Consider the following 56753-nt stretch of genomic DNA (forward strand, 5'->3'; position numbering starts at 1 on the left):
AAACACTCAAGCTTGGCGGAAGTCTCACCAGTAAGTGAACATGGTCTATCTGGACATTTAGCTCTACTATCCGACACTTCTTCATGCCGCTATAGATATAAATACTGCGACAAACCTCCTGCCCAACTCGGCCCTTCAAGATCCTGTGTCTATACTTTGGCGTCCATACAATGTGATACTGACAGCGATAGAAGACGTGCGATGCACTTTCATATCGGCTCATACTGCTTACTCCTTGATTTGCTGGTAACAAACCGAGTCAGTATGCAGTATGGGCACTCTTCGGGCTGAGCCCCGACTTGACGATCACCACCTCCATAGGAGGTGGTTTTGGGGTAACAATAAAAAAGCGCCTTTCGGCGCTTTTTTGAACAGCTCAATCTGTAATCAGAGGGTATAGCGAATACCTATTGCAATGCCATCATCTTCAGACAATTCCATCGCAGCCTCTTCGGCGCCCTTGAAATCAGAGAAGTCTTTACGGCCTTCAACATACAATACGGTATTGGCATCCCATATATAGTGAACACCCATAACCACAAACTGACGCTTGAACACATCACCACCATAAGCCTGCTCGTAAGCATCGCCGGCGTTCAGTAAGTTGTATGAGACAAAGGTACGAATATCATTGTCAAAGCGGTACGAAACCAGAGTTTCAACACCATAAGATTCAGGGATCAAACGCCCCAGATTATCTGTATCGTGGAACTCGTTCTTGTTGACGTTGGCAGCGGCATACAAACCTTGATTATCCCACCCACCCCAAGTAATACCTGCACCATAGATATAGTCAGACTCGGAGAAAGTACTGCCATCTGCGCGGGTCGCTTCAAACTCACCATAGTTATAGCCAGCCATCAGGCTGAGATCTTTGCTGACCGCATAGGTCAAGGCAATGCCATAGGTGTTGTTGAATTCCACCTTGATGGCGGTTCCGGCAGTCGCAGCTGTGCCGGTAACAGGCGCATGATCCCTTGGCGGGAACGGGTTGGTACCTGAACTTTCATCCATCAGGAAGTCATCGTGCTTCAACTGAGTCTGGATGGCAAAACTGAAATCGCCAAAGCTGTTGCGATACTGAACCGTCTTATCACCACGACCGGTACCATTGATGGCGCCATCATCCTTGTTATAGGTATAGACACCGGCAGCGTTACCATCCCACACAAAGCCATAGTTGGTGTTGTACACCACGTCATACCAGGCGCCCCACTGTTTACCTATGGTCAGGGTGCCGTACTTGTCGTGAGAAAGTCCCGCATAACCAAGACGATTGTAGAAGAAATCATCCTGGACTGATTCAAACTTGCTGCTATAGACAATATCGCTGTTACCGAATGGGTTGACACCCCATTCAAGCATCACAAACGCATTCCAGCCGTGGGTCAGCTCACGTTCAAAGCCAAAATTGATCCTGGAAGCACCATTGACGACTTCCGTTTCACCCTGAGTATTGATTACTCGGGCATCAACGAAACCGCCGATAGAGACTGCATTTTTTTGATCTTTGTAGATTTCAATAGCTTGAACCGATGGAACGGCCAAGAGTCCTACCAGGACGGATGCGATGAGAGTCTTGTTCATTTGCTGTTAACCTTAAGTGTTTTCAGTCTGCCTACCCCATTCCGTTGTTTTATTTCCTTCCAAGGGTGGCGAAGATTAGCAAAAGGTCAGTAAAGCGGCAAAGACAAAAATCACATTTTTTATTAGTTTTACCTTAAAAAAAACCACAAGAACCGATAAAACCCAGCAATAAAACCATTTATTAACTTTTTTAACTTTTTGAAACAAATTAAGCGTCAGATTAAACTCATTTGTCCCGTGCTGATTGATGTGAAACTTTCTTTCATTATGGAAAGTATTGGATCGGCTATCGGCTTGATCTGTCTTTCGATGTAGTAGTCATAATCAATGGCAGAACGCCTGAGGGAAACAGCTTCGGGGCCATTGATTGTTACCAGGTAATCAATCCGGGTGCCCAAACGGCCATAACGAGGGTCGCCGGTCTGCTCCAACAGTTGTCTAGCGGCCTTGACATGGGGTGATGCTTTGGCCTGATAGGCATCCAACTTACGCCTTAGCCGCTTGGAGAAAACAAGCTCGCTATCATAGTCACCGCGTTTGAGCGCTTCTATTTCTGTGGCCAGAAAGCCCACCACATCCAAGCCATTGAACATGCGCCGGTACAGCTCGTACTGCACTCGTCTGGCCAGGGGACTCCAATCACTGCGAACCTGCTCCATGCCTTTGAAGATGATATCCAACTGACCTTGACTATTGCGGCTGGCACCGACATAGCGCTTTTTGGAGCCTTCTTCCGAATCTCTGAGGGTGGGCATCAGAAACTGTTCATAATGGCGCTCAAACTCGAGTTCCAGATGACTCTGCAACTGAAAATGCTCCGCCAAATGCTGTTGCCACTTGGCGGTTATCCTGGCAGCCAACTCCCTGCCGAAGGCTTGCGGATCTGTTATATCATGCTGCTGTCCCAGCCAAACAAATGTCGAATCTGTGTCGCCATAGATGACACTCATGCCTTCGTCCTCAATCCAACGTTTGGTCTGCTGCATGATTTCATGGCCGCGCATGGTAATTGAGCTTGCCAATCGGGCATCGTGGAACACACAGCCCCGAGAGCCCAGTACCCCATAAAGCGAATTCATGATGATCTTGATTGCCTGAGACAGGGGAGCATTGGCTTGGGCCTTGGCGCTTTCCCGCTCTTGGGCCAACTTGGCGATAAGCGTTGGCAAGATAGGTTGTTTGCGACTGAATCTGGCACCGAGAAAGCCGGGAACCGTCTCAACTTCGGGTTCACCCATGCCCTGCACCAGCCCCATGGGGTCGATTAAAAAAGTACGGATAATCGAAGGGTATAGACTCTTGAAGTCCAGCACCAGAATGTCCCGGTAAAGGCCCGGAATGGAGTCCATCACATAGCCGCCGGGACTCTCCAGACCATCACTGGCCGGTGCTGCCGGCGCCACAAATCCGCCGCGGTGCAAGTGTGGCAGGTAGAGATGATTGAACGCCGCCACCGAAGCCCCTACCCGGCCAAACTCCAACCCGGTCAGCTGCGCCCGGGCCAAAGCAAAATTCAATAGATCGGTTTTATCGAAAATATCCAGTACCAGACGGCAATCGGTCAGATTGTAGTGGGCCAATGCCAATTTATCCTCTTGAAAGAGGTGGCTTATCTCCTGACCGCGATCTTCAACTTTATCTATCGCCTTGCCCTCACTCAAGAGTGCGCGGGAGACGAACTCGAGCGAATAGCGCTCAAACTGATAGAAGGCGGCCTTGAGCCAGTCTATACCGTCCAGCACCACTCTCCCGGGCAAGGAGAGGGTTTCCGGTCGATACTTGCCTTCCACCAACCAGGACATGGGCATGCCTGCGCGCCCAAGCCGTGCTTCAATACCATGATGGGCGTATCGTCGGCTCAGCAGTGCCAGGTCGAAATTGACAACCGACCAACCTATGATGATGTCCGGATCCCAGATACTGAACCAGTCAACCAAAGCCTGCAACAGGGCTGCTTCATCCCTGACCCAGTGGATATAGTCAGGCCCGTCCTGGGCTTGGCCTATCATGTACACGCGCTGAAACAGCTCTCCTTCGCGGTCACGACCGTAGAGTCCGGCGGAGTAGAGTTCACCCTGCATGCTGCATTCAAGATCGAGGGAAATAACAGCCAGACCTATATTGTTCAGCGAGGCTTTCCTGGCGCGACTGGCAACAAACCGCCTCAGCGCACCGCTTTCCTCGCTGAAATAACCGTAAAACTCGGCATCGAGCGCAATAAAGCGTTCAATCAAGAAACGCTGCTGGGGTTTAAGATCGGCTTCATACAAAGGCATCCCCTGATCCTGGGCCTGCTTTTGCAGCAACCGCATCTGTTGCCGACTGCGACTGTAAAGCGCTGCAACCTTCTCTTTGGCGAAGTTTCTCAGCGCCAGCGCCTGGGCCCTCACCTGGCTTAAACCCTGGCATAAAACCGCCGCATCCTGCTCTTTGGCAAAGCAAACTTGTTCCTGCCCCGGCACCTCAACCAACACAGGCCCCTGCTCAGTGGCCAGATAGTACTGCAGGCATAGCCCCTCGTCTCTCTGAGCCAGATGACGAGTAAGAATACGGCCCTTAAGGGTTTGCGGCGTGTTTTGGGGCATGAGTCGGGACAATCGCGTTTTAGAGGTTTATTAGCATAAGAAATTACTGGTAATATATACAGGATAATTTTCCAGAACCGAGTCTCATGCTAGCAGCCCATGTAAAGACCCAGATCCGTGAGATCTACAAGGACATTGCCTCTGCACTGCCCAACTTCCGTTCCCGCCGGGAACAGAATTATATGGTGGCGGAGATCTCCAAGACACTTGCCGGTGAATACGACAAGCAGCGGCGCATCATGGTGATTGAAGCGGGAACAGGTATAGGTAAATCCCTGGCCTATATTCTGGGAACCATTCCCCTGGCGCTGGCCAGCAAGAAAAAAGTCTGTATTGCCACCGCGACAGTGGCGCTGCAGGAACAGTTGCTGCATAAAGATCTGCCGTTTTTTCTGCAACACTCCAAACTCAACTTCCGTTTCGGTCTGGTCAAAGGGCGTCAGCGTTACGTGTGCCTGGCTAAGCTTGAGATGTTGGTCGGTGATGGCAACGGCAGCCAGATGGCCATGTGGCAGACCAAGCCGGATACCTCACAGGTTGAGCAGTTGCAGGCGCTGCTCAAAGACTATCAGGATGGCCGTTGGAATGGTGAGCTCGATACCCTCAAGACACCGCTGCCGGACCACCTGTGGCAACAGATAGCCTGTGACAAACACAGCTGTCATCGCCAACTGGCCAGTCACAGCCACTGCCCCTTCCACAAGGCCCGCGAAGATATTGACACCTGGGATGTGCTTATTGCCAACCATAGTTTGTTACTGGCCGACCTTGAGCTGGGTGGCGGTGTGATTCTGCCGGATCCGGAAGAAGTCTATTACGTTATCGACGAAGCCCATCACCTGCCGAATGTGGCCAGGGATTTCTCCAGCGCCCAGGCCACGCTCAGGGGCGCCTGTGATTGGCTGGAGAAAGTCAGCAAGACCACGGCCAAACTGCAAAACCAAATAAAGAGCAACAATATCATCGCCCCGGCGCAGGCGATGCTGGATCGCATCGAAGAATTAACCGGTCTGCTGAATCAGGTTGCCCACTACTGTGATACCCAACCCAAACTCTTTGCCAACCCGGAAAACCGCCTGCGGTTCGAACATGGCAAGCTGCCGGACGCCCTGTTGATTCAGGCGGAAAACCTGGCCACGGCCTCCAACGATGCCCTCAAGCAATTCAACAAGATGCAGGCTATCCTCAGCGAAAGCGTCAAGGATGGTGAATTGCCAAGGCATCAGGCGGAAGCCCTCTTGAGTGAAACCGGCTTTATGATGCAGCGCCTGGAAAACCTGCAAAAGCTCTGGAAAATGATGGCCAAGGAGGACAGTCCCAAAGGTGCCCCCACCGCCCGCTGGATTGAAGCCCTCAGCGGCAAGCAGCAGGACTACCTTTTCAGTGCATCGCCAATCGAAGTCGGCTATATGCTGGAACATATGTTGTGGGAAAAAGCCGCCGGCGTCGTGCTATGTAGCGCCACCCTCAGAGCGCTGAACCGCTTTGAGCATTTTGCCTATCAGGTTGGCCTGTCACTCAATGATGGCAGTCGCTACCTGGCGCTGCAATCTCCTTTCGATTTTGAAAACAACGCCACTCTCTACCTACCGAAAATGCGCACCGAGCCAACCGAAGACGCCTACACAGAAGAACTCGCCAGCCAGATAAAGCAGTTGGTGGAGGGGGAAATGGCCACTCTGGTGCTGTTTGCCTCATACTGGCAGATGGAAAAGGTGGCCGATCTACTGCGCAACAAGCTGGTATCCGAACCGTTGATCCAGGGCAGTGCCCCACGCCAACACTTGCTCGAGCAGCATAAGCAGAAATGTGACAAAGGCGAGCCCAGCATTATCTTTGGTACCGGCAGTTTTTCCGAGGGTCTCGACCTTCCCGGCGACTACCTGACCAACTTAATAGTGACCAAGCTGCCGTTTGCCGTGCCCACCTCGCCGGTAGAGCAGGCTCATGCAGAATATGTCAAAATGAAAGGCGGTAACCCGTTTTTACAATTGACTATTCCGGATGCGTCACGGAAACTCATCCAGAGTTGCGGCCGCCTGTTGCGAAAAGAGCAGGACTATGGCCGAATAACCATATTGGACAGGCGTTTGGTAACCAAAAGATACGGGTCGTCGCTGCTCGATGCCCTGCCGCCTTACCGCCGCGTTATCGAATGATGCGCTCAATCAGGATGTAAAGTGGATATTCTGCTCGAACCCAGCAGCTGGGCCATATTGGCCGCAGTCGGCCTGCTGGCCGGATTTATTGATGCCGTAGTCGGTGGCGGCGGCCTGCTGTCCATTCCCGCCTTGCTGACCGTGGGCATGCCGCCTCATCTGGCGCTGGGGACCAATAAACTGGCGGCCTGCTTCGGCTCTTCCATGGCGGCATTTACCTACTACCGCAAGCAGTTGCTGACGCCAAAGTTCTGGCTGTTCGCCTTTATTGCCACCGCCGTAGGCGCCGTTATCGGCAGCATTGCCGTTTATCTCATCGATACCCGTTGGCTGGAAAAAATTCTGCCATTGCTTATTATCGCCATCGCGCTCTATTCGCTGTTTTCACCCGGAGCCATGGGCTGCAGCCAGTGTAAACCCGTCACCGAAACGCCGGCGAAACATAAACAGATACTTCAGGGGCTGGGGCTTGGCGCCTATGACGGCTTTGCCGGCCCAGGCATTGGCGCCTTTTGGGCAGTCAGCTCGACCGCGCTTTACCGCCTGCCCTTCCTGCACAGCAGTGCCTTGGCCAGAGCGATGACTTTTGTCAGCAATATCACGGCATTGATGATTTTCCTGCTGCTAGGTAAGGTGCACCTTTTGGTCGGTGTGGTGATGGGCTTGTGTATGATGCTGGGTTCTTATATCGGCGCCCACTCGGCTATCCGCTTTGGAATGCCGTTTATCAGGCCACTCTTTATTGCTATCGTGGTGCTTATCGCCGCCAATCTAGCCTGGAGTGCCTGGTTTTGAACACCAACCAACTGGTACAACGCCTGCGGGAACAACTCAGGCAGTTGGAGCAGGAAGTGCTGCAGCATGATGCCTCTTTGCCACAGGCGCAGCGCAAACTGCTGCAGGATACAGAACGCTTCAACAGCGAACTGTTTATTCAGCATGGTGCCCAACTCTATCCCTGCGTGGAACAGCTGCACAAGAGCATAGATCAGCTGGAAAAACAGTTACGCCATCAGTTGGCCCAACACACTATCGCCTTAAGCTGCGAACGCATTCAGGACAGGTTTGTCGCCCTGAAACGGGCCTTGGGAACCACAGGTCTCAACGCCAGGATCCAGAAGCTGCAGCAGGCCAGTAAGCGGCAAAGCTATCAACAACGTCAAGGCCGCCGGCATCAGGAAAGTGGTTTTGGCTGGATAGCCGCAGGTGTTATGCAAAACAGCCATCAATTGTACAAAGAGCTGAACAAACATCTGAACTGGGCCAAAAAAATAGAACAAAAGATTGAACAATTGCAATCAAAGCTTGAAAACTGTCATAGTACTGACAAAATCCCCGTCCAGAATGACATCCTTTTGATGCATCGCCGCCTCGGTAAGTGCAGGCAGGCGATCAGCTATATTGAAGATCGCATTCAGGCATTTGAACGTCCGCATCAGAGTTACAATCGTTAAGGAGCAACAATGAAACTACGCTTGACCGCCTCGGCCCTACTGGCCCTGCTCAGCACTTCCTCGGTATTTGCGGCCAATCTGACCATCCCTATGTCTTTTGAGTATCTGGCACTGGATGGCAAGGAAATTGAAACCAGCAACTTCAACCACAAATCTGAGCTGCCACTGTCCGAAGGTGTCCACAAGATTGCCATTCGTTATCATGACATGATCGATGACGAGTTTTCCGACAGTCAGAGCTTCGTTAAGTCTTCTCCTTTCATTCTGACCCTGAAAGCCGAAGGCGACAACGAGTACATCCTCAAGCCTGCCGATGGTGACTACGTCAAGAAGCCCAAAGAGTTTGCCAAAACCCCTCAGGTCGTCATTACCCGCGCCGATAAGGGCCAGGTCAACTACCAGGTGGAACTGACTCAGCTGAAAGAAACCTCGTTCCTGTCGCAACTGTTCAGCGGCAACAATGGCCCTGATGTTGAAACCGCAGCCGCTGCCGTAACCGCAGGCAACATGGCAGCCAGTCAACCGGTAGCACCTGTATCCAAGCCATCCCCCGTCAGCGCCATGACAATGCCAAGCAATGCTCCTCAGGCTGCCGGCCAAAATGGTGACAGTGCCGCCCACGCTCAGCAAATGCTGCAGTACTGGTGGTTACAGGCCGATGAAGCGACTCGCAAAGAGTTCATGAGCTGGGCCATCAAACAGCTCTGATAGATGATCCCTTTGGTATATCACGCCAGCTATTCCAGGCTGGCGTTACCATCCCGGCACAGATTTCCCATCAGCAAATATCAACGCCTGTTTGAGTACCTGTGCCAAACTCCATTTTCCGGGCAATTCAACCTCTGTTCTCCAAAGCCTGCAAACCAAACTGCCCTCGCTTCTGTGCATTGTCCTCAATATGTTGCCGGGTTTATTCACAATCGACTGGATCCCAAGGCGATGCGCCGCATAGGTTTTCCCTGGAGCGAACATCTACTGACGCGGACACTGCACTCAGTCGCGGGTACCGAGCTTGCGGCGCGAAAAGCGTTCGAGCACGGCATAGCGCTGCATATCAGCGGCGGTTACCATCACGCTCACCAGGACTTTGGCAGCGGTTACTGTATTTTCAACGATCTGGTCTATAGTGCCAGACGCATGATAAACCAAGGACTGGCGGACAAGGTTCTGATTATCGACTGCGATGTCCATCAAGGCGATGGTACAGCCACCATGACAGTCGGCGATGCGAATATCATCAGTTGCTCAATACACTGCCGGCAAAACTTCCCCGCCCGTAAAGCAGACTCTCACTATGATATCGAGCTTGAAAAAGACGCTGGTGATGACGAGTACCTCTCAACGCTGGAACAGATACTGCCTTTGCTGATCTTGACTCATAGACCGGATCTCATTCTTTATGACGCCGGAGTCGATGTGCATGCTGAAGATGAACTCGGCTTGCTGCAGCTCAGCCTTGAGGGCATATTCAGGCGGGATATGAGCGTATTGCGTCATGCCAGAGACGCTGCAATACCAATAGCCTGTGTCACGGGAGGCGGATACTGCAAAGACCCTCTACAATTAACACTCAGACACAGTCAGTTATTTCATGCCGCTGCTATGCTATATCGCTAAAGGCTACAAACCAAATGCTATAAACCAAGCGTAATGCAGCAAAACTTTGGGGAGCGTCACCTATGCAGTTAGAGATCCGCAACTACTACGAAGTGATGTTAATGGAAATCCTCGCCGAAGAGGGATTAATGGACGAGCTGCCGGTCGACTATGTGGCCGATCTGGCTTGTATCACGCTCAATCAACTACCAGTGCGCTACATTCACCATTTGGTAGACACCTATTTCTACGGTGACTATCAAGAGCAAGCTAGAATGCGCAACGAAATCTACCAGGCATTAGAGAAATCGCGCGCGTTTTTGAAATCCAAACTGCCCCCGAAACTGGAAACCGATCAGCAAGCGCAGGGGTAGCACAGGCCCAGTTATCAAGAAACACGGACAACTCTGGGTTTGAGCCTTACCAGCTGAAATAAAGTCGCCGCTCTGCGACTATTCTTTTATTTCTTGGCTGCCTTGTTTTGGCCGTTAACGAGTTGATAGCCAAGCCATCTCAGTCCATGTAGCCAGCTGTTTATACCAAACAAAGTGTTAATGGTAGCCATTGGCGCTTCTTCGCTATAGAGGGGCCGCGCTTCTGGCGCATCAAATATCGTGTCAGGAGTAACAGAGATAGGGGTGAAAATCGGCTTTAGCTAGACTCAAAGTGGACCACCTTGTGGACCCCTTAGGTACTTTCAGCACTAACCATTTGAAAAGGTTTGGAATTGGAGGTTCCCCCAGAGCCACACCCCGGCACATGAGTCACTTGCTACGGTTGCTCCCTTCCGGGCCTGGCCGGGTTCACAAGTTATCATTGCGGGGGGACCCTGGGGTCACCACAGATTTGCAGCCTTGCTGCAACGCCGGGGATTATCCATCATGGCCCCGCCGGGATCAAGGGAAATTACTAAGGTTTGCCCTCTGTGGCATTCAAGTGAACATAAGATAAACAAAAACTTGTGTTTATCTCTGCCCTTCAAAGTACCAATAGATGTTTATTCTGCTCGACCAGTTTAGCGCCGATACCCGTGACTTGGGTCAACTCATCAATGGATTTGAATTTGCCTTGGCTGCTGCGATATTCAACAATCGCTTTGGCCTTGGCCTCACCTATCCCTTTCAGTAACTGCAGCTCAGATTCCGAAGCGGTATTAATGTTGATTTTATGAACCTGCGCTTGGCTGGCTTGCGGCGTTTGTGGGGTTTTGTCTTTAGTGGGCTCTCCGGCGTATAGGGGAGAACTCAGGGTGGCTGCAAGTAGCAAAGCATAGAATGGTGTTTTCATATAAGACTCCTGTCATTTGTTAAGGCCGGTATCCCTTTCCTTGGCCTTAAAGAAATGTAGACCAGCGCACGAATATTGCCAAATTATTGCAACTAGACATTAGTACAATAAGTTAATGTGACCAATGTCACCGTTTTAAACTTTCATTCTCTTTCAACAAAGTAAAGGCTGTGCTCCTTAGTTAACCGTTTGAAACAAAAAAACGCTCAAAGGCGATCAATTTATGGTGACGCAACTCTCATATTTGCCGCTTTCGTGATAGATTCCTCATGCAAATGTAGTGGGCATGGTAGTTAACTTACCCAAGAAAGCCCTTTGCCAAATGTGAGCTATGCCCTAAATTGCTTGCCATAAAAACAAGACGAGGAAGTTGAGAATGTCTTTAGAACAAACGGAAAGCTTACCCCCTTCGCAGACAGAGAAGAGCACCCAACAACGTAACATGTTGATCTTGGCTGCAGATATCCTGCTGCTTTTTCTATTGCACAGCTTTTTACCTTTTGAACCCGGGGTAAATACCGGTCTGTCTATCTTGGTATTTGCCGCTGTGCTCTGGCTTACTGAAGCCATTCATCTGAGTATCACGGCGATACTCATTCCGGTTCTGGCGGTATTTTTCGGTGTGTTTGAAACCAAAGCTGCCATGAGCAACTTTGCCAATCCAATTATCTATTTGTTTTTTGGTGGCTTTGTATTGGCTGCTGCCCTGCACCATCAAAAAATCGATACCCTTATCGCCCAAAAGGTGCTGCTGGCTTCCAAAGGTAAACTCAGCATCGCCTGTATGATGTTGTTTGGGGTAACCGCATTGCTGTCTATGTGGATCAGCAACACGGCCACAGCGGCCATGATGTTGCCTCTGGCACTGGGGATCTTGCAGCAACTGGATAAAGAGAGCCAGCACAACACCTATGTCTTTATGCTGCTGGGTATCGCTTACTCGGCCAACATTGGTGGCATAGGCACTCTGGTAGGTAGTCCGCCAAACGCCATCGCCGCTGCCCAGGCCGGCTTGAGCTTCAGCGACTGGCTGGAGTTTGGCCTCTTGACCGTGGCTTTGATGTTGCCAACCATGCTTATCGCCCTTTATCTGTATTTCAAACCGGATCTGTCGGTGGAATGTAAACTGGATATCGAAGATCAAAAACTGAGTTTCCAGGGAAAACTGACTCTGCTTATTTTCCTGGCCACAGTTTGCTGCTGGATCTTCAGTCAGCCTCTATCGGCTGCCCTTGGCGGTATCAGCCAGTTTGACACCATAGTCGCTCTTTCTGCAGTGGTTTTGCTGGCAGGGCTTGGCTTGGTTGGTTGGAAGAAAATAGAAAAAACCACCGACTGGGGTGTGCTGATACTGTTCGGCGGCGGTCTGACCCTGAGTGCCGTACTGAAAGCCACTGGTACCAGCGTCTTTCTGGCCCACTGGATGACAGACATCTTCGGCAGTACCCATATGTCGCTGTTCGTGTTTGCGGTCATTTTCTTTGTGGTAATGCTGACCGAGTTTGCCAGTAACACCGCCAGTGCCGCCTTGCTGGTACCTGTGTTTGCCGCTATCGCCGAAGCATTGGGGCTATCGCCCGTAATGTTGTCGGTGCTCATAGGTATTTCGGCATCCTGCGCCTTTATGTTGCCGGTGGCCACGCCACCCAACGCCATAGTCTACGGCTCAGGCTACATAAAGCAGTCTGAAATGATGCGTGCCGGTATTATCATCAACTTCATCAGTATGTTGGTGCTCTATATCATAGCCCACACCTTCTGGGGCATTTGATTCTCGCAAGCCCGAAAAACAAGGCGAGCCATGCTCGCCTTGTCTCTTTTAACTGATCACTGTCAGTGCCTGCTCCAGATCGGCTATCAGGTCATCCACATCTTCAAGCCCGGCCGATATTCGCAGCAGGCTGTCGCCTATGCCGGCTTTAAGACGCGCCTCTTGGGTATAGGGTGAATGGGTCATGGACGCCGGGTGCTGAATAAGCGACTCACAATCCCCCAGACTCACGGCAATTTTGAACAATCCCAGTCGATTGACAAAAGCCATGGACTGCTCCAAATCGGCCTTCAGCTCAAACGCCAACACCCCACCGGCCCTGCGCATCTGCGAGCCGATAAACTGATGGCCCGCATGGGAAACCAACCCGGGATAATGTACCTTGGCCACGGCTTGATGGGATTTGAGATACTGCGCCAGGCGCTCGGCGTTATCGCAATGACGTTCGAGTCGTACCGAGAGGGTTTTCAGGCCTCGCAAAATCAACCAGGCATCGAAAGGTGATAGCACGGCACCAATATCTTTTAGCTGTTGTTGCTTGATGGCCGTTATCGCCGCTTGTGAGCCACAGATGATACCGGCAATAACATCGCCATGACCATTGAGATACTTGGTGGCGCTGTGAACCACAAGATCGATTCCCAACTGCAGTGGCTGCTGCAGCAGCGGTGTCATAAAGGTGTTGTCCACTATGCTGGTCAGTTGATGGCGCTTGGCGATAGCGGCTATGGCGCGGAGATCATACACGGCCAGATGCGGGTTCACCGGGGTTTCGCAGAAAATCACCCGAGTGTTGGGGCGAATAGCCGCCTCGACGGCCGCGAGATCGGCAAAATCCACCAGAGAAACCTCAATACCGAAGCGGGCAAACTGCTCTGTCATCAATGAAAAAGTACAGCCATAGACAGCCGAGGAAGCCAGCAGATGATCGCCACAGCTCAAGTATGCCAGCAAGGCCGCCGATACCGCGCCCATGCCGGACGCGGCAGCAGCTGCTGCTTCAGCGCCTTCAAGCAGCGCCAGACGCCGCTCAAGCTCGGCAACCGTCGGGTTACCCAAGCGGGTATAGATATAGCCCTCTTCTTCACCGGCAAAGCGGCTACCACCGCTTTGGGCGGTATCAAAACAGAAGGTGGCACTCTGATATAAAGGCGACACCAGTGCTCCGGAAGGCTCGCCCGAGTGGCCGCCATGAATAGCCAGTGTGGCTGAGTGCAGTGCTTTTGGCTGCTTGTGTTGCATGCTTAACTCCCCATGTCAGTCCGACCATCCCTTATATTGTTATTCGGCTTCCCGCCCGGGATGATTCAGTTGTCCTGGCACCAACATACTGAGTCAGCAAGACTTGCCCAAATCGGCAAGCAAAAATCATTACTCCTTGGTTGTAAAATCTTTGTTACGTTCGGTTTTTCTGGCCAGCACTGAGGCGGAAAAATCCTTCAGTTCCAACAGGAGTTCTTTGTGGATCCGCGACAGTTTGGGCTTGCTGGCACTGGAAAATGCCAGCGGCCGACAAAGCGCCATCGCCTGATAGCCAAGTCTCGCCGTCAACAAACCGCCCCCCAGCCCCTGACCAAGCCGCGCCGAAAGCTTGCCGGACATCTCTACCGACAGCAATTGGGTACCCAAGTCGGTGGCAAGCTCTGTGGTGCCGGCATAGAGAATATTAACCAGGATCCCGCGGATCAGCCGAATACGGCTCCAATAACCCAGCTCTACCCCATAACAGCGGGCGATATCCTGGATCATCTTCTGATTGCGCCAGAGGATCAGCGCCATATCCAGTACCGCCAGCGGGCTGGCCGCCAGCAATAGGGCCGATTCGGCCGCATAACGGCGCACCAGCTTCATACCAACCTTGTCGCGCTCGGTCAGCACTACCTGATCAAACAGCTGCAACTGCTCGGCATCATTCTGCTCCGGATTCAGCAGCGTCTGCAGCCTGTCCTGCTCTGGCCCCTTGGGCATCTGCTTGCAAATACCATAGATAAAATCGCGCGCTTCGCCCATCTGCATACTGCCGAGCAGGCGTTGCCCGGTTTGCTGGGTATCTTCCACCTGGCGCAGGCGTTTGAGTTTGCGCCATTCCCCGAAACAAAGCTTGCCTACCCAGGCCAGCACCAAAGCGAGCACCAGGCTGTAAAAACCAAACAGCCAAGGGCTGTCGCGCCAGGCATCGACAAGACCGAGCAGTGTCTGCACTACGACCGCCGCCATCACGCCCAACAGAGCCAAGCGCGCCAACCAGGACCAGCGTTTGGGCTTGAGGGAGATGAGTTCATCTGCCTTGGGCTGTGCACTCAGCACTTGCTCCAGTTCGTCTTCTGTGGGGTATTCAACAAAACCATCGCCTTGGAAATCCTTGGCCGCGGCCAATTCGACGGCGGATTCCGGCTGATGACTGAAAATTCTCTGCGGCGCCAACTCTGTGGTTTGCGCTTCATCAGCATGACTGCCGTTGCCGGCAGCATTATCAACATGCTTTTCTGAACTGTGTTTTGCCACGACTTACCTCAACTTGTCGCCCAAAAGAAACTCCAGCAGGTGATCGAGCCGGATATGTTCATAGCCTAGTTCTGGTTGGCTGTCGGGCGGCGCAAACTCACAGAAATGAAATCCCTGCCTTTGCCAAAACGCTTGCTCAGGCAAGGCTCTGGGCACCTCACCCGGATACAGGGTCACCTTCTGGCCATCGCTCATGCGCCGGCCACAGACCACTTCCACCTCCACGCCATCGGCATCTTTGACCATACCGTGACGGGTTGCCTTGATGGCGCTGATGGCCATGGTTTCCACCCGACTGCCGGCAAATCCGGCCTGTTGCCGACTGGGCGCCAACATGGCGCTGAGCAGTGACAACACATTGCCCTGCTGATCCCGGGTCACCTGATCGACTTTACTGGCGGCAAACAGCAGAGTATCTATTCGGGGAGCAAACAGACGTCGCAGCAGATTGGACTGGCCATACTGGAAGCTGGCGCTGATGGCATTGAGTGCTTCGGCCATATCTTCAAACTGCGCCTTGCCACGATTAAGGGCGCTGAAGCAATCCACCAGAATTAACTGACGGTCGAAACCGGCAAAATACTCCTGATAGAAGGGCTTGACCACTTTGGCCAGATATTGCTGATATCTGTGCCTGAGCACCTGATAATTGCTGCGACGTCCGGCAGATGTCAGTTGCTGCTTATCTTGGAGTTGCTCGGGTAACAGGGGGAAAAAAGCCAAAATTGGCGTACCGGCCAGCTCTCCGGGAAGCAACATTCGCCCCGGCTGGGCTTGATAAAAACCCTGTTGTTGCACCAGATCCAGCAGCAGTAACCGATAACTTTCGGCAATGGCAGCCAGCGCCTGCTCGTCGGCATCGGCGTACAAATCCAGCGTCGCCAGCGCCGCAACAAACTTAGGATAGAGAGGCGAGGCTTCCAGGGTTGATTGCCGGGCAAAGCGGGTTTCGGACCAGCGGTTAAAGTCCTGGCTCAACATGGGTAAGTCCAGCAGCCACTCCCCGGGGTAATCGACTATGTCGAGATGCAGTTTGGCGCTGTCGGCCAGTTTTGCCAGCATCCCTTTGGTAGGCACATATTTGAGCGTCAGCCGCAGCTCACTGATACTGCGGGTCGATGCCGGCCAACTGGGCTTGGCTGCGGTCAAGCTGGCAATCGCAGCATCAAAGTCAAAACTGGCTATGGTCAAATCAGGCTGCAGCTCCCGCCTGACACCGAGTAAACGTCCGTCACGGCACACCTGAAATAGGGGTAAGCCACTGCCATCAGCCTCAGTGCCGGCGCGCAGCAGTCGATCCACCAGCGCGGTAATGAAGGCCGTCTTGCCTGCGCCGGAAAGGCCGGTAACCGCCAACCTAAGATGCCTGTCTGTGGTGCGTTGTGCCAACTCGCGGGTTTTGTGTTTGAGTTTGCCGAACTTTTGCCTGACGCTTGCCATAATTCTCCTGATACAAACAAACGGGGCGGTAAGCACCGCCCCTTGAACAAGGATTTATAGGTTATTGATCTGTCTTTTCAACTCGAACTGCTCAGAGGTGACATGTTGTTCGAGTGCCCTGAGCCTATGCTCCAGTGATTGAAAGCGATTGCTTACATCTCTGAGCGCCTGTTTGGCGGGCTCCCCGGCTTGCCAGACCTTTTTCTTGACCCCAATGTCCTTATGGGTGTCTTTGGCTGTCCAAGGTTTGACATCCAGTATCATCCACAACACCAGATAGGTGATAATCACCATTCCATAGCCACCGAGCACAAGGATTGAAACCGTAGCGACCCGAACCAACCAAGGTTCCAGATTAAAGTACTCGGCTACCCCGGCACAGACCCCGGCTATCTTCCTTTGCTGGGGTATGCGGTAAAGAGTACGCTTGCCTGATTCAGTCATGACGTTGCCTCCATTCCGGGGACTCGGCATCCAGGATGGCTTCCAGCGTTTCAATCCTTTGGCCCATCTTGTCAGCTGTGTCTATCAAGTCGTTAAGCTGTTTGAACTCTGCCTCGGTAAGCCCCTGGCTCACCTGACGTTTACTGCGGTAATGCAGAATCAACCAGATTGGCGCCACAAAGATCATGAAGATAATCAGGGGTGCCAGCAGTAAGTCCATATCCATAAATCACCTCTGAGTCTGTATTATTTTTTGGTTTTGGCGCTATCGCCTTTCACCTTGGCCTTCAAGGCTTCCAGCTCGGCGCTGACAGAATCTTCGGCCTTGAGTGCCGCAAACTCCTCTTCCAGACTGGACTTTTTGCCACCAAGATCATAGGACTCAACTTCAGCCTCCAGCCCTTCGATGCGACGCTCATACTGCTCAAACTTGAGCATGGCGTTGTCGATTTTGCTGGAATCCAGCTGCTTTTTCACTTCCAGGCGTGAAGAAGCGGTTTGCTTGCGCATTATGATGGTCTTCTGGCGAGCCTTGGCATCGGCCAGCTTTTCCTGCAGTTGACCCACTTCCTCTTTCAGGCGGGCAATATGCTCTTCAACCACCTCGAGCTCTTGCTCCAGAGTCTGCGCCAGGGTAGCGGCTTTTTGCTTTTCAACCAGCGCGGCCTTGGCCAGGTCTTCCCTGTCTTTGGTCAGTGCCAGTTCGGCCTTTTCCTGCCAATCCTGCACCTGAGCCTGCACTTTGCCAATACGGCGGAGCAACTCTTTCTTCTCTGCCAATACTTTAGCCGAAGTAGAACGCACTTCAACCAGGGTATCTTCCATTTCCTGAATGATCAGGCGCACCATTTTTTCCGGATCTTCCGCCTTGTCCAGCAAGGCACTGATGTTGGCATTAATGATGTCGGCAAAACGTGTGAAAATTCCCATAATCCTGTCCTCTACATTTATTGTGGGTCTCGGTTCTTGTAATACAGATCCCGTGCCAACTTTTAAACACCATTTAAAATCAATATGTTAATATAAATTTTAACTTTCTCTTTATTTATTTAACCTACCCGCATATTATGATTTTCACCAATTATTAGCGTTAAAGACTAACTATTATCGTGGCCAATCCCTATCAGCAAGACAATCTTATCGGTCAATCCAATGCCCTGTTGGAGGTGTTGGAGCACGTTTCCCAAATCGCGCCGCTGTCCAAACCTGTGCTTATCATAGGTGAGCGGGGGACGGGTAAAGAGCTGATCGCCGAGCGTCTGCACTATCTTTCCCAACGCTGGGATCAGAGTTTTATCAAGCTCAATTGCTCCTCTCTGAGTGAAAATCTACTGGAAAGTGAACTGTTTGGCCATGAGTCCGGCGCATTTACCGGCGCCAAGGGGCGTCATGAAGGCCGCTTCGAGCGCGCCGACGGCGGCACCCTGTTTCTCGATGAGCTGGCCAATACTTCCGGCCTCATTCAGGAGAAGCTGCTGCGGGTCATTGAATATGGTGAATATGAAAGGGTGGGCGGCAGCAAGACCCTCAATGCCGATGTACGCCTAATCTGCGCCGCCAATGAAGACTTACCCAGTCTGGCGGAAGCCGGCGAGTTTCGAGCCGATCTGCTCGACCGTTTGGCGTTCGATGTGATCACCCTGCCGCCGCTGCGCTGCCGCCGGGAAGATATTTTGCCATTGGCAGAATACTTTGCCGTGGGGATGGCGCGTCAGCTCAAACTGGAGCTGTTTACCGGTTTTGCCGCCGAAGCCGTGGCGACCATGATGGATCACAGCTGGCCGGGTAATATTCGGGAGCTGAAAAACGCCATAGAGCGCAGCGTCTATCGCCATGGTCATAACCCCGAACCGATTGAGAATATAGTGCTCGACCCTTTTGCCTCGCCCTACCGCCCCACCAAGCGGGTCAAGACTCATAGTCGCCAGCTGGCGACCGCTGAAGTTGGCAATGAAGTCATTGCCGGCAGTGCCGCCGCACCGACAAACGATAGCCCGGAACCTTCGGCAAACCAGATACAGTTCCCGGTGGACTTCAAACAGTGCTGTGAAGACTTCGAGACTGACCTTATTCAACGTGCGCTCAGTGCCAGCCAGTTCAATCAAAAGAAAACCGCTGAGCTACTGGGACTTAGCTACCATCAGCTCAGAGGCATACTGAAAAAATACAATTTGCTCGATAAGGCATAAGCCGATTGCCCAGGTAACGGCTGCACTGCTAAAATGTTCGGTCAACATCTGAATAACTAACGATTTTGCAATGAATCTGCTGACGTTACGCCCCGGGCGAGACTCTGATGCAATGGCGCGAGTTTCCAGGAGCAAGCTCTACGGAGATCTTGTGGCAGGGCGTTTATTCCGCTCATGCCGGCGCCTGAAGCTGACCGGGAGCATACTGACCGGCCTGGCTCTGACAATGCTGCTTGGCGGCTGTGGTCAACAGAAAGTGCCCTCCGGCCTGGTATACTGCTCCGAGGGCAATCCCGAGTCGTTCAACCCGCAGCTGGTGACCTCGGGAACCACAATCGATGCTACCTCGCACCAAATTTACAGCCGCCTGGTGGATTATGATCCCGAGAGCGGTGATATCATTCCGGCACTGGCAACCGAGTGGCAGATAAGCGAAGACGGCCTCAGTTATGAGTTTGAGCTGCGCCAGGGTACCCAGTTTCACGATCTGCCCTACTTTCACCCCAGCCGGCATTTCAATGCAGATGATGTGCTGTTCAGTTTCAATCGCATCATAGACAAGCAGCACCCTTTCCATGAGGTAGCTCAGGGCGGTTACCCCTTCTTCCAAAGCATAGGTTTTGCCGGGCTGATAAAATCCATCAGCAAACAAGGCGAATATCGAGTCAGATTTGAACTCACCCAGCCCGATGCCTCATTCCTTTCCAACCTGGCCACCGACTTTGCGGTGATCCTCTCCAAAGAGTATGCCGATCAGCTTCTTGCCCAAGGCAACCCGCAGCAGTTGGATAATCAGCCGATAGGAACAGGCCCCTTTATGCTGGTGCAATACGTTAAGAATGAATATATCCGCTACCGGCGCCACCCAGGTTACTGGGGCAATATGCCGCAGTCTGAAATGCTGGTGTTCGATATCACACCGCGAAGCACTACCCGCCTGGCCAAGCTGATCACCGGCGATTGCAGCGTCTCGGCCTTGCCCAAGGCCGGTGAGTTGCCGGTTATTGAGCAGCACGACAACCTGGTTTTGGAAAGCCGCCCCGGGATGAATGTGGCCTATTGGGCCTTCAATACCCAAAAGCCGCCGTTCAATGATGTCAGGGTCAGACGGGCGCTGGCCTACGCCATCGACAAGCAAAACCTGCTAAGGGCCGTTTATCAGGACACAGCCGTCGAGGCAACCGGTATTCTGCCACCCTCCTCCTGGGCCTATTCCGATTCGGCCAAGAGTTATGAATATGCCCCTGACAAAGCCAGAGCGCTGCTGGATGAAGCCGGCATAGATAAACTGGAGCTGGATATCTGGGCTATGCCTGTGGCACGAATATACAACCCCAATGCGCTGAAGACCGCCGAGCTGATCCAGGCCGATTTGGCGACCATAGGTGTCAAGGTCAATATCGTCAACTACGATTGGAGTGTGTTCACCCAAAAACTGGCACGCAGTGATTATGACTCGGTACTCATCGGCTGGAACGCCGACAACAGCGATCCGGATAACTTCTTCACCCCATTGCTCAGTTGTGGCTCTATCGCCTCCAACAACAACCGTTCCCGCTGGTGTAACCCCAGGTTTGACGTCCTGCTCAACCAGGCCAGAAGCGTGACCGACAGAGAAAGCCGAAGTTTGCTGTACCACCAGGCCGAGGCGATTCTGGCACAGGATATGCCATTGGTGAGCCTGGCTCATGCCAAACGTATGGCACTGAAGAATGCCAGCGTGACCGAAACCAGCCTCACGCCTTTTGGCGGCATCGCCTTTGCCAACATAGGCCACGGCAACAAACCGGCTGTTGAGAAAAAAACATCGCCCGCCAAGGAGCAAAACTGATGGCTGCTTATCTGCTGCGCAGGCTTAACCTCTTTGTCGCCACCTCACTCATCCTTATCTGTGTACTCTTCTACGCCACCAGTTTGTTTCCGGTGGACCGCATCTATGCCCTGACCGGGATCCAAGCCCCGAGTGATGCCCAGGAGGCACAAATCATCGCCGACTATCATCTCGATGGCGGCTCCTTTTCTCAGTTTATTGGCTACCTGGGGCAGAGGCTCAGTGGCGATCTCGGCATTTCTGTGACCTCTCAAAGACCGGTGGCAGAAGAGCTGTTGGCGGTACTGCCGGCGTCTTTCGAACTGGCGACTGTATCCGGTTTGTTTGCCATCATCTTCGGGGTGCCGCTGGGGGTGTTGGCCTCGCTGAGTAAACAGAAACTGACCCAAAACGCCATCATGGCGGTGACACTGACAGGTTACTCGATTCCGGTATTCTGGCTCGGGCTGTCCCTGTCGCTCTGGTTCGGGGTCAGACTGGGTTGGCTGCCTATTTCCGGGCAGATAAACCTGCTCTATGAGATCAAGCCTGTGACCGGTTTTATGCTGATAGATACCCTGCTGTCCGACTCGCAATACCGCTTATCCGCCTTTAAGGATGCCGCCTTGCACATTATCTTGCCGGCGCTGACCTTGTCTGTGTTGCCCTTTACCGTGGTGGTACGTATTACCCGCTCGGCGATGATGAATGTGATGAACCAGACCTATATCCGCGCCGCCGAGGCCAGAGGCCTGCCCACGGGTAAAATCGTGTTGCGCCACGCCCTGCCCAATGCCTTAATCCCCCTGCTCAAGCACCTGGGACTTATGCTGGGGCCATTTGCCAGCTATGCCATAGTGGTGGAAGTGATCTTCAGCTGGCCCGGGGTCGGCTCCTGGCTGGTATCAGGTATCTACCAACGGGATTACACTGTGATCCAGGGCGGCACACTGGCGGTAGCGCTGCTGATTATCTTTCTGAGTATTCTGATTGAAGTGCTGCACACAGCCACCAATCCGCTCAGCAGGAAGGAACTCTATGCCTCAAATTAAGATTTATCAGGAAGACGATATTCCATCCCCCAGCCTCAAGCTCTGGCGTACCTTTGCCGCCAATCCTTTTGCGCTTGCCGGGCTCTGGGGCGTGCTCTGCCTGCTGATCCTGACAATGTTCGGGCCCATGATTGCCCCCTACCCGGCCGATTTTCAAGATCCCAACGCCCTGTTACTGCCACCATCCTGGGACGATCTCGGCACGGTTGAGCACTTTCTCGGTACAGACGATCTCGGCCGGGATATCTTTTCCCGCCTGCTGCACGGCACCAGTTACACCTTCGGCATGGCGCTGGCGATTGTTGCCACCGCACTCCTGGTGGGTTTTATTATCGGTTCATTCTCGGGGATGATGCGCGGCCTCAAGTCCAGTATCCTAGGGCACCTGCTCGATGCCTTGCTGTCGATTCCATCACTCTTGATGGCTATTCTGGTGGTGGCGGTAATGGGCCCCGGGCTGATGAACGTATTCTGGGCCGTGGGTATCGCGCTCACGCCTCAGTTTGTTCGCGCCATACATCAAGCCGTGCATGAAGAGTTGCAAAAAGAATATGTCACCGCCGCCAAGTTGGATGGCGCCAATGGTCTGCAGATATTCTGGTTTGTGATTATGCCCAATGTCTGGGAGACTGTAATTATTCAAACAACGCTGGCAATATCGGCGGCCATTTTGGATATCGCCGCGCTGGGTTTCCTCAATCTCGGTGCCCAGGCGCCCAAATCCGAATGGGGTGCCATGGTATTCCAGGGCCTGGATAACCTGCTGACCGCTCCCTGGACAGTGACCATTCCGGGAGCCGCTATCCTGCTGAGTGTGTTGGCCGTCAACCTGGTCGGCGATGGACTGAGATCGGCGCTTGCGCCCATCAGAAACTGATTATGCCGTTACTCGATATTCGTAATCTCACCATAGAACTGGACACGCCCCATGGGCGGGTCAAGGCGCTGGAAAAAGTCAGCCTGACAGTCAATGCCGGTGAAATCCATGGTCTGGTCGGTGAATCCGGCTCGGGCCGCTCTCTCATGGCGCGGGCCATTCTCGGGATCCCCGGCCCCAACTGGACTGTCACCGCCGATCGCATGATGTGGGATGGCCGCAACCTGATGGAAATGAATCAGGCGGAGCGGCGCAGCCTTATGGGCTCTGATATGTCGATGATATTTCAGGATCCCTCCGGCAGCTTTGACCCGGCGCTTACTGTGGGCAGCCAATTGATTGAAGCCATGCCGCTGAATAAGCAGACACCTTTCTGGCGCCGCGGTAAAGAGCGGCGTCTTACAGCACAAAAATGGTTGCACAAGGTGGGGGTCAAAGAGCCGCGACGGGTGCTGGCCAGCTATGCCTGGGAACTCTCCGAAGGTGAATGCCAGAAAGTGATGATCGCCATGGCGCTCGCCAATCGTCCCAAGTTGCTGATCGCCGATGAACCTACGGCTTCGATGGAACCCAGTACCCAGGCGCAGATATTTCGTCTGTTGACTCAGCTCAATCAGTTGCAGAACGTCGCCATCTTGCTGATCAGCCACGAGCTGGACACACTGTCGAACTGGTGTAACCGTCTGACTGTGCTCTACAGCGGCCAGGTGATGGAATCCGGCCCTACCGCAGAGCTACTTGAGCAGCCTTATCATCCCTATACCAAGGCGATGCTGGATAATATGCCGGACTATTCCGGCCCTGCAGCCCACAAGACACTGATGCCGACCCTGCCGGGCTCAGTGCCGGCGCTGCAACATCTGCCGATAGGCTGCCGCCTGGGGCCTCGCTGCCCGGAAGCCCGCAAACAATGCGTGGTGCAACCGCAACTGAGCCATCATAAAGACAGATATTACGCCTGCCATTTCCCTTATCAGAGTGAGCCTATTGATGACGACTCCCTTGCTTAAAGTCACGGACCTGAGCAAACGCTACTTCAGCGGCTACAAGGGCTTTCGCCGCCAATATACTGAGGCTTTGGCGCCCATTTCGTTTGAACTCAACAGTGGCGAAACCCTGGCCATTGCCGGTGAAGCCGGCTCCGGCAAGAGTACTCTGGCCCGTATTTTGGTCGGTGCCGAGTATCGCAGCGGCGGACAAATTCTGTTCAATGGTGAGCCGCTCGACAGCCATGATCTGAAACAGCGCTGCAGACTTATCCGGATGATATTCCAGGATCCCAATACCTCACTCAACCCCAGGCTGACCATAGGGGAACTGCTCAATGAGCCGCTGAGGTTCAATACCCGGCTCTCAGCCCATGCCCGCAGCGAGCAAGTGGTTGAGACTTTGCGCAAAGTCGGCTTGCTGCCGGAACATGTGGAGTTTTATCCCCACATGATTTCCGAAGGACAGAAGCAGCGGGTAGCAGTGGCCCGGGCCTTGATGCTCAACCCGAGGATCATTATCGCCGATGAAGCTCTGACGGCGCTGGATCTCTCGGTACGGGCTCAGATCCTCAACCTGCTGCTCAAGCTGCAAAAAGAGATGGGGCTTTCCTATATTTTTGTGTCCCACAATCTCAATGTTATCCGCCATGTAAGCGACAAGATCATGGTGTTGCACAAGGGGGTGATGGTGGAAAAAGCCGCCACCGAGACCCTGTTCAATGATCCGCAACACGAATACACCCAAAGATTATTGCAGGAGCAGGCACAACTGGCCCGCAAGCGTTGATAAGGGTTCAAACTGCTCCAACCACTGCCCCGTCGGCAGGCTTTTTGAAAAAATCAGTACCAATTAGAGTTGAAATACTTATCCTAATGACAGTTTTCGGAAGAAGAAGCTAAGACATGATTATTAAACCTAAAATTCGTGGTTTCATTTGTACCACTACTCATCCTCTGGGCTGTGAAGCCAACGTGCTGGAGCAGATCAACACCACCAAGGCCAAAGGCAAGATAGCCAATGGCCCCAAGAAAGTACTGGTGGTAGGTTCTTCCAGTGGTTATGGTCTCTCCTCCCGTATTGCCGCCGCCTTTGGTTCCGATGCTGCCACTATCGGGGTCTTTTTTGAAAAGCCCGGCACTGAGACCAAACCCGGCACAGCCGGTTGGTACAACTCGGCGGCGTTTGACAAGTTTGCCAAGGCTGAAGGCCTGTATTCCAAGAGCATCAATTGTGATGCCTTCAGCCATGAAGCCAAAGCCAAGGTGATTGAGCTGATCAAGGCCGATCTGGGCCAGATAGACATGGTGGTGTATTCACTGGCCTCGCCTGTACGCAAACTGCCAGACAGCGGCGAAGTGATCCGCTCGGCCCTCAAGCCTATCGGCGAGTCATATCGCTCTACCGCGGTGGACACCAACAAAGACACCATCATTGAAGCCTCGGTTGAGCCAGCGACAGAGCAGGAAATCAAAGATACTGTTACTGTGATGGGTGGTCAGGATTGGGAACTGTGGCTAGATGCCCTCGACAAGGCCGGCGTACTGGCCGATGGTTGCAAGACAGTAGCTTACAGCTATATAGGAACAGAGCTGACCTGGCCTATCTACTGGCATGGCGCTCTGGGTAAGGCCAAGATGGATCTCGACCGCGCCGCCGGCGAACTGAACCAAAGACTGGCCGCCAAGGGTGGCAGTGCCAATGTCGCCGTGCTCAAGAGTGTGATCACTCAGGCCAGTTCGGCTATTCCGGTAATGCCGCTGTATATCGCCATGGTATTCAAGAAGATGCGCGAAGAAGGCCTGCATGAAGGCTGCATGGAACAGATTTACCGTATGTTCAGCGAGCGCCTATACAAGGCCGATGGCAGCAAGCCAGAAGTAGACGATGCCAACCGCCTGCGCCTGGATGATTGGGAACTGAGAGAAGATATCCAGCAGCATTGCCGCGATCTCTGGCCACAAATCACCACAGAAAACCTCAGTGAGCTGACCGACTACCGTGAGTACAAGGCCGAATTCCTCAAGTTGTTTGGCTTTGGTATCGAAGGCATAGACTATGATGCCGACGTTAATCCGGCGGTTGAGTTTGATGTTATAGAGCTCTAAACAAGGTACAGGCAAGTATCAAGTCGCTGTTAAACGCTGCTCTTGATTAAATGCACAAAAGAAACGCCCCCAATTGCTTTAGCTATTGGGGGCGTTTTACCTTTTCGGGTATTTTTGATTAGAAGCTCAGGCTGGTGCTGGCCTTTTGCTTATCATTGTCGGTCACTGTCAGTGTCACTTCATTGGCACGACCGCCAATACGCATGGCAACCGGGCCGTTGAATCTACGCCCATCGTTGAAGCGCCACTGCTGCTTTTTGATATAACCGTCAGGATCATAGCTCTCGGAGATAAACACCTGCAGCAGCCAAAGATCCAGATGACGGATAACCGCCACAGGCTCGGTCGGTTCAGGGGCTATCTCAACGGTCACCTCACGGCTGACACTGTGCTGGGCACCTTTGTCATCAGTCACGGTCAGAGTGATGAGGTAAACACCGCTTTGCTGGTATTCATGGCTCACCTGCTCGCCAAAGGCTTGAGTACCGTCACCCAGATCCCACTCCTGACTCACCAACTCACCGTCGCTATCACTCGAAGTGCTAGAGAGCGCCACCGCAGCGCCATTTTGCTGCACTGAGAACTCGGCAACCGGTGCCTGATTGGCCGCGGCAAAGTCCAGGGCGATGATCACAGGGTCGTGATCCGATGAACGGAAGGCATCGTTGCTGTAGAAACTTTGCAATTGCTCCGGCGTCTTGAACTCAGTGTTATAGTCCAGCACCCTGGGTTCATCGGTATTGATATGCCACTCGGTCACATCACGAACATTGGCCAGCATGGCTTCATTGGCCAGTGCATGATCTAGCTGTCCCGACTCACCGGAGAACACATAAGAGTATGCGGAAGGCTTACCAAGCTCGCCAAACAGTTCGGCGTAACCGGCATTGGCCAGGGTTGTCAGTGGGTCTTCCTTGGCGTAGGCGTTGAGATCCCCTATCACCAGCACCTTGTCATCCTGATATTCTGCCTGCAGGAACTGGCCTATCGCCATGGCTGCGCGGGTTCGGGTCAGATTACAGTTACCCTGGCCGTCGTTCATGTCGGGATCGCCCAGCGCATTACAATCACTGCCCTTGGACTTGAGGTGGTTGACCGCCACCACAAAGCTATCCTCACTGTCGTTGACGCTAAACTTCTGGGTCAGCATGGGACGGTTCTTGCCATCGTTGAACAGCACCTGACCATTGTCATCCAGCGCCGAATTACTGCTGTCCAGAATCGCCGCAACCCCTTCCGGGGTGACTCTGTCCTGACGATACAGAATACCGACGCTGATCTCATCGTTGCCAATACGATTAACCTGTGGCGCCAGATAGCGATAGCTGTCAGTGCCAATGGCGTCGTTGAGACCGCGGGCCAGATCGGCAATTGCCGAGTTACTGTCGAAACCATCGTTCTCGATTTCCATCAAACCGAAGACATCGGCGTTAATAGTTTTCATCGCCGCGATTATCTTGGCTCGTTGGCGCTCAAACTCCGCTTGAGTATCGGCGCCACGGGACGTGGGGAAACCACCGCCCTGGCCATCGCCGTTGAAATAGTTGAGCACGTTGAAACTGGCAACTGTCAAGGCATCGAGACGATTCAACTCAGGCTCGGACGCTCTGGGATTGGCGGCAACAAAGTTGACGGTATCGACCGGCATCAAACGGTAAATGCCAAAGCCGTAATGCATCACCGCGGTGAGGTTTGTGACAGTATCACCGACTCTGAGCGGGTTAGCGGCGCTCAGACCCGGGGCCGGATAGATAACAGGATCCGGGTTTTGTGCCGTCAGGCCATCGTCAAGCACTATGGAATCCAGGGCATTGGCTGCCGTGACCGCCAAGGCATCGGCGCCGGGATTGGCCACCTGAGTACCGATAAAGTGACGGCTTGAACCCAACAACACCTCACCATAACGGCCAAGGTTGTAGACTTCGTTTACCGTAAGATGCTGCTCAAAGCTGACCAACATGCCTTCGAAGGCTTCAAGTGCACTGCTGTCATTGACCGGCAGGCTCACTCTGGCTGCACTCGGCAGAGGCTGTGATGTGGCACACAAGGCCTTGGCACTGACATTGGTCAGTTCGGTCAGGCCTTGATATTCAGTGACCTGAGCCCGCACTCGAATTCGGTCGCCGGCCTGATAGCCACTGGCGCTATTGCCTGTGTACAGGAACACCCCTTCCGAGGTCAAAGGATCAGCATCCGCCTCGGCATCGGCCATCTGCAGGAACAATCCCTTGAGACCCGCTTCCTGGTTGCTGGTGACTATTGCTTCCACTTCCAGGGTTTCACCGGCCAATGGACTGGCCTCACCGCTACCCTGCAATGCATGAATGGGTGTAGCCGCATCGCCGCAAACCAAGGCGCCATTACCGGGATCTGTCGGTTCACCCGGCTCGCCGGCATTACCGCCAAAGGCCCCCAGGTCGTCGATATTATCGATGGCGAAACCATCCCAACCGCTTAGGTCAACCGCATCGAAGGGGTCGAGATCCGCACTCAAGTTGTCCAGCTTACGCCTTATAGTATTGTTTTGAGTGGAAACATCACCACTGCCCCACTCGGAGCCGGGATCCACCCCAACCTGGCCCAGGCTGTCGACCACCTCACCATTACGGCTCAGCACCAGGGCGTCATCACCGTTGAAGAAACTGGCGCTGCTGGTTTGCTGCGCCAACGCCAGGATTGCAGCGTCGGCATCATTGTCGGCCAATACATGAGTGCCACCGGCGGCCAGCATGCCGCTCAGGGCAATGCTGCTGCCTGCACTGCTACTGCCATTGAAGAAGATATCCAGCTGATACTGGCTGAGATCGACAGCTTGACTGCCGGTGTTAAAGAGTTCGATGGCCTTATTATTGCCTGAACCTTCAACGTATTCGGAAATGATCACTTGCTCACTCGCCTGAGCCTGGGCAGCAATACTGCCCACGGCCAGGGCAAGCAGACTTGCCTTGGTTAACATATTGACCCCTGAAATATATCCTGATTATAGTGATTTTCTTATTTATCAATAAGTAATGTTATTTCCACATCTCCGCATCCGGAGAAGCAGCCACTATAAAGGCCACAAGTTACAACAAGGTTGCAATATGTAAAATATTTATCAAACTTTAGTGCTAGTTAATTAGTCTTATCAATGAGTTAGCTTGGAGGAAAACGTAAAAAAACCTAAGCCACTCTAGTGGTCTAATGAACACGGCCTTACCACTCTTAGGTTCAAAGAGGTTTAAGTTGGCCGTCACGCAGGCCCACTAACATCAGCTCCCCGTCAGCGCCCAACCTCAGCTCACCATAATGCCCCTGGCTGAAATGCTCCGCCTGGCCCTCCTCAAAGAAAAAAGCCTGGCTCGCCAATTGCACTTCTCCCTGACGGACTTTAAATGGCAAGCGTCTTTGTCGCTGCAACAAAGAAGCCTCTGGATCACTCTCCAGCGCCACAAAAGCGGCACGCTGCTGCTCATCGAGACTCACTCTGAGCCAGCCCTGCATATTGTCCTGAAACTGCCCTTTTGCGCGCAGCTCATTGGCCAGTTGCCGGGCCAACTCATAATCGAGTTGCATATAATCCCCCTGCATCAGCGAGCGGGGATCCACCGGGGCCAGCTCAAGCAAGATGGGCTCACCGTGCTGCCAGAGCTGCTCTTTCTGCCACACGGAAATGTTGATGACCAGCAAACAAAGCAGCCCCCAGATGAGGCTCAACCCCATTATTTTGGGCGTCAATTTGGGTTTCATGACTGCTCTCCTCCATTCTGCGCCGCCAGCCACTCAGGCCTGTCGCTCAAAGACTTCAGCGCAAACCAGAGCAGTAGCAGGCTCACGCCAAGCAGCATCAGCAGCAAGGATTTTTCCAACAAGGTTTGCTGCAACGAGTAATAGTAATAACCGCAGTAGACCGGCATAGCCAGGACCCCGAGCCAGAGCAGCAAACGCTCAGCCAGCACAAAGCCGAAAACCGCGACCAACGCGCCGGCGATAAGCCCGGGGATCCACCAAAACCAAACCAAGGCCGACAGCAGTCCCAGTAGCAACAGCATCTGCGAACGCCCATCCAATTGATGCCGGATTGCGTTCATTTGATTGCCGAAAAGACACCAAAGTTGCCACAGCAGCAAAGCTTCAAGTAACCATTGCGCGCCCTGCAACATAGCGGGGCTCACGCCGGGATCCTTTAACTCCCAGACACCTTCCAGCCAAACCAATTGCGGCGTCTGACAAAAGAGCAGCGCCAAGGTCATGGCCATGGCAAGGGAGCGCCAGCGAAGCGGCGTCTTGCCCCAGTCGGCCTCATGGCGCCAAAGCAGCACAAAGCCCAGTAGCAGTGCCGGCGTCACCAAGGGTAATAATGAAAGAGTCTGCAACAGCGCAATCAAGGCCAATAATGCCAGCAGCGCGCAACTGGACCGGGTCAAATAAGGTGGCAGCAGATACCAGTGAAGCGAGGCCGCCAGAGCCAGCATCAACCACCAGCGCCAGGAAGCCACTTCAAACAGCAGCTCATCAAAGGCGATGCCATAGAGCACCAAGGCGGCAACGGCAAAGCTCAAGGAAAACTGAGAGATAAACAGTCCACTTTGACCTCGGCTCAAACCAAAGGCCACTGCAGATGCCGCCAGCGCCAGGCTCAGCAGCAACCCAGGCTGAATATCGTCCAACAATAACGCCAGGCTGGTGCCGATGAAACCCAGCAAACAGATCCCGGCCAACCAGCCAAACAGGATAAGCATCGCCTTGAGATACCAGGGACTTTGCAACTCTGGTGTCTCTTGTGCCACATCCCCCGAGACAATGCCCGCCTGCAGCAGCCGTTGCCAGAAAAGGCTGTCCGCATTAGGGACGATTGGCTCATCCTCCCTGGGCTCTGTGTCGGCAGTCGCATCTTTGTGTTTTGGGGCCTGTTGCTCTGGTGCCGCGGCCAGATAGTCAGCCTGCAAGCGCTTTAGCAGCAAGGCGGCGACTGAGGCACTGAGCAGCACGCAAAGCGTCATCAGGGCAAACAACAGTACCACGGCATCACCATCAAGCACTTCAGACAGCAAGCGCAGCAACCAGAGATCAAACAGCGCTGCCGTGCCGAAAAACCCGAGCGCCACGCCGTAAAGTTTACGCCTTGTGTGATAGCCTCGTATCAGCGCTGCGGCAACAACCCCGTAAAAACCACAGCAATAAACTGCTCTTTGCTCAAGGAGTCGAACAGTGTCCAACAACTCGCCAGCAACAAAAAGCCCCAACTCAGCAGCCCGCTTGTTACCTCGCTGAGGGGGATGCCGTGCTTGTCTGTCAGCGCAAAACGAAGCAGGCATTGATGCAGCAGCCAATTAAGCGCAAACAGTGACCAAGGGATAGCGAGCCTGTCATCCCCCAGCAAGCTAAACAGGTCTGCAAACGGCAATGAGGTTATCTGCAGTAACAAGCACAGGGCCAGGTTCAACAGCAAGATAAGCAGCAGATAACCGGCTTCCAGTTTCAAAAACACCACCCAGGGCAGAATAAGCAGTGCCCACACGGCAAACAACTGCCAGTTGTCAGCCCCTTGCTGATAGCTCTGGCCGATAAAGGCCAGCAAGACGCCGATAAACACACAGGCCACAAACAGGAGCCAGGGCAAAGCGCCTTGTGCCTTGTCGGCAAGGGGTGGCTTTAACCATCGGCTCAACGCAAAGGCCAGCAACAAACAGCCCAGCAAGCCGGTTTCCAAGAACGCCAACTTACCCATGCGCGGTAAAGCGGCCCAGTTGTAGGCAAAAAAGCAGATAAGCGCTGAAGCAAAACAGAGCGCAGCGCTACCCAGCAGCAGAGGGTTGAAAAAGCTCAGGCTCTGCTTGGCCCCGGCTGATGGCAGTAATCCCAAGGCTTTGCGCCACGCAGCCCCCGAGACAAGTTGTTGCGAATGCCATAGATAAAGTTGTTGCGAATGCCATAGATAAAGTTGCTGCTTGGCCAGGGCTCTGTGTTGTTGCAAAGCATCCATGAAATGACCTGCCCGCTTTCCTTGAGTGAATTAAGTTCCTATATTTAATCACAAGATCAAACAGATCTGCAGAGTTGGAGGTAGGGTTTGTGTGTCGGACGTTTCCATGCCGGGAAGATATCAAGAAGAGCCCCTGTTTGGCAGTGGCTGTTGGCTTGCCTCTTTCAGGCTTGTCTGTTGCTGCCCACGCAAGTGCAGGCAGCCACTGAGACGCCCGAGTCTCGGGACTCAAGGCCCCTTATCCTGGTGGGCGGTTATGATTTTCCGCCCTATATCCGGCTGCACAATCAGCATCCACCTTCCGGCTTGAGTATCATGCTGCTCGATGCGATTGCCGCCAAACACCCCGAATATCGATTTCTGTTTGTTCCCACCAGCATACACAACAGATACGCCGCCTTCAGTCGTGGCCGTTTCCAGATGATGTTGTTTGAAAACCCACAGTGGGGCTGGAGCAAACTCAACCCACAGCCACACTTCATCCCACTGCCATTTGAAGACAGTGAGATCTATATCGCCAAGGCAGAGAAAAATCGCGACGAGCAGTTTTTTAACCAATTGAACAATAAGCAGATGTTACTGGTGGAAGGTTATCATTACCCCGGGCTCTGGCAGGAGCTCGGAGGCCCACCTAAAAGAGTGCGCTATGTCAGCAGTAATCATGAGGTATTGCAGGGGATCCTCAAAGGGCGGGCAGATATCGCCCCCTTAACCCGTTCCATGCTGGAGCGCTACCTGGCCAAGTATCCCAATAAACGCCGGCAATTGATGATATCCAACCTCCGGGGGCAGCATTATGACCACCATATTCTGCTCGCGGGCGATGCCGCCATCAAAGAGACCGAACTGATAGCCACTCTGGAAGCGTTACGAGCCGAAGGCGTGCTGCAAAAGCTGTCGCGTCAGTTCAGCCTGCCCTTGCGAGCACCGTCCATGGCGCCAAAGCCGCTGACAGAGGAGAAAGAACCCTCTGTCAGTCCCGTTGCAAGGCAATAATGGGATCCAGTTTGGCCGCTTTCTGCGCCGGATAGAGGCCAAACCCGACCCCAATACTCATACAAACCCCAAGCGCCAGCAGTATCGCAAAGGGAGACCAAGCCACAGGCCAACCGGCCGCAGTTGATATAAGCAGCGCCAGTCCCAGCCCTACGACTATGCCAAACAGACCGCCGGTAGCCGAAATGGCGATACTTTCAATCAAAAACTGCCGGGCGATATCCTTGCGCCTGGCTCCCAGCGCCCGCAGCAAACCTATCTCGGCGGTGCGCTCCAAAATGGTGGCGAGCATAATGTTCATAATGCCAATCCCGCCCACCAGAAGCGAGATCCCGGCGACACAGGCCATGACGATATTGAAGATCTGTTGGGTCTTCTGATGTTGGGCCAGAAGGTCGGCCGGCACCACTATGTCATAGTCCTTCTCACCGCCATGACGGCGCTGCAACAGATGATTCAGGCTCTTGGCCGCCAGCGAAGGCTCAACCTCTTCCCTGAGCGACAGCTTAATCATGTCCAGCTCATCCTCAAGCGCCTTGAACTGCATCTTTTTCAGGGCGCTCGACAGTGGAATAAACACCTGATTGCGCTCGCCCCCAAGCTTGACGCCCTGGATTTTGGACTTACCGCGATTGGCATCGGCCAAGATACCCACCACGGTAAACCATTGATGGTTAACCTTGATGTTCTTGCCAAGGGCATCGCCTTTGGGAAACAGGCTGCGGGCCGCCTCTGGCCCCAACACGGCGACCTGGCGAAAGTAAACTTGATCCTGCTCGGTAAAAATCTGCCCTTCACTGAGCTTGAGCGACGTCAGCCCAAAATAGCTGGGAGTCACTCCCATCACACTGGCATCGCTACGCCCTTCGGCGGAAAACAGGCTGAAGGCCTTTACTTCCTTGGCGGCGCCCCAATCCTGGATAAAAGGCAAGGTGTCCCTGGCACTGTCGATATCACGCAGGCTCAGACCGACACTGTGTTCACGAATCGATTTCAGCGCCTCGCCGTCATTGCTGCGGCTGTTGACCACCAGATTGCGAACCCCCATGGATTCAATCATCTTCAAGGCTTCACGCTCGGCACCCTCACCGACGCTGAGCATGGCTATAACGGCGCCGACACCGAATATCATCCCCAGCAACGTCAAGGCGGTACGCAGTTTGTGGTGGCGCATCTCATCGAACGCCTGGGCAAATCCTTGCCATAACCCTATCACCGGACTCATAGCTGACTCCTCTTGGGTGGGGTTGTCAGGGCTATTACATCACCGGGATTGAGCCCGGCGGTAATTTCGGTGCGGTTAAGGGACCTGTGCCCCGGAGTCACATCCCGGCGCACAAAGCCGCCGCCCTGCTTGAGAAACACCCAGTAGCGGCCGTCTTTTTGAAACAGGGCCTGATTGGGCACAGTCAATACATCATTGAGATCCAGCACCTGTACCTTGGCGTTCACTTGTCTTCCCGGCTGCATAATGGCCGGCAAAGTTTGATCCAGGCTGATGGTGAACTGGAAATAGTTCACCGGGCTATCTCTGTCTTTGGGCTTAGCCAGCGCATCGACCTGGGTCACTGTGCCACTAAAAGGCCGCTCAGGATAGGCATCCAGAGTCACGGTGGCCTGCTTACCGATGGCGAGCCCCACAGCTTCCGATTCAAGCACATAGACCCTTGCCTGCATCACGGAAGTATCCGGCAATATACCTATGGGGAATCCGGACCAGATCATGTCGCCCACCACAGGAAAGGCGCCATCCCAGCCAGCCTGATAGACAAACAGCCCATCGTGCGGCGCAATGATCTCCATCTGTGACAGATTGCCCTGATACCTGTCCATCTTGGCCTGATGGCCTTTCTGTTTCAGCTTGATAAGCGCCTGCTCGGCATCGGCCTGCGCCTGGTGCTGGGTGCCGCCCCACTGAAAATAGTCCAGCTTGGCATCCAGATATTCCTTGTTGCGCATCTGATCTATAATGTCGATTTTGGTGTAGACCCGCTCATCTTCACTGAAAAAGCGCTCGGCCAACTCCCGCTCATTACCTGTAACCTTGCTTCCCAGAGTCAAACTCTGGCTCAAGGTGAGATCTTTCTCTGTCTGGATCTGTGCATCCTGAGCCAGGCGTTCAAAGTCGAAGGCTTCCATCTGCAAGCGAAACGACTCCCGGGTATCATCGAGCCTGGCCACCACATCCCCGGCCTTGACCTGGGTAAAGTTGTTCTGGATCCAGGCCAGGGACTGAGGCCCACGTAACCCCGTGGGCACCACAACGGGAGTGGACTGCGCCGCTTCCAGCTCACCGCTGGCGGGGATATTGACCTGAAACTCACCGCGGCTGACTGTCATGGTGAGCACACCATCGTTGCCGCTCGGTTGGCAGCCACTCAAGGCCAAAGCTATCAAGGCCTGCGTTATCAAGGCACAAGCGATTAGCGAATGATTCTTCATGGCAGCAATACCTCATCGCCCACCTGCAAACCGGAGAGTATTTCTACCTGATCGCCCCCCATGGCACCAACCCGCACCGACTGTTTGCGAGCCCCCAAGAGCCCATCCAGCAGCACATAAGGATGACCGGCCTCGTAATGCACCGCATCCTGAGCCACCAGAGTACGCTGGCTGTCATCGGCAATTTCTATGCTGATCTTGGCGGTCATTCCCGGGCGCATCAGCTCGGTATCCGGCTCGTCTATGCTGGCAACCGCATCGAACACCACCAGAGGAACCTCCTGGCTTTTGTTACGAAAAACTGCGCCCAACTCTTTGATTTTCCCTGTAAAGACTTTATCAGGATTGGCATCCAGACGGATCTTGAGTTGCTGGCCCAGTTTGACTCTGCGGGCTTCTACCTCAGGGATCGCCATATTGACCTGCATGCTGTCGAGATCAGGAATGGATAACACCACATCACCGGCAAACACAGATTGGCCCTCCTTGAGCTTGTTGCCCTGAGGATCGTTGCCATAAACCACCATACCGGCACGGGGCGCCACCAAGGTCATCGAGGCGATCCCCTTTTTCAGCGCCGCCACTTCGGCAGCGAACTTCTGCCGGTCTCCGTCGAGCATGGCTTCCCGTTGCCGGGCGCTCTCGGCCTCAAGCACCAGTTGTTGCTGCACCAGAGCCACCTTGTCACGGGCGATCACCGCGTCACGCTGGTACTTTTCTTTATCCAGCGCCGCAACTGTGTCATCAGAGAGGGCAAACTTACGCTCGGCCTTGTCCAACTCCATTTTGGCCTCCGCCAGTTGCAACTTGAGCTCTTCCATCTTCTTGGCATTACGCAGCTTGGAGGTCTGCAAGTCCTGCACCGTAGCCTCAAGCTCGGCCGATTTGACCGACAGCCTCTGGGTCAGTTCCGAGGTATCCAGCTGAGCCACCATCTCGCCGCTTTCCACCTCACTGCCTTCGGGCGCCAGTTGCTTGACCTGGTATTGCCAGATGCGCCGCATCACAGGCGGCATTAAAGACACTGTATCGGCCGCCACCAGCTCACCGGTGACTTCTATTTTTTGACTCAGGGGCCCCTGCACCACCTGAGTGCTCACCCCATCACTGCAGGCACTCAGCGCAAGCAGTGCCAGCCAGGCCAAACTAAAGCGCTTCATGTTTGCCTCCGGTTTCTACCAGCACACTCATGCCGGGGATCATGGCAATATCCTCAGGCGCCTTGAAACGGATCCCGACTTCAAACCAGTTACTGCGGCCCCAGGCAGGTAAATTGATGGCCTGGCGACCGATACTGGCTATTTGTCCGGGAAAGGTGCGTTGAATTTCCGCATCCAAACTCATGGTGACGGCTTGCCCGGCTCTCAGGCGATCCACGTCCACTTCATTGACCCAGGCGATCACCTCCAGATCTTCCATGGCTGGCACAGTGGCAATTTGTCGCCCCACTTGCACCGTATCCCCCACCTCGAATTTTTTGTTGCTCCAAGGGTCCCGTCCAAGCAGCAAGGGGCCGGCGATTTCGGCTTTCAGCTCCAGGCTGTCCAAGTCCTTGAATGCCTGGGCCAGCTCGAGCGCCGCCTTTTCCTTGTCAATCTTCAGCTGTGCCAGAGTCGCCTTCTCGGTATCCAGAGCTTCGGCCAGTGCTTGCTTGGCCTTGGTCACCTCGGCGTTTATCTGCAGCAGCTTGAACTGATTGTCGGCGTACTCCTTGACAGCAATAAAATCCGCCGGCACGGCCGCTACCAATTGCGCCTTTTCCTGCTCCAGTAACTGCTTTTTCAGCTCAAATCTGGCTTGCAATACCTTGGACTTGAGCTCTATGGACTGGCTCTGCTCCTGCGCCGACACCCTGAGCATGCTGGCTTCCAACTGTTCTATCTGGTTGGCCACCTGACTCTTGTCAAACACCACCACCACTTGCCCGGGGGACACCAAAGAGCCCTCGGGTAACATCCACTGAATTTGATAGCGCCAGGCATCACCGGCCTTGGGAACGCTGAAAGTCTGCGACTTGGCGGAACTGACTTTACCTGTCAGTAGCAGCTGCGCGGCGGGCTGCGACTTGGCGTCCGTCACCTTGCCCCCTGGCGCCCCGAATGAAGAAGAGGGTGATCCGGCTGCCGCCGGTATAGCGATTTCTGAAACAGCCAAGCTTGAAAAAGTAAGGCCAGAAACCGCTAGGCTTAAAAGTAAAAGAGAATCAAGCCGCATTAGCCCTCCTGTCACTCTGCAGGCAACCATCACGCATGCGGATAATCCGCTGGGCGTAAGCGGCCACTTCCTCTTCGTGGGTCACCAGAATAATGGTTTGCCCTGCGGCATGCAGCTCGGTAAACAGCGCCATGATCTCAAGCGAAGTCTTGCTGTCCAGCGCCCCGGTGGGCTCATCGGCCAGCAAAATGGCCGGGCGATTGACCAGGGAGCGGGCTATCGCCACCCGCTGACGCTGACCGCCCGAGAGTTGGTTGGGCCTGTGATCCAGTCGCTCTCCCAGCCCAACACGCCTCAGTAACTCTATAGCGTGGGTTTCATCGCCCTGCCCTTCTGGACTGTATCTCAGCGGCAGCATCACATTTTGCAGCGCCGTGAGTCTCGGCAAGAGGTGAAAACTCTGGAACACGAAACCTATCTGGCGGTTACGCACCGCAGACAAGGCATCATCATCCAGTTGTCCCACCTCTTCGCCATTGAGCAGGTAACTGCCGCTGCTGGGTTTATCCAGGCAGCCGATGATATTCATCAGCGTCGACTTGCCTGAACCCGATGGCCCCATGATCGCCACAAATTCATTGGCTTGAATGTCGAAACTGACTTCATCAAGCGCACGCACACAGGCGTCGCCCATCTGATAGGTTTTGCAAAGTTGTTGAAGCTTTATCATTGCTCTTGGTGGGTATTGCGACCGGCGCTCAACCACTCCTTGTTATTGTCTGCAGCTTTGAACCTTGGATAAAGGTGCAAGTTCCCTATTTAATGCCAAATTCCAGCGCCGGACCGCAAGCTAATTGTAAGCTGACATTTCAGCGCCCGAGAACCAATGCTGTGATGACCTCAAACAGCTTGAGGCCGATGCAACACCTCTTGGTGTAATTCGGGCCGGGCTCATGAATTCTTGCCTTGGAATCGGGCTTAGGGCCTGACTTATGGCCTGACTTATGGCATAGCCCCTATCCAGGCAAACAGGGCCGCGAGGCCGTAAAGCAGCGGCGGCAACAGGCTCTGGCCACTTTTTTGCCCGCCAAGCAGTCTGGCATAGAGATGCCAGACCATCAAGAGAAGTAGGTTGAGAACAATAAAGAGTATTAAACCAAACACATAAGTTGCCGGCATTAGTTCAAATGCGCAGGCGATCAAGGCCAGAGTAGCAGTAAGCAAGAAGGGCGCAAAGCTGAGATCCGCAAAGCAGTCCTGATATTCACGCCCGCTGACACGGCCATGGTTTTCCTGCGCCCAAGCTGCCCCTTGCCGGCGTTCGCGGGCTTTGGAGCGGATCCTGGGCCAGAACTCAATTACCAGCGCGAGCAAGATGATAAAAGCAGCCAATAACAGACTCAAAAGCATAGTGCCTCCCTCCCATGGACAAAGAGACAGGCTGCAGCCGCATTTTATTGCATCACATGTTGGCCATTATCCAGTAGTCGAGGCGCTTTTGCGGCTCGGCCAAGATGGTTTTGCAGCTGTCTTTGTATTGACTCATCAAACCACCCAAACTCTTGCTGTTACCCATGGTTTCCAGCATTTCGGCACGGGCCGCAGCCACGCCCTTCTCGGCATCCTGCGCCGAACTGTACTGGGCGGCCAAAGCCTCGGCATCCTTGGCAGATTGTTTCAGTCTATCTCCAACGGCGGCCATCTGCGGTGCATTCATTGCTGCTATGGCTTCAGAACTTATCTGATAATAGGCGGCGCATTGCTGCAACTCGGCGCTAAAGGCCTCCTCGGCGGGGCCGGCGAACACATTGGCACTGGAAAACAAGCCGATGGCGGCAAAGACAGACAAAGCAGTTTTATGGGACATCTTGGTGATCCTCTTGATATCAATGAAGGCAAGCTACTTTAGTGCCTGATGAATTTCAAGGTTTTAGGGTCAGACTGTAGTGGAAAAATTCATTGTCCCGGACAAAACCAATGGACTCATAGAGCGCCTGAGCCCTGACATTATTACGCTGGGTTTCGAGGATCAATTCATCAATGCCCTGTGCTTTGGCGTAACTCAGCGTGGCATCGAGCAGCGCACGACCTATGCCGACACACCTGGCATGCTGAGTGACATAAATATCATTGAGGATAAGCAGCGGCGCCGCCTGCAGCGAAGAAAAGCCGGGATAGAGCTGCACAAACCCCAAGGCTTGGTTTTGCTCATCCGGCAGATAAAAAATCACGGATTCATCCCGCTTAAGCCTTTGGCTGATAAAGCTTAACGCCAGTTCGGGCTCGCTGGGATATCCATAAAACCGGCGATACTCATCAAACAGCGGTGAGATAATCTCGGCATCCTGTGACTGTGCCCGAATAACTTGCTTTAGCATGAATGATTTCCCTTCAATTCTATTGTCCTAAGTGGCGCTCACTCACTGTGCGAGTTCGGCATGGTACTGATCACTGTAAAATGCCAGCCTGTCCTTGAGGCCTTGTTTCACCTCAGGCCATTCGCTGTCAATGATGGAGTAGACCACTGTATCCCTGACACTGCCGTCCTTGAGCAGTCTGTGGTTTCGTAAGATGCCATCTTGCTTGGCTCCCAGGCGGGTGATGGCTTCCCGTGAAGCTTGGTTGTGAAAATGGGTTCTGAACTCCACCGCCATCACATCCAGGGTCTCGAAGGCGTACTCCAGCAACAACAGCTTGGTTTCGGTATTGATGGCGCTGCGCTGCACGCTCTTGGCATACCAGGTATACCCTATCTCCAGCCGGCGGTTGGCCTGATCCCAGTTGCAAATGCGGGTACAACCGACAATTGCACCGCTGCCTCGGCTACGTACCGCAAAGGCCAAGGCTTCACCGCGCTGCTCACTATCCAAAGCCTGCTGGATATACTCCTTCATCTCATCCGGATGCGGCACGCTGGTGTACCACAAGCGCCACAACTCACCATCGGCGACCGCCAGCGACAACGCCGGCAGATGATCCTGACTCAAAGGTTCGAGGATCACATGTTCTCCGGTCAAGCATGCTTCCAGTCCCATGATTTGCCTCCCTAATAATGCAAGATGATGATTTAACACTTGTTTGATTACCAGACTAACATGAATAAATCATTAAACCAGAGAAAATGTTAACAAACGGTTTCTGCAGCAAGCCAGCTGAACTCTGTCAATCTGACGGGAAAACCCGGCCTTTTGACCCGCTGAATATCAGCCAGGGCTGCAGTCAATAAGTGCAACACGCATGCTTGAACGGACTGAGGCATCAACTGTTGACCAGCACGCTTCTGCTCACTATATAGATTGAATTGAAGCAACCTGAGATGGTGCTCCTGAAGAACCTTCTGATCACATAGACGGAGTCGCACTTCCAAGTTGAATTCGTGCTTCCCTTGAATCACTATATAGAGACGGTAATAGAGTCATGACAGTTGAATAATTGCAGTCGAAGGCAGAATGATGAGCAAGAAATGTTTTAATTTAGGGACCCTATCCGAGGACTTCGACGAGTCTGATTGTATGTTTAAAGAGGTTGATGAGAGAAGTTACTTTTATGCCACCAATGAATATATACCTTGCTCTTCTCGTTCACCCATAACTTGGGAGGATCTAGAGATATCAGATAGTACTGAGATTCCTGATATCGTTGAAAAAGGTGATAAGCTCGTATCCAAAGAAGTTGCTAAACTAATAATGTCATTTGACCCTTATGGTGTGGAGATATATCCAGCAAGTTTGCTCATTGAAAATGAACTTCTTACAGAAAGGTACATAGTATCAATAAAGAATGTCATTGACGTTATAGATACTGAGCGTAGTAGAATTATTCAAAATCCAAAGCCCCACAGACCACCTATTGTTTCTCGTCTAGCTATATGCCCGGAAAAACTCGAGCTTATTCCATTACATAAACGTTTGGTTTTTAGGGTGAAAGAGTCAAATACGGTATTTTTTGATGTTAGTATTATGGAAAAGTTTATCGCTGGCCTTATGAACGGCCATCATAATTTATGTCAAGCAATTCCGTTTGATACATCAGAATTAACCCCAACAATATAAGCGCTCAGAATAGTAAAACGTTGGCCGGGTTAACCCCGGCCGAATATCGTGCCAGTTACAACAATTCATAACTAGCGGCAACCCGGAACCAACCGGCTATGCTGGCGCGATCTTTATGGGTTGGCCGCACTTCATGGGGGAAACGCTCGCTCAGGAAGATCACCAGAGTGCCCATTCTCGGCGGGATCTGCTCAAGCAGAGCGTCGTCCTCTTCATAGAGCATCAGCTCACCACCATCACCCTGTTGCCAGTCGGGGTTAAGGAAAAATACCGTGGTCAAGATCCGGTTGCGACTGCCCCGCAGCGCATCCAGGTGTTTACGGTAAAAAGTACCAGGGCGATAAAAGGCGTAATGGCTTTCATAATCGAATAGCCCCATAAACAGGCGCCGGTTAAGCCCATGACGCAAGCAGGCCATGTATTCCAAATAGTCGGCATCCGGTTGTTGTGCTTCATTCAACCAGCGGATCCTGTCTGAACGTATCTCCTGCTCGCGAACACGCTCATTGCCACGGCCGATTTCAGCCCAGCGAAAACTCTCTACCGGCGAGTGGTTGACCTTATCCAGCAATGCGCTACTCAACGTTTCCGGCAGCACATCCTCAAGCACTATGTATCCCTTGTCCGTAAGTGCATCGGCAATCCTGTCCAATAGTTCGTCGTTTAACAGCGAAACCAAATGGGTATCCTCTCTGAAATGCTGCGGCTGTCGTTGCCTGCTTACTGACAAAGCCACAACCTAAAAAGCCCCCACTTGAATAAAGCGGGGGCCGATTCTGATAGCTGCGGATACTAGAGCATTCGATTTGGGCTGACAATCAAAATAAAACTTTCAATTCATATAGTTACAACACTAAACATATATTATCAAAGAGACTCTCAAGCTAAACAGGGTGCAAATTCAAGCGCTTAAGTTGTAGCTTGAACCCATTGATGGGAAAAATCAGCTCGCGCCTGTGGGGAAGTTAATTATCTTCTATACTCTCAAACAGGATTATGACTGTAAAACAGTGAATTATGGGATCAGAACGTCAACCAACGCGTCAGTTCTATGTTCGTGCCGCCATCATAGCCGCCGAACTGGAAAAGACTCAGGGCCACTGCAAAGAGATCAATATCATCGCCAGCAATGCCCAGGCAGCATCGATTCGTGCCGGCAGCATGGCGCTGGGCTTTAAGGCGCTAACCCATTCCATCGACGAACTGGCGCATTTCACCACCCACTCAGCCGCGAGAATCAATCATCTGGCACAGACCATCAGCCGCCTGACCAGCGAGCAGACCAGAGTCCGCAAGGCGATGCTGCAATTTGCCCGCGCCAGGGAGAAAGCCCGCAAAGCCCGTTATGGCGACAGCATCATGCCGGCGCTGGAGAAGAACAGCCAACACTTTACGGCCCTTGAGCAGCAGTGCAAACGCCTGAGCCTGGATATTGAATTGCAACTGGAAGAGCTCTGCCAGCAGCTGAAAACCGCTAAAGTGCTGGCCTCGCTGTGCCGCATCGAAGCCTGCCGGATAAAGCCCGCCGACCAGGCCACTTTCAACCATGTTGCCAACCGGGTCGATGCTGCTGCCGGCGCGATCCGCACTCAGGTAGATAAGGCGATTCAATTACTTGAACAATAAGGGAGTACAGGGATGAAGAGCCAACTCTTGTTGGAAACCCATAGCCACAAATGGATCTATTTTGGCCGGGATCCGGACAAACCCGATGGCATCATAGACACCAATCAATATATGTTGGTCACTGCCGAGCAGGCTCTGCTGATGGACCCTGGTGGCATAGAGCTATTTGCCCCCATGCTGGCCAATGTGGTTTGTCACATCCCCATAGAGCAGCTCACCCATCTATTCGCCTCCCATCAGGATCCCGATATCATCTCATCCCTGGGGTTGTGGGATCAGACGCTAGAGCGGGCCCAGCTGCACGCGCCCTGGATTTGGGAAGGTTTCATCCGCCATTTCGGGATGGAGCATATCCAATACCAGGCCATTAAAGATCAAGGCGGCAAGCTGACGCTCGATGGCGTAGAGGTGCAGTTTATCCCGGCCCATTATCTGCACGCTTCCGGCAATTTTCATGTCTACGACCCTGTCGGCAAAGTGCTGATGTCGGGCGATATAGGTGCGGCACTGGAAGACACGGATGCCGGGCTATTTGTCGATGACTTTGGCCGTCACACCGAGAAGATGCGCTTTTTCCATCAAAGATGGATGCCCTCCAACCGCGCCAAGCAGGACTGGATAGCCAGAGTGAGAGAGCTGGAGCTGGACTATTTATGTCCGCAGCACGGGCGGATATTCAGGGGCGAGCAGATACCTGAGTTTCTCGACTGGTTCGAGCGCCTGGAGGTGGGGGTTGCGGTAGGCAACTGAGTAAAATAGCTTGATGCCATGAGCTTGGCCCATGGCAAGTTTTCCGCCATTGAGTGTCCGGCAGCTATCAGAGATAGCGGGCAAAGGCGCTGCCCTCTTTGGTGGCTTTGAGCGGCGCTTCAACCACAGGGGTGCCCAGATAGAGAAAGCCCACTATCTGATCGCTGCCATCGAGCCCCAACGCCGTATTGACCGTAGAGTCAAAGGCAAAGGCACCAGTGCGCCATATTCCGCCCAGCCCCTGGGCAAATGCGGCCTGCTGCATCGCCATCACGGCGCAGCCGGCTGCCAATTGCTGCTCCAGCTCAGGGACCTTGGGATGATCTTTGGTCTTGGCAACCACGGTTATCACCATAGGCGCCCTGAGCGGCATACCGGCAGCCTTGTTGATAAAGCCCTCGTCGGCACCATCTGCTGTTGCGGCCGCCACAAAAATATCCGCCAGGCGATTGAGCCCTTCGCCGGTAGCAATAATAAACTCCCAGGGCGCCAGGCCACCGTGATCCGGTACTCTGGCCGCAGCATCCAGGATAATTTTCAGTTGCGCCTCATTCGGCGCCGGAGCCTGCAGTCGTGGACATGATTGACGGGTAAGAAGAAGAGTAAGTGCGTCCAATGCGCGATCCTCAGCTGAGATATCAATGACTTCACAGGATACCAAATCCGCCCCGGATCGCCAGAGGCAAAAAAGCCGGACGACTTGTTTTAAGCAACAATCAGCCGAGGTTAGCGGTTTTGGGCAGCCATTTACGGCCAATAAAATAGTCCACACTGGTGTAACGGCCGCCGCCCATAAACAGCAATACCAACAGCATAATGAAATAGGTGGCCGCAAACTCAATGCCGTTGTTGAGGATCACCAGGTTACCCGAACTGGTAAGCCAGTCGTAATTGCCGTGCTCCTGCAGTATCCCCTTGGCCCGCTCAAGCTTCTCCACCGAAGCCATCACCCTGTCGTTTGCGAGCCAGGATGAGGGGTCGGCAATCGCCAGCCAGCCGTTGGACCAGTGCACACTGAAGGCCGCCACCAACATGGTAATACTCATGGGGATTGCCACCAGCCGAGTGGCCAACCCGAGCAGAAGCAACAAGCCACCAAAAAATTCGGTCCCGGCCGCCAGCGCCACCATCACTTCAGGCATGGGCAAGCCCAGCCCCCAGTCCGGATTACCGAACCAGGCCGCTGTGTCGCTGAAGTGGCTGAGTTTATTGTAACCGGCCTGCACCAGCACCGGCGCCAGATAGAGCCGCAATGCCAACGGTGCCAGGCCATCGAATTGGCGCAGTGATTTCAAAAATGCCGCATAGGTTTGAATGATGGCTTGCATGAAAACCTCCTTATTCGGGGAGTATTCCTGTCATGCTGCAGTTGACCCGGCAATAAGCGATTTTATTTCAGTCTTTAGTTTAGAAATGTGCGAACAAGCCCCATGCCCGTTCTACAACTCAAAGACTCGCTTTACGATCCCATAAGCTCAGGGCTATGCCTGACTCAGCTCATCCAGATCGTCAATCAAGTTGCCCAGCTTACGCTTGAAGTGCTTTTGCTGGCGCTCACTCAGGCTCTGGTGCAGTTGCAACAACAGCATGCCGAAGTTTTCCGTGTTCTGCGCCAATTTCTGCTTGTGCACATCAGACTTGAGCTCATCGGGCGATGTCATCAGCAGCCGCAAGCGCTGCGCCAACAAGTCAGAATCACTGCGTTGCAGCAAGGCTTGTTTGAACTGCCGGAGCCACTCGTGACGATACTCGAGCCACATATCCAAGGTCGCCAGTCGGCGGCTGTTGTGCTCATGGATCAGGGCCTTTTGCTGCTCACTCAAACGCCCCAGCCAATCGGCAAACAGCTCCTCCAGCCGTTCATCCGCATCTTTAATCAGTTGTTCCTGGTTCTTGTCCTTGTATTCATCCACCAGCTCCTGCTCATCGGCCTCCAGTTTGGCTTTCACCTGGGCGACCTGCTTGTCACTCAAAGAAGCGATAAGGGGCAAAAGATCGTCAAACACCTGGGCAAACAGCCGAAACCAGTGATCTCTTGCCATATCCACATGATGGCGCCAACTCTGTGGCGTTAAAGTGCCATCGGCAAGCTCGGTTTGCAGTGTTTTTAACTGGGCACTGTATCTGGGTAACTCCTGGCTGCGATGCCAGGCGAGAAAAGGGTCGAGAATGGCGTCAAACGCCTGCTCCTGTTGCCGGTCGAGAGTGACATAATCTTCCAGCTGCCACTCTATGGCCCAATCGAGGAAATAATAGCTGACCTTGGTGGAGCAGGCACTGAGCGCAATAAGCAGCGCCAGGGCAATAACAATGCGTTTCATCCATTAAATACTTTAAGTTGGCTAAGGCCAGGCGACAGCTTCCCTGCCTGACTCATTGATGCTTTACAAGATGCCAGAAGTCATCAAACCAGTCGAGATAAGACTGCTGCTGATTGTCCCAGGCCATCTGCAAGGCCCAGCAGCAGGCAAACAGCCAGTAGACATCGACGGCTGCAGCCACGGCCAGGTGGGCATCGCCGGTTAAATGCGGATGCTGCTCAAGATAGTGATAAATGAGCCACTGTTGCCCCTCGGCGCCCAATTGATGGGATGACAGCACCCCGGCCAACTCAAACAGCGGGTGGGAAGCGCAGGCATATTCAAAATCGACGCACTTGAGTCCATCCTCGGCCAGCAACAGGTTATGAGGATTGAGATCCCTGTGACAATACTGAGGCCTCAGCAGACAGGCCTCCAGCCGAGTGTTGCACTGCTCGAATAACCCTTGGGCCGAGTGAAGTTGCATGAGCCGCTGTTGCCAGCTTGAAGGCTGCACCCGGCTCAGTGCCATATCATCGAGCCGCTCCAGATAGATGCGCCACTGCTCGGCAACACTGATTTCGAGCTTGGGGGCCGGCATTGCTCTCAGCCCCAGCAGCAACTCCAGCAGTAAAGCCTGAGGTGATTTGCCTTGCTTGGCTACCAATACAGCGCCTGAGCCCAATTCATGTTTAGGCTCATGTTTAGATTCATGTTTGCGCTCAGGCAGGCTAGAGAGGCTCTTTGAGTTTACATAGGCTTTTTGAGCCGCGCTTGCGATCTCGGCCGCACCTTTGGATGCGAGTAACTGCTGCCAGTTGGCTTGCGGCGCTTGTTCGATAAAGCGGCTCAGATATAACCCCTTGTCAGCGCTGACCCAAATCAGCCCTGGTGCCAGGTTCGCCTTCTCGGCAACCCGCCAACATGCCAGTTCGTTGTTTCTGTCGCAGATACGGTCTGAGCCCGGGGAATTGACTCTCAGCACTATTGACTCGCTACCGGCCTGCAAGAGCCAGTTTTGGTTGCTTAGCCCAAGGGTGAGCGGCTTGGCCCCCTCAAGCGGCCACAACTGTAGCCGCTTGAGGGCGGCGTTGAGCTCGCAGCTCAAACCTTCACCCAGACTGGTTTCAAGTGCTGTCAGCGGTTTGCCTTTCATGCCGCGCCGCTTTCAAGCTGTGAGGAGTCGCGACCGCGGGACTCCTGGGCTCTGGCGCGCCAGATAAAGTATCCGGCTACCGCCATCCCCACGTAGAGCACAAACAAGAGTGAGGTCAACATCAAGCCCTTGCTTAAATAGAGATAGATGGACACCAGATCAATAACCACCCAATAGAGCCAGTTTTCCAGCACCTTGCGCGCCACCAGAAAAGTCGTCATCACAGCAAAACAGCTGGTTGCTGCATCCAGGTAGGGAAAGGCTGCCTGAGTGAAAGTCGCCATCATATGACCGACAAACAGAGACACCAACCCAGTCAACAAAATCAGTACCAGGTGCCGCTGCCAGGGCCAGGAGGTCACGGCCACTCCTTGATGGTTTTCCCCACCCCGGCGCCAGAGCCAGTATCCGTACAGCGCCATCGCCATGTAATAGACATTGAGCACTGACTCCATCAGCAGCGCGACTTTCCAGAACAGCACAGTGTAGATGGCGGTGCTGGCAAAGGCTGCCGCCCAACACCAGATATTGGCTTTCATGGCCAGCAGCAGATAGGCCAAGGCCAATACCACAGCTACCGCTTCCCAGGCGCCCATACCCTGGGCCTGAGAGCCGGCCTCGGCGAGCCAGTGCCAGAATTCACTCATGGGTTATTCCCTGTGGCCCAAGTTCAGCTCACCGCCGATAAATTTACAGACAAACACCGCCTTGCCAAATTTCTCGTGCGCTGCCTGCATCTCAGTGGCCAGCATGGCCATCACCTCGGCATAATCACCGCACACCTGAGTAGCCATGGCATTGGTGGTTCTCTCTATGTTGGCATAACTGTCCAGGCGCTTGATAAACCATTGAATAGGCTCCAGATACTCATCGTGGAGCGGATACATGCTGATTTCGGCAGTTAACTTCATTTTACATCTCCTGTAATGAACCGGGGCGCTGCAACACGCCCCGGCCGACAACGGCTTATGCCATCAGATAAATTTGACCTTGAAGGTCACACCAATCTGGCGTGGGTCCCCGTAGCGGATATATTGCTTCTCGGCCCAGTCCTGATCCGGCTCATTGCCGAAGTAGAAACCGCGCACGCCGTATTTTTCATCGAACAGGTTGCGGCCCCAGAGGTAAACCGACCACTTGTCTGCCTCATAGCCCAGCTTGGCGTTGACCACTTGATAGTCTTCAGAGCGGGAGTCATTGCTGTCTGAATAGTAGAACGCACTCTTGCCACTGCTGTTGAGGTTGGTAAACCAGCCCATGTCATTGCGCCAGGTCATGCCGAGACTATAGGTCCATCTCGGCGAGTGGGCCAGTTCCCGGCCGCTGAGATCCACAGGGTTGCCATATTTATCCTGATACAGGTAATCACCGTATTCTGTCTGCAGATACCCAAGGCTGGTGTAGAACTGCAGTGAATCTGTGGGATACCAGTTGGCTTCCAGCTCGGCGCCATAGTTATTGGAGCTGCCGGCGTTTTCGGTGAACAGAATAAAGCGCTGGGGATCGACAGGATCCTGCAGCGAGGCCGCTACCTGCTGATCTTCCCTGTCCATAAAGAACAGTGCCAGACGAGTATCCAGCAAGCCATCGGCCCAACTGGATTTCAGCCCCAGTTCATAGTTGTAGAGGATTTCGGTATCGAACTCTTTCTTGTCGGCCAGCTCCTGGGGCAACGTCATATTGAAACCACCGGCCTTGTAGCCCCTGGCTATCCGAACATAGGCTTCATGGTGTTCAGCCAGTGCCTTGGACAGGGCAATATGGCCGCCCCACATGTTTTCCGATGGACTAAAGGCATCACCATTGCTGTCGCTGTAGTCACTCTCACGTCGCTCGAGACGAGCACCGATAGACAGGCTGTAACCCGCTCCCAGATCTGAGTCCAACTGGGCAAACACCGCATAGTTACTGGCGCTGTAGCGGGAAGTCAGCACTTCATCCGGCCAGCTGTTGTATTCAGAGTAGAGATCATTGTCCTCATCGAGATCCATAAAATAGAGCCCGGCCAGCCAGTCTGAGCTGCCGCCGAAAATCCGCCCGGCCTCGTTGGAGCTGAATCTGAACTCCTGTGACAGAGTGCGCCGCTCACCGCGTTTATCCCAGGTGTAATCGTACTCACAGGGTGCGCCGCCACACTCTTTCCCGGCCCAGTAATCCGGGTTGGCCCAATCACCGTCGTAACCGTGGTGATGATCTGTGGCGGCATAGCTTGACAGGGACACCAGCTCAAAAGCCTCAAAGCCGGTATAGCTCAGCTTGAGACTGGAGCCCGTGGTGCGCTGCTTGTCGACGCCTGGCGCATCGGTAATGGTATCGAAGCCGTTATTGTCCAGGGTCCAGGCATCATAACCATTGTCAAAATCGGCGTGCAGTAGAGTGAAGTCCGCCTGCAACTTGTCGGTGGCGTACCAGCGCAGCTTGATACGGCCGCTGAATTCATCACGCTCATTGGTATCGTCACGGCCCAGATACAGGTTGTCGCGATAACCGTTCTGCTTGTGTTGCTGCAGCGCCACACGGTAGAGCAACTTGCCGGAATCTGTCACTGGGCCGGAACTGAAGCCGCTGAAGGTTTGCAGATTATCATTACCGAGCGAGACTTCGGCGCCGTGCTCGAACACGTCTGTGGGATCATTGCTCTTGAGATAGATAAGACCGGCCAGGGCATTGGCGCCATAGCGGGTACCCTGGGGGCCGCGCAGCACTTCAAACTGCTGCAGGTCGTACAGGCTGGAAACGCTGCCCAGCCCGGAGAGATCGATATCGTCGATAATAAAGCCCACAGAGGAGTTGGGCGCTCCCTGGTATTGCTCCTGCTCACCTACACCGCGGATCTGGAAGTATCTTGGCCGGGAGCTGGCACCTGACCAGTTGAAGTTGGCCACATTACCCAGCATGTCTTCGAAATGCTCGGCGCCTTGATCTTCAATGCGCTGCTCATCGATAACAGTCACACTGGAGGGCATCTTCTCCAGCGTCAGGCCACGAAAGTCGCCGCTGACGACTATTACTTCCATGGCTTGTTGCTCATCTTGCTTTTCAACGCCGGGATTATCGGCGGCATGAACGGGTGCCCACAGCAGCATCTGAATGGTGCTGGCAAGCAGAGTAGGTACGGTAAACTTGGACATAGGACCTCAAATATTCACAGTTTGAGATCCGGCAATAAGAAAGCGAGTTGAAAGTGCACGAATTGTGGCCCATTCCTACGCCGGTACTAGCCGGATCAGGTTCTAAGGGTTCGTCATACGACATCTCAGTCAACCGCAATGCGGTAAACACCCCTTGGCGCGGGCCAGTATACACGAGTTACCAACAAAAGTGAGCCAGGTTGCCAAATTGTACCTGAGGGCATAAAAAAACCGCCCACTCCAATACTCCCGAGTGTTGAGCATTCAACGGGAATAATGGCTCGGGCGGCAGTGGTGCCGAGGTTTCAACTTTTAGTTTGAAAAGGCCTCGCGCACATAGATCTCAAAACGGCTGGCGGTCGGATTCGGCGCCACGGCGCTCACCTGCAACTGCTGTTTACCATGCAGCTTGACCGACTTCCAGGACACACCTTCATCATCCAGGGTATAGCCGCTGGCATCATACCAGGTGAACTTGTACTGAATGCGCATATCGGTAGCGACCTTGCTGCTGATGGTGGCTGTGCCTCTGAGCAAGCCGCCCTCGCCTCTGGCCATAAGATCACCCACACTCACAGAGCGGGCGAAGCTGCTGTTGTCTGCTCGGGTTTCACCGGTCGAGCTGGCATACACCCCGGCCGTATGGTTGGCGCAGCCTGCCAGAGCCAGCAGGGTTGCTACTACCAAGACTTTTTTCATCTGCCAATCCCTTATTCTCAATCAATCAAAAAGTGCGCCCTGGCCGTTGCAATCAACTGTTTGCGGTTGGTTTGCCAGCAGTCGATATTGACATTGGCTACTCGCCGCCCCTGACGGGTTATTCGGCACTCGGCGAAACTGTCCTTATGATAACCGGCGCGTAAATAGTCGATGGAAAAATCAACCACCTTGGGCACCTTACTGGTTTGCATAAACACCATAAGCTGGATGATGGCCGACATCTCCATAAACCCGGCTATCACGCCACCGTGAATGGCCGGCAGTACCGGGTTACCTATGTTGTCATCTTTGGCCGGCAGACGAAACACCAGTTCATCGCCAAACCTGTCCACCTGCATGCCGATAAAGCGAGCATAGGGAACATGCTCAAGCAAGTGACTGAAATCATTGGTTTCTGTCACTTTAGCAACTATGCTTTTTACATCCATGGATGCCTTGGGATCTGTCATTTTGTTTCCTCACCCATCAGTGCCTTGCGGAAAGTATCCCCTATCATTTCAGGGCTTATCCGCATAAAGGAGCCAACCGCATGGGCTATGGGGTCGTCTATGCTGTCCTGATAGGCAATGGCCCGGGTGAACGCGACGCTGGATGACAATTTATAACACTCGGCAAAACCATACACCGGCTTGTGGGGCTCGGCAGGCTTCATATAGTCGACCCGCAGATCCAGAGTTGGCGAGATCTCCAGCGAACCATATTTGTCCTTGATGGCACAAACCACGGCGCAACCACTGGCAGTATCCATCAATGTGGTGATAACCCCACCATGAATAACCCCGGTTTCAGGGTAACCCACCAGCTCGGTGCTGTAAGGCAATTCTATCAGTACATGGTGCTCACTGGCCTCATGCACCTTGAGCCCAAGACGGCGGCACTGGGCCAACTGGTTGACGAAACGGGTAGCCAGAGTCGTCAGCGGGAAAAACTCCGGATTCACTTTCATGACGCTGAACTCACCATAGGCCCCAAGGCTTTACCGCCAAGCAGATGCATGTGGATATGAAACACTTCCTGGCCGCCATGTTCATTACAGTTAATGATTAAACGATAACCGTCCTCGGCGATCCCGGCCTCGGCGGCCAGCTTGGCAGCCACAGTCACCATACGGCCTATGGCCTGCTCATCCGAGGCCTTGGCGTCATTGACTGTGGGGATCAGATGATTGGGCACTATCAGTACATGGGTGGGCGCCTTGGGATTGATATCCCGAAAGGCGGTTACCAATTCGTCCTGATACAGAATGTCCGTGGGGATTTCACGGCGGATAATTTTGCTGAATATGGTTTCTTCGGCCATTTTGCCACTCTCCGGTGTGTCGGTTCAGACTCGGCCCAAGGGCCAAACCTCTGTGTTCTTGGCAGTATAATACCATTCGGCCCGGAGATGTAATCGGCCACGGCGATTTGAACCCCAAGCCATTTAAAACTCGGCAGCAATTGCCGCAGCCTGGCTTTTTTGGCAGCATTGTCGCCATGCTCAGCCGGATATGAGCCAATTTGGCTCCCGGCACTCGCCAACGATTCATACGGATATCAGATGATCAGTTATCAGATTTGCCCCATAGATCCCCACGCTCACCTGTTCGAGGTCAAAATCACCATTCAGGCACCGGCTCCGAAACAGGAACTTTGGTTGCCATCCTGGATCCCGGGCAGCTACATGGTTCGCGATTTTTGTCGCAATATCATAGATCTTAAAGCCTTTGATGAGCTGGAGCGTCCGCTCAGCATTACTCAGCTTGACAAGCAGCGCTGGCTGATAGATTCCAATGCCGAATCGCTGCAACTGCGCTACTCGGTTTATGCCTGGGATATGTCGGTGCGCAGCGCCCACCTGGATCAGACCCACGGCTTTTTCAACGGCAGCAGCGTCTTTTTGGCGGTGGCCGGCAAAGAGCTTGAGCCGCTGGAGCTGGAAATTCTGCCCCCGGAGGAGGAAGCCAACTGGCAGCTGGCAACAACCCTGAGTCGAATCGAGGGTGAAGAGTGGCAGTTCGGCCGTTTCAGCGCCGCCAACTATGATGAGCTTATCGACCATCCGGTGGAAATAGGCACCTTTACCCACGGCAGCTTTGAGGCCTGTGGCGTGCGCCATGATGTGATACTGACCGGGCGTCACCGCTGTCACATGCCCAGACTGCTTGACGATCTCAAGGCTATTTGCGAGAGCCAGATCCGCCTCTTCGGTGAAGCGCCGTTTGAGCGCTACCTGTTTATGACCCAGGTATTGGGCAATGGCTTTGGAGGACTGGAACACAGAGCCTCCACCGCCCTGCACTGCTCCCGTAAGGATCTGCCGCTGAGTATGGAGATGCCGGTCAACAAGGATTACCGTACTTATCTGTCGCTCTGCAGTCACGAATACTTCCACAGCTGGAACGTCAAACGCATTAAGCCTGCCAGCTTCATTCCCTATGCGCTGGAGGCTGAGAGCTACACCCGTCAGCTGTGGGCTTATGAAGGTATCACTTCCTACTATGATGACCTGATGACACTCAGAGCCAACAGGGTTTCCAATGAGCAGTATCTGGAGATGCTATCCCAGACCATGACCCGGGTGTATCGGATGCCGGGCAGGCAGTTGCAGAGCCTGACAGATTCGAGCTTCAATGCCTGGACCAAGTTCTACAAACAGGATGAAAACGCCGCCAACGCCATCGTCAGCTATTACACCAAGGGAGCTTTGTTTGCCCTGTATCTGGACTTGACTCTGAGACTGGAAACCCAGGGAAAATACACACTGGATAACCTGATGCAAAAGCTGTGGCAGGCCTTTGGCAGTCAGGGTATAGGCACTGAAGATGACTCCCATCGCCACCTCTACGAGGAGCTGCTTGGCCGGGATGCCAGCGCAGAATTTGCCTTTGTGGATAATACCCAAGAGTTGCCACTGGCGCCCCTGCTGGCGCAATTCGGAATCGAGATGCAGCTTCGCAGTGCCCAAGGCGCTCAGGATCAGGGCGGCGGGGATGTTGAGGGGCAAAAAATCGGCTTCGGAGCCCGCTACAAGGCTGAAGCCCTGGGGTTAAGGATTGTGAGTGTGACCAACGGCAGCGCGGCTCACAGCGCCGGGCTCGCGGCTCAGGATCTGCTGATTGCCGCCAATGGTCTGCAGGTCAGCGCTCAATTTGAAAATGAACTGCAACAATATGAGCCCGGCGATAGTCTGGAGCTGCACTTCTTCCGCCGTGATGAACTGATGACAGGCCAACTGCCTATCAACCCGGCGGCAATAGATACTGTGTCACTCAAGCTCACCGATCCAGCCAAAGCCAAGGCCTGGCTGGGTTAAGAGCCTTGACTCTCGGCCACATCGGCCATCAAGTGACGCTGGGCCCAGGCCATCACCTGGGCTCGGTTGCTTAAATTCAGTTTGCGAAACACCCGATAGAGATGGGTCTTGACCGTACTTTCACTGACATAGAGGGAAGTGGCAATCTGTTGATTACTGAGCCCGGCCAGTAGCGCCTGCAGCACCTCCCGCTCCCTGAAAGTCAGCACATCGCCACTAAGCTCTCCCTTGGCCAGCCGGGATTGCAACTCAAAAGGAATATCGCAGCCGCCCTTCTGCACAATATCCAGGCCACGGCCCAACTGTGCCAAGGTCGCCTCGGGATAGAAAACCGCCTTGACCACAGACGGCAACAACAGGCATTCATACTCCACCCTTCTGGGATAATGCAGTAACACCACTTTGCAACCGCGATTCCTGGTGGCCTGTTTAAGAATCTTATAGCCCAAGGCCGGTTCCACAGTGGCCAAATCCAGCAACAACATGTCGACATCAGCTCCCAAGGCATCTGTGTGCCATCTATCGGGAGATAAGCAGGACAAGCGTACCAGAAACTCCTGCGGCCAACGGCTATCCATCAGCTCGGTCAACAGCGCGGATCTGGAAACCACCAGCCAGTGCATCACATTGAACATAGGCTGCCCTCAGCTAAAAACCCCAAAGAAAATTTACATTACCGCAACATGAGTATCAAAGCAGACAACTGCTTGAAATGGAAGTACAGATTCCTTACCAAAAACTCAAAATGAATAAGAGTTAACTGAACAAGTGCCGCTACAGGCGTTAACATAAAGGGGTAAAACAGATCTGGGGGATCAAACATGGAAACAAATACTGCGGGCCAAGTGCGCCTGTCTCGCTATAAGGCATGGGATCTTCCCACTCGCCTTTTTCATTGGATAAACCTGCTTTTGGTGCTGCTGCTGGTGATCATCGGCGGAGTAATGATGTTCAAATCTGACTTCGGGATCAGTGGTCTCGACGCCAAAATCGGCCTGAAGACACTGCACGTCTGGATAGGTTATGCCTTTGCCATCAACCTGGCATTCAGATTACTGTGGGGATTATTCGGCCCTATCAAGGCGCGTCTAGGTAAACTACTCCCCAAAAAAGGGGAATTGGCAGGCTATCGTGCAGCACTCAAGAAAGGTGAAAACCCACAATATCTCGGCCATAATCCGGCGGGCAAACTGGCGGTCATCGCCTTATTGGGTTTGCTGACGCTGATCATGGTGACAGGTTTGGTGCGAGCCGGTACTGACATCTTCTATCCACCGCTGGGCGGCATGGTTCAGGAATATATCGCCGCCGATGGTGTTGAGCCTGCCAGCCTCAAACCCTATGATGACACAGGCGTTAATCCAGGCAAGGCTGCAGCGATTAAGGGTGCCAAGGGCTTGGCAGGGAAAGTACATGTCTACAGCGTATATCTGTTGCTTCTCTTGGTATTGCTGCACATAGCCGCGGTGATCCACGCCGAGCGTAAGCGTCAGCCCGGTATTATTTCTGCTATGTTTTCCGGCAATAAATATCTGCCAACAACGCCGGTGGATAAAGACTGACTGAGATACTGGCTCACCACACAGAGCCAGAGATAGGCACCAGCCAGAAACAATAACGCCGGCATCAAGCCGGCGTTGTCATTCGTGCGATATGCGCTTCTTACTTCAGTACGCTATCTGAAGTACGGCCATCATCGTGGCAGCTATCGCAGGTAGGCTTTTGACCTACGTTCATGTCGTGGGGAGCATGGCAATCAGCACACATCAAGGCACCATCGTGTGGCTTGTGTACCGCATCCATTTCTGCCAGCGAACCGTGACAGCTCTGACACTGTTCAAATTCATAGGCGCCGTCAGCTGAAGGTGAACCATCGGCATGACAGCTTTCACAGCCACCCATATCCGCGTGGAAATCTGACAGCTTCTGATCTTCTGCAAAAGCAGACGGTGACATAGCCAGTGCGGCCAAACCGGCACCGAACAACACACTCAAGAGTTTCTTGCTCACAATAATATCCTCCGATGATGACAGTCGAGCAAAGGTTCTTATGTCAGGTATGACCTTTGTCTCACTATCAGTAAATAGCACGACTTGGATTAACTTAGCCAAGCTTTTGCCAATTGGCAAACTAATTCTGAGTCGCCGCCACTTTAACAACTTGCGCAAAAGCAAAATGTGCGCTGAATCATGTAACCATCGGTTAATTACGGAATTTTACATTTAATTTACACATAAGCATCTGTATCAATAAGCGTTTCAACAGCATAAAAAAAGGAGGCCAACCGGCCTCCTTAAGAGAAAGTATTGCTAAAT

58 protein-coding genes, 1 other RNA gene and 1 riboswitch (1 of these 60 running past the window's edge) are annotated in these 56753 nt (G+C 53.4%); of the genes, 20 read left to right on the forward strand and 39 right to left on the reverse strand.

Going from position 1 to position 56753, the window contains the following annotated elements:
* The 3 genes from tnpA to N512_RS0111525 all read right to left on the reverse strand — a co-directional run.
* The coding region (gene tnpA, locus N512_RS0111515) for an IS200/IS605 family transposase (RefSeq protein WP_028780433.1) at window positions 1–223 on the reverse strand (223 nt) is incomplete at its 3' end.
* 164 nt (window positions 224–387) lie between these two features.
* On the reverse strand, window positions 388–1587 hold the full coding sequence (locus N512_RS0111520) for a porin (RefSeq protein ID WP_028780434.1): 1200 nt from the start codon (window positions 1585–1587) through the stop codon (window positions 388–390).
* Window positions 1588–1802: 215 nt separating this feature from the next.
* On the reverse strand, window positions 1803–4172 hold the full coding sequence (locus N512_RS0111525; RefSeq protein ID WP_028780435.1) for a DNA polymerase II: 2370 nt from the start codon (window positions 4170–4172) through the stop codon (window positions 1803–1805).
* An 86-nt stretch (window positions 4173–4258) separates the two neighbouring features.
* Here N512_RS0111525 and dinG point away from each other — a divergent pair, with 86 nt between their 5' ends.
* The 6 genes from dinG (at window position 4259) to N512_RS0111555 (ending at window position 9755) form a co-directional block, all read left to right on the forward strand.
* On the forward strand, window positions 4259–6331 hold the full coding sequence (dinG, locus tag N512_RS0111530) for an ATP-dependent DNA helicase DinG (RefSeq protein ID WP_025011234.1): 2073 nt from the start codon (window positions 4259–4261) through the stop codon (window positions 6329–6331).
* A 21-nt stretch (window positions 6332–6352) separates the two neighbouring features.
* The gene (locus tag N512_RS0111535) at window positions 6353–7126 is read left to right on the forward strand and encodes a TSUP family transporter (RefSeq protein ID WP_025011233.1); all 774 of its coding nucleotides are present in this window, start codon (window positions 6353–6355) and stop codon (window positions 7124–7126) included.
* Window positions 7123–7785: a primosomal replication protein gene (locus tag N512_RS0111540; protein WP_028780436.1), complete on the forward strand. Its 663-nt coding sequence runs from the start codon at window positions 7123–7125 to the stop codon at window positions 7783–7785. Before N512_RS0111535 ends, N512_RS0111540 begins: the two co-directional genes overlap by 4 nt.
* A 9-nt stretch (window positions 7786–7794) precedes the next feature.
* Window positions 7795–8493: a DUF2057 domain-containing protein gene (locus N512_RS0111545; RefSeq protein WP_028780437.1), complete on the forward strand. Its 699-nt coding sequence runs from the start codon at window positions 7795–7797 to the stop codon at window positions 8491–8493.
* Between the two features lie 3 nt (window positions 8494–8496).
* Entirely contained in the window at window positions 8497–9402 is a 906-nt protein-coding gene (locus N512_RS0111550; RefSeq protein ID WP_028780438.1) for a histone deacetylase family protein, read from the forward strand.
* A 62-nt stretch (window positions 9403–9464) separates the two neighbouring features.
* Entirely contained in the window at window positions 9465–9755 is a 291-nt protein-coding gene (locus tag N512_RS0111555; protein WP_028780439.1) for a late competence development ComFB family protein, read from the forward strand.
* Between the two features lie 362 nt (window positions 9756–10117).
* Here the strand turns inward: N512_RS0111555 and ffs are convergent.
* Together ffs and N512_RS0111560 are read right to left on the reverse strand one after the other, a co-directional pair.
* Window positions 10118–10214, reverse strand: an RNA gene (ffs, locus tag N512_RS24075) — signal recognition particle sRNA small type.
* A 145-nt stretch (window positions 10215–10359) separates the two neighbouring features.
* A complete protein-coding gene (locus N512_RS0111560; protein ID WP_025887151.1) occupies window positions 10360–10668 on the reverse strand; it encodes a ComEA family DNA-binding protein in 309 nt (102 codons plus the stop codon).
* A 376-nt stretch (window positions 10669–11044) separates the two neighbouring features.
* Here N512_RS0111560 and N512_RS0111565 point away from each other — a divergent pair, with 376 nt between their 5' ends.
* A complete protein-coding gene (locus N512_RS0111565; protein WP_025887150.1) occupies window positions 11045–12439 on the forward strand; it encodes a DASS family sodium-coupled anion symporter in 1395 nt (464 codons plus the stop codon).
* A gap of 48 nt (window positions 12440–12487) precedes the next feature.
* Here the strand turns inward: N512_RS0111565 and N512_RS0111570 are convergent, their stop codons facing one another.
* The 6 genes from N512_RS0111570 to pspA form a co-directional block, all read right to left on the reverse strand.
* Window positions 12488–13681 (reverse strand): trans-sulfuration enzyme family protein, encoded by a 1194-nt coding sequence (locus N512_RS0111570; protein WP_028780440.1) that lies wholly within the window; start codon window positions 13679–13681, stop codon window positions 12488–12490.
* A 129-nt stretch (window positions 13682–13810) separates the two neighbouring features.
* Window positions 13811–14944 (reverse strand): TIGR01620 family protein, encoded by a 1134-nt coding sequence (locus tag N512_RS22895; protein WP_051472777.1) that lies wholly within the window; start codon window positions 14942–14944, stop codon window positions 13811–13813.
* A 3-nt stretch (window positions 14945–14947) separates the two neighbouring features.
* Window positions 14948–16384, reverse strand: coding sequence for a YcjX family protein (locus tag N512_RS0111580; RefSeq protein WP_028780441.1), 1437 nt, complete (start codon window positions 16382–16384; stop codon window positions 14948–14950).
* Between the two features lie 54 nt (window positions 16385–16438).
* Window positions 16439–16828, reverse strand: a complete 390-nt coding sequence (gene pspC, locus N512_RS0111585) for an envelope stress response membrane protein PspC (RefSeq protein ID WP_025011224.1) — start codon at window positions 16826–16828, stop codon at window positions 16439–16441.
* The gene (gene pspB, locus N512_RS0111590; RefSeq protein ID WP_025011223.1) at window positions 16821–17054 is read right to left on the reverse strand and encodes an envelope stress response membrane protein PspB; all 234 of its coding nucleotides are present in this window, start codon (window positions 17052–17054) and stop codon (window positions 16821–16823) included. The genes pspC and pspB overlap by 8 nt, the downstream gene beginning before the upstream one ends.
* 20 nt (window positions 17055–17074) lie before the next feature.
* On the reverse strand, window positions 17075–17758 hold the full coding sequence (gene pspA, locus N512_RS0111595; RefSeq protein WP_028780442.1) for a phage shock protein PspA: 684 nt from the start codon (window positions 17756–17758) through the stop codon (window positions 17075–17077).
* 179 nt (window positions 17759–17937) lie between these two features.
* On the opposite strand from pspA, the gene pspF reads away from it, so the two are divergent.
* The 7 genes from pspF (at window position 17938) to fabV (ending at window position 25851) form a co-directional block, all read left to right on the forward strand.
* Window positions 17938–19017, forward strand: coding sequence for a phage shock protein operon transcriptional activator (gene pspF / locus N512_RS0111600; protein ID WP_028780443.1), 1080 nt, complete (start codon window positions 17938–17940; stop codon window positions 19015–19017).
* Window positions 19018–19243: 226 nt separating this feature from the next.
* Window positions 19244–20848 carry an ABC transporter substrate-binding protein gene (locus tag N512_RS0111605; RefSeq protein ID WP_231473572.1) on the forward strand — a complete coding sequence of 535 codons (1605 nt, stop codon included), beginning with the start codon at window positions 19244–19246 and terminating at the stop codon, window positions 20846–20848.
* Window positions 20848–21879: an ABC transporter permease gene (locus N512_RS0111610; protein ID WP_025011221.1), complete on the forward strand. Its 1032-nt coding sequence runs from the start codon at window positions 20848–20850 to the stop codon at window positions 21877–21879. The genes N512_RS0111605 and N512_RS0111610 overlap by 1 nt, the downstream gene beginning before the upstream one ends.
* The gene (locus N512_RS0111615) at window positions 21866–22756 is read left to right on the forward strand and encodes an ABC transporter permease subunit (protein WP_028780445.1); all 891 of its coding nucleotides are present in this window, start codon (window positions 21866–21868) and stop codon (window positions 22754–22756) included. Before N512_RS0111610 ends, N512_RS0111615 begins: the two co-directional genes overlap by 14 nt.
* Before the next feature lie 2 nt (window positions 22757–22758).
* Window positions 22759–23766, forward strand: coding sequence for a peptide ABC transporter ATP-binding protein (locus N512_RS0111620; protein ID WP_025011220.1), 1008 nt, complete (start codon window positions 22759–22761; stop codon window positions 23764–23766).
* Window positions 23747–24532 (forward strand): peptide ABC transporter ATP-binding protein, encoded by a 786-nt coding sequence (locus N512_RS0111625; protein WP_025011219.1) that lies wholly within the window; start codon window positions 23747–23749, stop codon window positions 24530–24532. The genes N512_RS0111620 and N512_RS0111625 overlap by 20 nt, the downstream gene beginning before the upstream one ends.
* 116 nt (window positions 24533–24648) lie before the next feature.
* Window positions 24649–25851, forward strand: a complete 1203-nt coding sequence (gene fabV, locus N512_RS0111630; protein ID WP_025887141.1) for an enoyl-ACP reductase FabV — start codon at window positions 24649–24651, stop codon at window positions 25849–25851.
* Window positions 25852–25969: 118 nt separating this feature from the next.
* Here fabV and N512_RS0111635 read toward each other — a convergent pair whose 3' ends face one another.
* From N512_RS0111635 to N512_RS23790, 4 genes are all read right to left on the reverse strand, one after another.
* Window positions 25970–28807 (reverse strand): ExeM/NucH family extracellular endonuclease, encoded by a 2838-nt coding sequence (locus N512_RS0111635; RefSeq protein ID WP_028780446.1) that lies wholly within the window; start codon window positions 28805–28807, stop codon window positions 25970–25972.
* Between the two features lie 254 nt (window positions 28808–29061).
* Window positions 29062–29580: a GDYXXLXY domain-containing protein gene (locus tag N512_RS0111640; RefSeq protein WP_028780447.1), complete on the reverse strand. Its 519-nt coding sequence runs from the start codon at window positions 29578–29580 to the stop codon at window positions 29062–29064.
* Window positions 29577–30938: a DUF4401 domain-containing protein gene (locus tag N512_RS0111645; protein ID WP_028780448.1), complete on the reverse strand. Its 1362-nt coding sequence runs from the start codon at window positions 30936–30938 to the stop codon at window positions 29577–29579. Before N512_RS0111645 ends, N512_RS0111640 begins: the two co-directional genes overlap by 4 nt.
* A gap of 35 nt (window positions 30939–30973) precedes the next feature.
* Window positions 30974–31816, reverse strand: coding sequence for a DUF2157 domain-containing protein (locus tag N512_RS23790; protein ID WP_028780449.1), 843 nt, complete (start codon window positions 31814–31816; stop codon window positions 30974–30976).
* 177 nt (window positions 31817–31993) lie between these two features.
* Between N512_RS23790 and N512_RS22905 the strand changes: the two genes are divergently transcribed.
* A complete protein-coding gene (locus N512_RS22905) occupies window positions 31994–32812 on the forward strand; it encodes a substrate-binding periplasmic protein (RefSeq protein WP_197021451.1) in 819 nt (272 codons plus the stop codon).
* Here N512_RS22905 and N512_RS0111660 read toward each other — a convergent pair.
* The 9 genes from N512_RS0111660 to N512_RS0111700 all read right to left on the reverse strand — a co-directional run bounded on the left by N512_RS0111660 (window position 32790) and on the right by N512_RS0111700 (window position 40443).
* On the reverse strand, window positions 32790–34037 hold the full coding sequence (locus tag N512_RS0111660; protein ID WP_028780450.1) for an ABC transporter permease: 1248 nt from the start codon (window positions 34035–34037) through the stop codon (window positions 32790–32792). The two genes, N512_RS22905 and N512_RS0111660, sit on opposite strands and share 23 nt — an antisense overlap.
* Window positions 34034–35254 (reverse strand): efflux RND transporter periplasmic adaptor subunit, encoded by a 1221-nt coding sequence (locus N512_RS0111665; protein WP_025011213.1) that lies wholly within the window; start codon window positions 35252–35254, stop codon window positions 34034–34036. The genes N512_RS0111660 and N512_RS0111665 overlap by 4 nt, the downstream gene beginning before the upstream one ends.
* Entirely contained in the window at window positions 35251–36414 is a 1164-nt protein-coding gene (locus N512_RS0111670) for an efflux RND transporter periplasmic adaptor subunit (protein WP_028780452.1), read from the reverse strand. Before N512_RS0111670 ends, N512_RS0111665 begins: the two co-directional genes overlap by 4 nt.
* Entirely contained in the window at window positions 36401–37333 is a 933-nt protein-coding gene (locus tag N512_RS0111675; RefSeq protein WP_231473571.1) for an HlyD family secretion protein, read from the reverse strand. The genes N512_RS0111670 and N512_RS0111675 overlap by 14 nt, the downstream gene beginning before the upstream one ends.
* A gap of 124 nt (window positions 37334–37457) precedes the next feature.
* Window positions 37458–38138, reverse strand: a complete 681-nt coding sequence (locus N512_RS0111680; RefSeq protein WP_028780454.1) for an ABC transporter ATP-binding protein — start codon at window positions 38136–38138, stop codon at window positions 37458–37460.
* Window positions 38139–38410: 272 nt separating this feature from the next.
* Complete coding sequence (locus N512_RS0111685) at window positions 38411–38818, reverse strand: hypothetical protein (protein ID WP_028780455.1); 408 nt, start codon at window positions 38816–38818, stop codon at window positions 38411–38413.
* Between the two features lie 52 nt (window positions 38819–38870).
* Window positions 38871–39275 (reverse strand): hypothetical protein, encoded by a 405-nt coding sequence (locus tag N512_RS0111690; protein ID WP_051472779.1) that lies wholly within the window; start codon window positions 39273–39275, stop codon window positions 38871–38873.
* Window positions 39276–39330: 55 nt separating this feature from the next.
* Complete coding sequence (locus N512_RS0111695; RefSeq protein WP_025887133.1) at window positions 39331–39786, reverse strand: GNAT family N-acetyltransferase; 456 nt, start codon at window positions 39784–39786, stop codon at window positions 39331–39333.
* A gap of 42 nt (window positions 39787–39828) precedes the next feature.
* Complete coding sequence (locus tag N512_RS0111700) at window positions 39829–40443, reverse strand: GNAT family N-acetyltransferase (protein ID WP_028780457.1); 615 nt, start codon at window positions 40441–40443, stop codon at window positions 39829–39831.
* A gap of 477 nt (window positions 40444–40920) precedes the next feature.
* Between N512_RS0111700 and N512_RS22910 the strand changes: the two genes are divergently transcribed.
* On the forward strand, window positions 40921–41460 hold the full coding sequence (locus N512_RS22910) for a hypothetical protein (protein ID WP_156029184.1): 540 nt from the start codon (window positions 40921–40923) through the stop codon (window positions 41458–41460).
* Between the two features lie 55 nt (window positions 41461–41515).
* On the opposite strand, the gene N512_RS0111710 is transcribed toward N512_RS22910, so the two are convergent.
* Window positions 41516–42139, reverse strand: a complete 624-nt coding sequence (locus tag N512_RS0111710) for a 2OG-Fe(II) oxygenase (RefSeq protein WP_028780458.1) — start codon at window positions 42137–42139, stop codon at window positions 41516–41518.
* A 338-nt stretch (window positions 42140–42477) separates the two neighbouring features.
* On the opposite strand from N512_RS0111710, the gene N512_RS0111715 reads away from it, so the two are divergent.
* A complete protein-coding gene (locus N512_RS0111715) occupies window positions 42478–43086 on the forward strand; it encodes a hypothetical protein (RefSeq protein WP_025011204.1) in 609 nt (202 codons plus the stop codon).
* A 12-nt stretch (window positions 43087–43098) separates the two neighbouring features.
* The gene (locus N512_RS0111720; RefSeq protein ID WP_025011203.1) at window positions 43099–43836 is read left to right on the forward strand and encodes an MBL fold metallo-hydrolase; all 738 of its coding nucleotides are present in this window, start codon (window positions 43099–43101) and stop codon (window positions 43834–43836) included.
* A gap of 67 nt (window positions 43837–43903) precedes the next feature.
* On the opposite strand, the gene N512_RS0111725 is transcribed toward N512_RS0111720, so the two are convergent.
* The 11 genes from N512_RS0111725 to hinT form a co-directional block, all read right to left on the reverse strand.
* The gene (locus N512_RS0111725; protein WP_025887130.1) at window positions 43904–44452 is read right to left on the reverse strand and encodes an NAD(P)H nitroreductase; all 549 of its coding nucleotides are present in this window, start codon (window positions 44450–44452) and stop codon (window positions 43904–43906) included.
* A 100-nt stretch (window positions 44453–44552) separates the two neighbouring features.
* Window positions 44553–45164 (reverse strand): HvfX family Cu-binding RiPP maturation protein, encoded by a 612-nt coding sequence (locus tag N512_RS0111730; RefSeq protein WP_051472781.1) that lies wholly within the window; start codon window positions 45162–45164, stop codon window positions 44553–44555.
* Between the two features lie 153 nt (window positions 45165–45317).
* Entirely contained in the window at window positions 45318–46157 is an 840-nt protein-coding gene (locus N512_RS0111735; protein ID WP_028780460.1) for a DUF6279 family lipoprotein, read from the reverse strand.
* A 52-nt stretch (window positions 46158–46209) separates the two neighbouring features.
* A complete protein-coding gene (locus N512_RS22915; RefSeq protein ID WP_051472782.1) occupies window positions 46210–47292 on the reverse strand; it encodes a phosphotransferase in 1083 nt (360 codons plus the stop codon).
* The gene (gene pnuC / locus N512_RS0111745; protein ID WP_025011200.1) at window positions 47289–47939 is read right to left on the reverse strand and encodes a nicotinamide riboside transporter PnuC; all 651 of its coding nucleotides are present in this window, start codon (window positions 47937–47939) and stop codon (window positions 47289–47291) included. The genes N512_RS22915 and pnuC overlap by 4 nt, the downstream gene beginning before the upstream one ends.
* Window positions 47940–47942: 3 nt before the next feature.
* Window positions 47943–48203: a hypothetical protein gene (locus N512_RS0111750; RefSeq protein ID WP_025011199.1), complete on the reverse strand. Its 261-nt coding sequence runs from the start codon at window positions 48201–48203 to the stop codon at window positions 47943–47945.
* A gap of 63 nt (window positions 48204–48266) precedes the next feature.
* Window positions 48267–50423 carry a TonB-dependent receptor gene (locus N512_RS22920; RefSeq protein WP_081737156.1) on the reverse strand — a complete coding sequence of 719 codons (2157 nt, stop codon included), beginning with the start codon at window positions 50421–50423 and terminating at the stop codon, window positions 48267–48269.
* Window positions 50424–50478: 55 nt separating this feature from the next.
* Window positions 50479–50588, reverse strand: a riboswitch (TPP riboswitch).
* Window positions 50589–50735: 147 nt separating this feature from the next.
* On the reverse strand, window positions 50736–51122 hold the full coding sequence (locus N512_RS0111760; RefSeq protein WP_028780461.1) for a YcfL family protein: 387 nt from the start codon (window positions 51120–51122) through the stop codon (window positions 50736–50738).
* A gap of 17 nt (window positions 51123–51139) precedes the next feature.
* Window positions 51140–51592 carry a PaaI family thioesterase gene (locus tag N512_RS0111765; RefSeq protein ID WP_025010997.1) on the reverse strand — a complete coding sequence of 151 codons (453 nt, stop codon included), beginning with the start codon at window positions 51590–51592 and terminating at the stop codon, window positions 51140–51142.
* A complete protein-coding gene (locus N512_RS0111770; protein ID WP_028780462.1) occupies window positions 51589–52089 on the reverse strand; it encodes a PaaI family thioesterase in 501 nt (166 codons plus the stop codon). Before N512_RS0111770 ends, N512_RS0111765 begins: the two co-directional genes overlap by 4 nt.
* Window positions 52086–52442, reverse strand: a complete 357-nt coding sequence (gene hinT, locus N512_RS0111775) for a purine nucleoside phosphoramidase (RefSeq protein WP_025010998.1) — start codon at window positions 52440–52442, stop codon at window positions 52086–52088. Before hinT ends, N512_RS0111770 begins: the two co-directional genes overlap by 4 nt.
* Before the next feature lie 240 nt (window positions 52443–52682).
* Here hinT and N512_RS0111780 point away from each other — a divergent pair, with 240 nt between their 5' ends.
* Window positions 52683–54437 carry a M61 family metallopeptidase gene (locus tag N512_RS0111780; RefSeq protein ID WP_028780463.1) on the forward strand — a complete coding sequence of 585 codons (1755 nt, stop codon included), beginning with the start codon at window positions 52683–52685 and terminating at the stop codon, window positions 54435–54437.
* Here the strand turns inward: N512_RS0111780 and N512_RS0111785 are convergent.
* Window positions 54434–55072: a helix-turn-helix transcriptional regulator gene (locus N512_RS0111785; protein WP_028780464.1), complete on the reverse strand. Its 639-nt coding sequence runs from the start codon at window positions 55070–55072 to the stop codon at window positions 54434–54436. The two genes, N512_RS0111780 and N512_RS0111785, sit on opposite strands and share 4 nt — an antisense overlap.
* Window positions 55073–55258: 186 nt before the next feature.
* Between N512_RS0111785 and N512_RS0111795 the strand changes: the two genes are divergently transcribed.
* Entirely contained in the window at window positions 55259–55999 is a 741-nt protein-coding gene (locus N512_RS0111795) for a cytochrome b/b6 domain-containing protein (protein ID WP_028780465.1), read from the forward strand.
* A 100-nt stretch (window positions 56000–56099) separates the two neighbouring features.
* Here the strand turns inward: N512_RS0111795 and cctA are convergent, their stop codons facing one another.
* Window positions 56100–56447, reverse strand: a complete 348-nt coding sequence (cctA, locus tag N512_RS0111800) for a tetraheme c-type cytochrome CctA (protein WP_025011002.1) — start codon at window positions 56445–56447, stop codon at window positions 56100–56102.
* A 305-nt stretch (window positions 56448–56752) separates the two neighbouring features.
* A protein-coding gene (htpX, locus tag N512_RS0111805; RefSeq protein ID WP_025011003.1) for a protease HtpX crosses the window boundary here: on the reverse strand, window position 56753 shows a 1-nt sliver of it. Its footprint extends 866 nt past the window's final position; only 1 of the gene's 867 nt is visible here; the start codon falls outside the window, past its right edge; only part of the stop codon is in view: it crosses the right edge, with 1 base visible at window position 56753.

The sequence above is a fragment of the Shewanella sp. 38A_GOM-205m genome, from assembly GCF_000518445.1.
In the GTDB taxonomy this organism is placed as follows: domain Bacteria; phylum Pseudomonadota; class Gammaproteobacteria; order Enterobacterales; family Shewanellaceae; genus Shewanella; species Shewanella algae.

What these genes read in the sequence shown, in the direction of transcription:
- N512_RS0111660 (WP_028780450.1), bottom strand. Translation starts at nt 34,037, where the DNA reads ATGAGTCCGGTGATAGGGTTATGGCAAGGATTTGCCCAGGCGTTCGAT.
- N512_RS0111695 (WP_025887133.1), bottom strand. Translation starts at nt 39,786, where the DNA reads ATGCTAAAGCAAGTTATTCGGGCACAGTCACAGGATGCCGAGATTATC.
- N512_RS0111735 (WP_028780460.1), bottom strand. Translation starts at nt 46,157, where the DNA reads ATGAAACGCATTGTTATTGCCCTGGCGCTGCTTATTGCGCTCAGTGCC.
- N512_RS0111720 (WP_025011203.1), top strand. Translation starts at nt 43,099, where the DNA reads ATGAAGAGCCAACTCTTGTTGGAAACCCATAGCCACAAATGGATCTAT.
- N512_RS0111765 (WP_025010997.1), bottom strand. Translation starts at nt 51,592, where the DNA reads ATGACAGATCCCAAGGCATCCATGGATGTAAAAAGCATAGTTGCTAAA.
- N512_RS23790 (WP_028780449.1), bottom strand. Translation starts at nt 31,816, where the DNA reads ATGGATGCTTTGCAACAACACAGAGCCCTGGCCAAGCAGCAACTTTAT.
- N512_RS0111730 (WP_051472781.1), bottom strand. Translation starts at nt 45,164, where the DNA reads ATGCAAGCCATCATTCAAACCTATGCGGCATTTTTGAAATCACTGCGC.
- N512_RS22915 (WP_051472782.1), bottom strand. Translation starts at nt 47,292, where the DNA reads ATGAAAGGCAAACCGCTGACAGCACTTGAAACCAGTCTGGGTGAAGGT.
- pspC (WP_025011224.1), bottom strand. Translation starts at nt 16,828, where the DNA reads ATGACTGAATCAGGCAAGCGTACTCTTTACCGCATACCCCAGCAAAGG.
- N512_RS0111700 (WP_028780457.1), bottom strand. Translation starts at nt 40,443, where the DNA reads ATGGGACTGGAAGCATGCTTGACCGGAGAACATGTGATCCTCGAACCT.
- N512_RS0111750 (WP_025011199.1), bottom strand. Translation starts at nt 48,203, where the DNA reads ATGAAGTTAACTGCCGAAATCAGCATGTATCCGCTCCACGATGAGTAT.
- N512_RS0111565 (WP_025887150.1), top strand. Translation starts at nt 11,045, where the DNA reads ATGTCTTTAGAACAAACGGAAAGCTTACCCCCTTCGCAGACAGAGAAG.
- N512_RS0111795 (WP_028780465.1), top strand. Translation starts at nt 55,259, where the DNA reads ATGGAAACAAATACTGCGGGCCAAGTGCGCCTGTCTCGCTATAAGGCA.
- N512_RS0111580 (WP_028780441.1), bottom strand. Translation starts at nt 16,384, where the DNA reads ATGGCAAGCGTCAGGCAAAAGTTCGGCAAACTCAAACACAAAACCCGC.
- N512_RS0111670 (WP_028780452.1), bottom strand. Translation starts at nt 36,414, where the DNA reads ATGAAGCGCTTTAGTTTGGCCTGGCTGGCACTGCTTGCGCTGAGTGCC.
- N512_RS0111685 (WP_028780455.1), bottom strand. Translation starts at nt 38,818, where the DNA reads ATGCTTTTGAGTCTGTTATTGGCTGCTTTTATCATCTTGCTCGCGCTG.
- N512_RS0111680 (WP_028780454.1), bottom strand. Translation starts at nt 38,138, where the DNA reads ATGATAAAGCTTCAACAACTTTGCAAAACCTATCAGATGGGCGACGCC.
- N512_RS0111615 (WP_028780445.1), top strand. Translation starts at nt 21,866, where the DNA reads ATGCCTCAAATTAAGATTTATCAGGAAGACGATATTCCATCCCCCAGC.
- N512_RS0111715 (WP_025011204.1), top strand. Translation starts at nt 42,478, where the DNA reads ATGGGATCAGAACGTCAACCAACGCGTCAGTTCTATGTTCGTGCCGCC.
- N512_RS0111610 (WP_025011221.1), top strand. Translation starts at nt 20,848, where the DNA reads ATGGCTGCTTATCTGCTGCGCAGGCTTAACCTCTTTGTCGCCACCTCA.
- N512_RS0111520 (WP_028780434.1), bottom strand. Translation starts at nt 1,587, where the DNA reads ATGAACAAGACTCTCATCGCATCCGTCCTGGTAGGACTCTTGGCCGTT.
- N512_RS0111625 (WP_025011219.1), top strand. Translation starts at nt 23,747, where the DNA reads ATGACGACTCCCTTGCTTAAAGTCACGGACCTGAGCAAACGCTACTTC.
- pnuC (WP_025011200.1), bottom strand. Translation starts at nt 47,939, where the DNA reads ATGAGTGAATTCTGGCACTGGCTCGCCGAGGCCGGCTCTCAGGCCCAG.
- N512_RS0111545 (WP_028780437.1), top strand. Translation starts at nt 7,795, where the DNA reads ATGAAACTACGCTTGACCGCCTCGGCCCTACTGGCCCTGCTCAGCACT.
- N512_RS0111780 (WP_028780463.1), top strand. Translation starts at nt 52,683, where the DNA reads ATGATCAGTTATCAGATTTGCCCCATAGATCCCCACGCTCACCTGTTC.
- N512_RS22910 (WP_156029184.1), top strand. Translation starts at nt 40,921, where the DNA reads ATGTTTAAAGAGGTTGATGAGAGAAGTTACTTTTATGCCACCAATGAA.
- N512_RS0111665 (WP_025011213.1), bottom strand. Translation starts at nt 35,254, where the DNA reads ATGAAGAATCATTCGCTAATCGCTTGTGCCTTGATAACGCAGGCCTTG.
- N512_RS0111570 (WP_028780440.1), bottom strand. Translation starts at nt 13,681, where the DNA reads ATGCAACACAAGCAGCCAAAAGCACTGCACTCAGCCACACTGGCTATT.
- N512_RS0111770 (WP_028780462.1), bottom strand. Translation starts at nt 52,089, where the DNA reads ATGAAAGTGAATCCGGAGTTTTTCCCGCTGACGACTCTGGCTACCCGT.
- N512_RS0111690 (WP_051472779.1), bottom strand. Translation starts at nt 39,275, where the DNA reads ATGTCCCATAAAACTGCTTTGTCTGTCTTTGCCGCCATCGGCTTGTTT.
- fabV (WP_025887141.1), top strand. Translation starts at nt 24,649, where the DNA reads ATGATTATTAAACCTAAAATTCGTGGTTTCATTTGTACCACTACTCAT.
- N512_RS22920 (WP_081737156.1), bottom strand. Translation starts at nt 50,423, where the DNA reads ATGTCCAAGTTTACCGTACCTACTCTGCTTGCCAGCACCATTCAGATG.
- N512_RS0111550 (WP_028780438.1), top strand. Translation starts at nt 8,497, where the DNA reads ATGATCCCTTTGGTATATCACGCCAGCTATTCCAGGCTGGCGTTACCA.
- hinT (WP_025010998.1), bottom strand. Translation starts at nt 52,442, where the DNA reads ATGGCCGAAGAAACCATATTCAGCAAAATTATCCGCCGTGAAATCCCC.
- pspA (WP_028780442.1), bottom strand. Translation starts at nt 17,758, where the DNA reads ATGGGAATTTTCACACGTTTTGCCGACATCATTAATGCCAACATCAGT.
- N512_RS0111785 (WP_028780464.1), bottom strand. Translation starts at nt 55,072, where the DNA reads ATGTTCAATGTGATGCACTGGCTGGTGGTTTCCAGATCCGCGCTGTTG.
- N512_RS0111620 (WP_025011220.1), top strand. Translation starts at nt 22,759, where the DNA reads ATGCCGTTACTCGATATTCGTAATCTCACCATAGAACTGGACACGCCC.
- N512_RS0111525 (WP_028780435.1), bottom strand. Translation starts at nt 4,172, where the DNA reads ATGCCCCAAAACACGCCGCAAACCCTTAAGGGCCGTATTCTTACTCGT.
- N512_RS0111760 (WP_028780461.1), bottom strand. Translation starts at nt 51,122, where the DNA reads ATGAAAAAAGTCTTGGTAGTAGCAACCCTGCTGGCTCTGGCAGGCTGC.
- dinG (WP_025011234.1), top strand. Translation starts at nt 4,259, where the DNA reads ATGCTAGCAGCCCATGTAAAGACCCAGATCCGTGAGATCTACAAGGAC.
- pspB (WP_025011223.1), bottom strand. Translation starts at nt 17,054, where the DNA reads ATGGATATGGACTTACTGCTGGCACCCCTGATTATCTTCATGATCTTT.
- N512_RS0111605 (WP_231473572.1), top strand. Translation starts at nt 19,244, where the DNA reads ATGCTGCTTGGCGGCTGTGGTCAACAGAAAGTGCCCTCCGGCCTGGTA.
- N512_RS0111635 (WP_028780446.1), bottom strand. Translation starts at nt 28,807, where the DNA reads ATGTTAACCAAGGCAAGTCTGCTTGCCCTGGCCGTGGGCAGTATTGCT.
- N512_RS0111560 (WP_025887151.1), bottom strand. Translation starts at nt 10,668, where the DNA reads ATGAAAACACCATTCTATGCTTTGCTACTTGCAGCCACCCTGAGTTCT.
- N512_RS0111640 (WP_028780447.1), bottom strand. Translation starts at nt 29,580, where the DNA reads ATGAAACCCAAATTGACGCCCAAAATAATGGGGTTGAGCCTCATCTGG.
- N512_RS0111555 (WP_028780439.1), top strand. Translation starts at nt 9,465, where the DNA reads ATGCAGTTAGAGATCCGCAACTACTACGAAGTGATGTTAATGGAAATC.